Here is a 57,671-nt window from a genome sequence, read left to right as displayed (position 1 = left end):
CCAGTTTATCAAGCGCCTCAGCAGGTTCCGGTTTATTCTCCGGTTTATCAAGCACCTCAACAAGTCCCAATTTATTCTCCGGTTAACATCGCGCCTGTTTATCAAACTCCAAGGTTGGTGCCGCCAGTAGTGACGCCTTACCGTAGCGGCACTGCTGGTATGACGACTCCACCTTTTGTGCCAGCTGCCTATTGATTGGGAGAAGAACAGTATGTTGATAGCTCATTTGATAAGGGTTTTTAACAGTGTGGAATTTAAGCGTTTCGGTCAATGCTGTTTGGGATTTATTTTGGCTTTTGTTTTTGGTGGCCTTTTCTTTCCCACTACAGCTCAATTTCCGCCTGCAAGTGTACCGGGTGCGGCAATTAAGATCTCAACTTTTAAAAATGCTGCAATTCCCGACTGGAGTCAGACTACTTTTGGTTCTTTGCCGGGAGCTTTATCGGATGGAGGTTTTACAGTACCTCCAGATATCGTTTCCCAATTAGGATTTGACCCATCCCGTAGTTGGGTAGCAGGCCAAAAACCTGACACTTTTTTAGGACTGGGCGATTTTGAACAATCTTTTTATCTCCAAAATTTCAACTTAGCCACGATTGCCCAACTGGTAGGTCTAGATTTATCCAAGTTCAAGTTGTCAGATTTCGGAGCCATGAAATTCCAAACTATTAGCAGTTTGGTTAAGGCTATTCCCACCTTGAAAAATTTAAAAATTGAGCAGGTATTGCCAATTAATGACTTATTAGCGGCTTCGCTGGAGCAAGGCTTCAATCGTTCCGAAACAATTGCTCAACTTTTACAAAAGTCTCCCATATTAGGCGAACTGTCTCTCGACGATATTCCACTCGAAGCTTACTCTTTATCTGATTCAATTCCAGAACTATCCAATACAGCCCTTGGCTCGTTTAAAGGCTGGGAAAGAGTCTTTATTAGAGAAGTGCCTGGGTTGAGTAAGGTTCCTTTTAGTGAATTTCCTAACCCGATTCAAGCAGTAGGTTCGGCTGTGGGTTTAGTTGATGTTGCGTTTGGAACAGCGGAACAGGAGCGAAATCGCACGATTTCAGGAAGCGATCGCGAAGGGTTTAGCGTGAAATGCGATCGCGACTGCGCCCACATCGAATTAGCTGGAGATGAAACAGTTCTGGGGAAGCAATGGATATCGGGAAAGTACCAACAAGTCAAAGGCGGACACGGTATACTGGCGCGGGTTAACAATGGTAAAGAACCTACCGGAAGACACCCGTTTGGCAATGCTTTCAAAGTGGCGATTTGGGAAGTCAAGGAAACAACTGGTGAAGCATCTCAAGCACTATTTTTTCGTATGTGCATGAAGTTTTTGGGCTGTACTCCGTATTTTATTGGCCCTATTCCTTGGCTCACCTATCAAGAAAAGATGCCTATTTTCCTGGGACTCATCGAACCAAGGGTCAGCAACAGTACCTCAACTCCAACAGGTGCTACGCCACCACAACTGGAATCGACTGCTAACAATTCGCGTTATCAGCAAAAAGATAGCTTTCCAATTCCCAGTGCAAATAGCCGAAATTTAGGATTTCTTATTAAAGAAATGGCAGATTGCAAAGTCACCCATAATGGTGTCGTTTTAGATGCTTTATCTAAGGCTATCAGTTCTCTGGAAGGTGATTATACATCTGTAGGTTCTTACAGTTGCGATCGCGCCGGAAATTGCGGACGCGGTTTGGGAAGTAAGCAGTTTATGTCTTATCGTTCGGATGTGCGATCGCTAATTGCTGCCAAACCAGGCGGAACTGAATTCTTATCGCGTTTGGATGGTGGTCAATCTATCACATCCGATGAACTATTGCAATACTTTAATCCTCAAGAACAAGAAAATTTATTTCGGTCGGACGCAAGGGCGTTGCTCGATCGCGCAGCCAACACTATTGACCCTCAAACCGGACAACCTTTTACAGGTTCGAGGCTAATCCAACGAGTAGGTCAGATGCACTTTGGCGGTGATTCGATTCCCATAGATGCTCAAGCTAGCGATGTTTTTGGTCAATTGACTGTTAAATCCTACGGTCAGAAAACCGAAGCTAATTACGCACAAGCCTTGCAATCAATTGGTTGTCTGTAAAGTTTCTACGATAAACCAGTAAAGGCATTACCTCGCTTATTTCTGACGCTAACACTTGCCAGTGCGAAAGTATTTAAGGAAGGTTGAACGATGAAAAATGTATTTACTAAACATAGACTTCGGCTAGCCATTGTAGCTTCCTTGATAGCAATTGTTGCTTTTGGCTGGGGTTTTATGGCTAAGACGCAAATAGAAAAATCAACAACATTGAGGTGGCAACCTGCACAGAAAATTGTCGAAACTGCTTTGGTTCAAAAGGCTTTAAAAGAAAGCTTCCAAAGAACCAATAATGAACCTTCACCGGATGCAGAACAAGTCAAAGTAATTACGCTAGCCGCCGATAAAAAATATTTCTTGTTCGACTTCAATGCGCTTGAGTTGTGCGGTGTTGCAGGCTGCTTATATAGCGCCTATACAACGGATGGCCAAAATATTTTAAATTTAATGCTCAAACCTCAATTACCCAAAGGTTTTAGCTTGTTAGCGCCAAGCTCGGAAATAAGAAATGGGTATCGGTGTTTAGATGTATTTCAACAAAATTCTAACGAGTTAGTTAGTCGAAGCCATTTTTGTTTTGAATCGGGACGCTTAGTGCTATTGAATCAATCGCTCAAAGAGGTTAAATCGTGAAGATGAAGGCTACAGTTTTAAGTCAATCGAATACTCCTAATCTTTCTAAGTTGACGACGACTCAACAGTTAATTCACCAACTTCAGTCTCCCAGTGGGTTGATGCTGTTAGGATGTCTTGGTTTTGCGATCGCTTTGCAATTGTTGGGTGGTGCGGGAAAGAAGGGCAAACTTGCTACTGGGTACTGGGGAAGTGGAAAAGAAAAAGCCCGTGCTGCTAAAGTTGCTAAAAAGCAGATGCGAAAAGTGACTCGCAATAACGTCGCTCTCTATATTGGCACACCGCACAAGATCGGGAAGCAACTGCGTCAAGAGTGGGAAAGTGCTGGACTGATTAAAAAGTTAAATCCTTGGCAACAAACAATCCAAACACTCGCCGCGACACCGACTTTATACGTACCAGATGCTCAAAGGGGGATTTGTGCTATAGGTGCAGCGGGTTCGGGAAAAACCTTCAGCGTGATTGACCCTTTGATTCGTTCAGCACTTGACCAAGGTTTCCCCGTCTGCCTCTACGATTTTAAATATCCGGCGCAAACTAAACGGGCTGTAGCTTATGCGATGAAGCGGGGTTATACCGTCAGAGTTTTTGCACCTGGTTTTCCCGAAAGTGAAATTTGCAATCCTCTTGATTTGATTAAAGATGAGGAGGATGCTATAGCCGCAGGTCAGTTATCAATGGTTTTAAACAAAAACTTCGATAAAAGTGGCGGAACTGCTTCTAGCGATAAGTTTTTTGAGGATGCGGGGGATGCGTTAATTGAAGGCATTTTATTAGTAACTAAAGCCATTAAAACTTTGACGGGTACAGATGAATACTGTGATTTAATGATGGCACAAGCTATTTTAAGTTTACCTAGTTTAGCTTTGAGATTAGAAGAAGCTTCTAAAACTAAACTAAAAGTTTGGACTTCTCGCCCCCTTTCTCAATTAATCAGCGTCAAAGATTCAGAAAAAACTGTTTCTGGTATCGTCGGTACAGCACAACGAATCTTTCAAAGATTTTTAAAGAAAGATTTTGTCGGGGCTTTCTGTGGTCAGACTACTTTACCTCTAGATATTGATGGAAAACAGTTAGTGATTTTCGGATTAGACCGAAACAATCGCGATATTGTCGGGCCACTCTTAGCCGCGATTCTTCACATGATTGTCAACCGGAATGTTTCGCGTACTGTGCCGCGCCAAGACCCATTAGTAGTAGCATTAGATGAGTTGCCTACTCTTTATTTACCTGCTTTGGTTAATTGGCTCAATGAGAATAGAGAGGACGGATTTTGTGGAATTTTGGGTTATCAAAACGTTAGTCAGCTTGAAAAAGCTTATGGGAAAGAGTTAGCTAGAGCGATTGTGGGCGGTACAGCAACTAAATTCATTTTTAACCCCCAAGACCCGGAATCGTCTAAACTTTTTGCTGATTATTTAGGGGAAATGGAAATTCAATTTAAATCTAAAAGTCGTAGTACAGGTAGGGGTGGAGGTTCGAGGAGTATTAATGAAAATATTCAGAAACGGCATTTATTAGAACCTGCCCAATTTGCCAAAATGAAAACCGGGAAAGCGGTTATTATTAACCCGGCTTACACTCGTGGCGATGAAGCTTACGTTCCTCTATTTCAGTCTGTAAAAGTTCCCAAAGATGATGTTAATGAAATGCAATGGTCTGAGGATAAATGGAACTTTATCCAGCAAAGATTGCAGCAAAGGACTTTGACTATCAGTGAGGAGGAACGACGAGAACAATTTAATGTTCGTCGTGCTTTAGCGGAGCAGCTTTTTCCGCTTCCAGAGCAAGAAGAAAGCAAGGATAATCCCGCAGGGAATGACTTAGCAGACATATTTTAGGCAGAAATCTATGCGATTAACACAAACATTGGAAAAACTAACTCCTTTTTGGAAACAAGAAATTGAGAAGGCATTAACTTTACCTCCATTACCTTTGGATTACCAACCTAAGATAGTGGAAATTTTCGATGATTTAGGATTACTAGCTGGCAGCGTTTTTGGCGAACCTTACCAGTGTTATAGAACTGAAACAGACTTGACAAATTTCGTAGCTTGGTATCTAGATGGACAGCTTGCTTTCTTTTATCTAGGCGATGCGATCGTGATAGATAGGCTGACTTTAATGGCCAAAGCAAGTAGCTTACTCAACGTAATCGAAGGAGGGTAAAATGCCAGATATTTTTACAGGTTCTCCAGGAGATGCCGTTAACTTTATCGAACAATGGCGGCAGTTTTTAGAAGAATTATTGAGAAGTGAACCTGAAGAATCAACCCCGTCAGCTAGAGGTTTACAAATTTACGATAATGACCGATTAGTTTATGGAATGGAAAGAGAAACTAATCAATTTCTTGATGAGGTAACTGGATTAGTAGGACAGGTAATCAATCCAGAGTTATTAGGACAGCTTGAAAAACTAAGAGATACCCCCGTTGGTGGGTTAATACCAGAAGCAGCTAACAAACGAATCGAGTTGGATGGGAAGATTATATTGCAATCCGATCGCCAAGGAAAGGTAATTATTAATGAAATTATGAAGGCAAAATCTCAAGAAAAATTTACTGAAAATTCTCTTTCAACAGTTGCAGAACCAAATTCAGAATCCGTATGGTTGGAAAATCAACCTTTACCTGAACCTCCAGAAGAGGAAAATTATTATCAGCCTGTTGAGTTTGATGCCAATGGTTATTTGCGTGTTGGAAACGCAGAAGAAGTAGATGAGGTAAATGAACCGGAAACAGTAGAGGCATCCAATACAGTTTATTCTCCTAAAGCTGAATTATTATCAGTAGTAAGAGAGGGCATCAAGAAAGGAAACTACCAAATAATTAACCAAGCTTATACCGGGGTTCCTTATCAGGAAAAACAACAAATTTTTAACTCGTTAACTCCAGAGGAACAGAAAGAAGCTAGATTGCTTAAACTCATCCATCAAGTAGAAGAACTTTCTGGCATAACTGATGGGTCTATTCATAATTTCGTGCGGTCAGCGATGCAGAAGCAATCTAAATCCCAACCTCATCTAGAACCTGAAATTGAACAATTTGCTGAAAAATCGCGGACTATTTCTGGTTATGAAAAAGTTCAGCGATCGCTTGCCGCGCTTCCTCAAACAACCTCCGTTCAAATGGCTGCTAACTATAGCACTGAAATGCAAAGTTTATTAGAAACAATCCAGCAACAAAATCAGCAGATTAATTCCTTGCAGAATTCAGTTAGCCAAATGCAGCAGTTAATCGCCGCACGGGTTGAACAGCCTACACAATTTTCCTGGTGGCAGCAAGCTAAACAAACCGTCTCGAACCTCTGGGAAAACTTTAAGCATCGGGAAGATTACCACACTTATGCAAATGCTATTCGCAGTTTCTACACCCAAAAAGTAACACCGAATAGTTCAAATATTTATGTTAATAGCTATGTCATTCAAAGAGATGGAAAAAACTATACTCTTAGCGATCGAGATGGGCAAACAGTTATCAAGTTTCGTGCTAGCGGTTTGGGTGTGCGCGTTGATTCCCATGTTCGACTTCAGCCTGAACAAGAACGAGATTTGATTGAACTGGTAATGGCACAAATTAAAGGCAGACAACCCGGTGGTGCGTTTGCTGTTGTCGGACAGCAGGAAGCAGATTATTATCTGCGAGTTCAAAAGCTTTCTAGTGCTTTAGTAAATTATGCCAAATCTCAAAATAGTGAAGTAGAAATTGATGGAAAGCTTTCCTATAAATGGAAGGCTACCACGGAGGGAGATGTGGAAATTCACTCTAAAGATGGGAGGGGTTTGTTGTTAGTTCAGTCTGGCGGCAAGATGGTTACGCAGCTATCTGAACGCGATTTAGCTTACTTTGAGGCTATTTTACCCAAACTGCAAGCGCCAGGGATATCCTTACAACCGGAAAAAGAAAAATCGCGAAACCGGGAGATTGGTGATTAATTTAGAGAAGCATGAAGAGAATCGCACCTAAGCTAATACTTAGTTACTCAAGTATTGATATTATGCTCTAAGGATTCGATTTTAATTTACAATGCCTATACCATCCGAAATTTTAGCTCTCATTGACCGACTAAATCAGGAACTAGAGCAAACTGAACGAGATGCTACAGAGGGACTTTCCTTAGCCAGACAAAGATTGTCCCGCTTCCCAGACAACATTGTACTTACTCAATTTTTTGCTGCTTTGAGTAATATCCTGCTTTTTGTAGAAATATATCGAGGCAGAATTCAGAGTATTGTCGATCGCATCTCGCCAGAAAATGTACCTAACGAAATAATTCAGGAGGCGGGAGAAGATCTGGGAATCATCCTGGGGCGGGTATTGGAAGTTAAAATAAATGCTAATAGGCTCAAAACTCGTTTGGAGAACTGACAATGACACAACCATCAATGAGTGAACAGGAACGACGCGAACTGACAGAACTGCTTGAACTTGCCAAATTAACCGAACAGAAAGCTAAAGAATTGTGCGACCTGACATTGGAAATAGACCAAAAATATGAAAAACGTTTGGCTCAGTTAAAAGTTGCTGAGAAATTGAAAGTTGCCGGAATTCCGTAAAAGGATAGGTGAATGGTAAAACTTGGCACGTAAATCTGCGTACCCTATCGTAGCCATTCGCATTTTGGTTTAATGGTATTTTCTAGATTCACGAAACCATTATCGCACCTGACTCTTGAAAAAAGCGAGTATTGCCTATTTCTTTTCAAAAGGCTATGGCACGGAACGCAACGGCAGAGCCGATCGCACTCTTCCCCCGTCTTTTGGGCCCACATTCCTCACCGAACTCAATATTATCTCTCACGATGCTACGCTTTCCGTTTCTGACCAATCAGCCCCAAACTCACTTTTCATATATTTAACGACCCACTGTTTAGGTTTATGATTTTTCCCAGCAATTATATTTAAATATTTACGATATTTCGCTTCTGATGCCGGAGTTGGATTATCTCCAAAAATTGCGCCTCTAGCCCAATCTTCAGGCGGGTAAGCACTACTTTCATATTCCTCTCGCCAACGTTCTGCTGCCCAAGCTGGAGAAAAACCTTTAGCAAATGCTTCGTTTAATTTTTGGCGATAAAAATAGAATTTCTGACGGTCTTCATCTCTAATCATCCGTTCTAAAGCTTGGATTGGGGTCAGTTTTTCTCTTGGTACAAAATCATAACCGCACTGGCGACAACGAGGAGTTGCAATCCAAGTTAATGCACCGCACCCTCCCAATTCCAGCGGGCAAGTTTTCATCGGAATTTCACCTGATTCTGTTTCTCCAGATTCGTTTAAACTTACCTCTCGGAAATCTTCAATAAACCCAAATCTTTTTACTAATCCTGCTTGGTCTAATACTAAACAATCTGTTTTGTTTGGTGATATTCTTAAACCTCTACCTACTTGTTGAAAATACTTGGCTCGACTTTTAGTTGGTCGGCATAAAAGTACCGCAGATACTTTTGGATCGTCATAGCCTTCTGCTAAGGATTCACAAGAAGCTAAAACGCTGATTTGGCCTTTAGATAATTTTTCATAGTAAATATTTCGTTCTTTAGGTGACATCGACCCATCTACGTGAGCGGCTGAAACTCCAGCATCTCGAAATGAAGATGCGATCGCACGAGCATGAGCTATACTAACTGCAAACGCAATGGTTGCCCGACCAGCCGCCAAACGCTGCCATTCTTTTACTGCGGCTGCGATCGCTTCTGGTACATTGCATTTTACTTCCAAATCTTTTATGGCAAAATCGCCGTTTTCTTCTCCTACTTCTGATAAATCCAGTTCACCATTACTATAATAAACGGGTCGAGTTAAAAATCCCCATTCAATTAACTGTTCTGGAAAAGGTGCCATAACCAATCCAGTAAAAATATCTCCTAACTCTTCTTTTTTATCAAGCCTAAATGGGGTAGCTGTTAATCCGATATAAATACAGTTATTAGCAGGAATATTTGTGCAATCTTTGAGTTTAGGGAAGCGTTTGAGCATTACGCTTGTGAAACTGGTTAAATGGCATTCGTCGCAAATAACTAAATTGGGTCTAAACCATTCGTCTATTTCCCGATAAGCTAAAGTTTGTACCGAAGCTATTTGGATTCGATGCTGTCTTTCTTCTTGGCGTCCTCCTGCTATTACTCCGCAATTAATCCCAAACTTGCTAAATTTTTCTAAAGTTTGCTGGATTAAAACATCTCGATGCACCACAAATAAAACTCGTTGACCTTTCAAAAAAGCGTTATAAACAATCTCTGCTGCCACGATCGTTTTTCCTGAACCCGTAGCAGCGACGATCAGGTTGCGTTGGTGTCCGGCTTGAATTTGGGCATTTAAATCTGATATTACTTGTTTCTGGTAATCTCGCAGTTTTGGTAAATTTTGGGTTTTTAAGGTTTTCATCTGAGTTTCGGTTTTCAAATGATTTATCTCCACGAACATTGTTTTAACTGTCGCGGATTTAATTGCCTGATGCCATAACAAATAAATTGAATGAAAGCTTTCTTCAGCGCTTGCTGAGTCAGCAGCGCTGAAGAAAAATTTTTACAGAGATTAGTACATGAAAAAATTAAGAACCTAAATACAACAATAGAGATTGTTTTGATTAATCTACTCTGGCTGTTGGCTGAAATAATGCACGTAAAAGTTCAATAGGAAACCTTACATAAGAAATAGAATTACTATGCCTTTTGTAGGAAATTTGTGGCGCTCGCTTTGCTGTAAAGCTAGAATAAAATCACCAAAAACCCAAATAAGCGCTAGCTAATTCAACACACTTAAAAGTGCTTGTTTAAAAGCTCTAGCATTTTTGAAGTGAATCTGAGGATTATCGACCAATGCCAAATCAATTAATTCGGCTAACGGTTTGGGAATAGAACTATTGCGTTGCAAAATAGGCACTGCATTTGTTTGCAATACCACCAAAAATGGGTCTTTTTCAGTGAAATCACGGGGGAATTTACCAGTTAGCATATTGTAAAGGCAGGCGGCTGCTGCCCACACATCTACCTCTGGGTTGACATATTTAAAATTAATCACTTGCTGTCGCGCCATAAAACCGGGAGTACCAGCGCTTGTCCCGGTCATCGTTTGACCGCTTAAACCAGCTAAATCAAATGCTTTGGCTAACCCGTAGTCGCCAATTTTAACTGTGCGGGAGTTATCATTATTGAATAGAAAGATATTATCTGGTTTGAGGTCGCGATGAACTAAACCATATCCTTTAGCGATCGTACCATCGGCTTTTTTAACGCAAGGAATTTCCGCTTTGTGGGCATAATCCAAAGCATCCAAGATTTGTAAAATAATTGGAATAGCTTCATCAACAGATAATCTGCCATCTCTTTGCCGAATTAAATCAGCTAAAGTGCCACCATTGCAATATTCCAAAGTCAAAAAGAACGTACCGTTGCAATAGCCGGATTCCTTAAGCTGAACTATATTAGGATGGTTTAACGCTTTGGTATTTTCCACTTCTCGCAGAAACATTTCTACTGCCCAAGGTTTGACAGCTACTTTTGGTAGCATTACTTTCAGAGCAACTTCTTCACCAGTATTGTCATTGCGAACTAAATAGACTTCACCCATTCCTCCCTTACCTAACTGTTTGATGGTGGTATAACCTTCAATAGCGATAAGATTCGGATTAGCTGAATTAATTTGCAGAACTAAATGCTGCTGATTTTGCAAAAGTTCTATTCGTTCGGTAGAAATTGGTACGGGTAGCAGTTCTAGTGTTTCCGTTGCGTTGTCTATTTCGATACTAACTCGGAAGACGGTATCAGCTAACTTGATTTCATCACCATGTTTTAAGTCATATTCTGGAAACTTTATCTGTGCGGCGTCTTCTGGAGTTTGTTCTGCTTGGCGCTGTCCGATTTTTTGGTTGTTGACGTAAGTGCCGTTGCGACTGCCAAAGTCACGGATACGGACATCGGGAGGATTGATATCTAGGAGACAGTGATAGCGAGAGACGAAGCGATAATCTGCATCGTCCGGTAATTGAACATAGCAATCTGTGGCGCGACCAATAATGCAGGTAGTACGGGAGTCGAATTCAAATGTTTGTCCTTTAAGATTTCCTTGTGCAACGGTAAGGATGACTTTGACTGGCATCAATTGCTGTTGAGTAGACCCAGAGGATTGATTTGCTGTTTGAGGGATAAATCTCTCCGGCTGTATTTCTTCTACCAATATACGGTAATCGAGTTCCCACCTATCTTTATTTATAAAAGAATTTAGAGGGGTTAACTCTAATTGGGATGAATGATCAACCAGGTTTTGTTCGGAAAATCTAATTTCTGGTGTTTTAGGTGTTTCATCTACAACAACATTTTCTCCCAAAAATGGCGGTGGTTCCCAATTAGCTGCCATTGCTTCTAACTGCTGACGCACGCCTTCAGGACGCAGCCAGCCATAACCCGCACAGCCAAGGGTGTAGAGTAAGTTTTGGAAATCTTTTTCTGCCCAAGTAGGAGTACCACAGCGAGTGAGGGCTAAAGTTATTTGTTCTTCTGTTGGTTCGCCCTCTTGCGGTAGAGTAGCAGCGTAGGGCGTGTGCAGGGTGAGGAAGTTTTGCAGATGGGGCCTAGCTCCTTCGTCCCAGTCAGCCCTTTCGCGGTCTTCTAGTTCCCAGTCTACAAACCATAGTTTTAAGGTACCGTTCGATCGCCCGCATATAATGTATTGGCCATCTGCACTGAAACACACGGAATTCACCGCATCGTTTCCTGCCAGAGTACGCAGACAGCGACCTGTAGCTATTTCCCATAATTTTAGGGTTTGATCGTGGCTTCCGGACGCGGCGATTTGGCCATCTGCGCTCAAGCTGACTGATTTAACCCCATTTGTGTGTCCTTCAAAAGTATGCAGGCAGCGACCTGTAGCCACTTCCCATAGCTTTACAGTTTTGTCACGGCTCCCGGAAAGAGCAAGTTGATTATCTACACTCAAACAAACAGAAGTCACTAGATCTGAATGTCCTTCAAAGGTACGCAGACAGCGACCTGTAGCTATTTCCCATAGCTTCAAGGTTCGATCGCAGCTTCCAGAAAGAGCAAGTTGGTTATTTGCACTGAGGCTGACTGATTTAACCTGTTCTGTGTGTCCTTCAAAGGTACGTAGACAATTCCCTGTAGCGACTTCCCACAGCTTCACAGTTTTGTCAAAGCTTCCCGAAAGCGCGAGTTGGTTGTCTGCACTCAAACACACTGAAGCTACTAAATGTGAATGTCCTTCAAAGGTACGTAGGCAATTGCCCGTACCGACATCCCACAACTTCAGAATTTTGTTCCTATTACCGGAAAGGGCAAGTTGACCATCTGCACTCAGACTGACCGAAAGTACCTCCCATAAGCCTCCCTTAAAACTACGCATAGGTAGACCTGTTAGTACTTCCTGTAGCTGGAGCGTTCCGTATTCACTCCCAGACAAAACCCATTGATTATTCGCGCTCAGACTAACTGAGTTTACTGAACCTATATGCCCTCCAAAAGAAGTCCTTACCCATGCACTTATGAATGCTTTACGCGGCAGACACAGGTAAAGTGAAGCCCAAGCCTTGAAAGCTTCTGTGTTGCGAGTATATTCTGGTTGCGATCGCACTGAGCGAATAAGTTGAGCTGCTGTTACATAATCCTCCTTCGCTTTAGCAATTTGTGCCTGTTTTAATTTCTGTGTGAAAAAGAGGATAGTCTCAGTTGTCATTACCGGAGACAGATTTATCGGTGCCAGATTTTCTTTTTTAAAATCTAAAGCTTTTTTCTTTAGAGCTTGAACTTCCTGTCGCTCTGCCTCTGTTCCCTGAATACGAGCCAAAGTGTCTAATGCTGCTTTCCTATCCCCGCACTCCAAATGCGCTGCTGCTAGGAAATAAGTACTTTTCCAATCTCGATCGTATTCATACCACATCTTCATCATTAGCCAGATAAAAATATTTAAATTATCTGCCTGAAAAGGAGGGGAATGATCTATTAACTCCCGTGTTCTGCCAGAACGCCACAATACTATCGCTCGATTATACGTAGATTCTGGATGGTATGGTTGCATCTGCAATGCCTCCTTCCACAGTTGCAGTGCTTCTTCCTGTTTCCCTAAGTCGAGCAATGACACAGCGCGGTTGTTAAGTGTGTCCCCGATATCTATAGCTGCATTTGGTTCGGGAAGGGGGTAAGTTTCCTCTGCCACTTGCTGGTAAATCTCTTTCAACTGATTCGCCACTTCCAACATTGTGCGAGGACGTTCCTCTGCATTTTCTCGAAAACATCGTCGCAGCAAATTAGCTACCGAATTAGGCATTTGCGGCAACTGGGCATCAGTTTCTCCCATTTGCAAATAATTCTCCAGTGCGACAGCTGCTGCATTGCCAGATATACTTTTCGCGGGGTGAAGGGGGTTTTTTCTACTTGCGTTGGTTATACAGGCGGACATTGGCCTAATCCTTGCTATCTGGATGTTTGCGCTAGAGTGACAGGTCACGCGGAAGCTGTACAGATCGAATATGACCCAGCACAAGTAAGCTATGAGGAATTGTTAGAAATTTTTTGGAACTGCCACGACCCTACTCAACTAAACCGTCAAGGCCCAGATCGTGGCGAACAATATCGCTCTGTCATTTTCTACCACACGCCAGCGCAACAAAAAGCAGCACAAACCTCTAAAGAAAAGCTTCAGCAGTCTGGTAAATACGAAAAGGAGATTGTGACACAGATTCAACCCGCAGGTGAATTCTATTTAGCAGAGGACTATCATCAGCAGTATTTGGAGAAGAAACGGCGTAAGTTGGGAACAGCTGGTATGTGACCATTCGATCGCCATTATGTACGATCGCTTTAGTTCCGACCAATTGATTTAAAAGGTACGATCGAACATAAAAGTTTTATGGATAAGGATTACCACAAACAAATCCAACAGCGTGGGATAGAAATACTGGTAGACAACTATGGCATCGAATCCGTAATTGTCAGACTAGCTGAATACTGCCAAACCCAAGCTAAAATCGCCCCAGACAACATTTCTGAACACTGGCAGGATATTGCCCAAGCGCTATCGCAGATTCCAGAAGGATGGGACGTTGAGTGATGAGCGAACTGGAAAATTACCTCGACTCACAAGGGCGCATTACCGAATGGCCTTCTAAACGCAACAAGGGTAGGTTCCAACAACTGGTACTGGAATACTTGGCCGAGCGTTTTGAGGTTGGGATTACCTACTCCGAAAAAGAAGTTAATGCCCTACTAAACCAGTATCACAATTTCAACGATCCAGCCCTCTTGCGCCGAGAGATGATCGAACGTCGCTTACTGGAAAGGACGCGAGATGGCAGAGCTTACTGGCGGACTGCTACGTCTGAGCTATCCGATCGCACCTAAATAACCTTATCCTGTGTTTAGTCTTCTACACTTGAATCAGAAACCAGTGCTTCTATCTGCCCTAACAACTTCTCCAACTCTTTTTGTTTCTGAGGATCGTCCCAAACGTTTGATTTCTTTAACAGGCGATAGCTATTATCAACTCGACTTTTGAGAGTTGGATTTTTTGGAGCATTAGTCACTTGAGGACGATTGAGAGCCGCTACCTTTTCCTTAATTTGAACTAGCGGCAAGTCAAGTGCGACGGCTTCATCCAACAAGCTACGCCTCGCCGAGGGATCTTTTACTCTGGCAATGACTTGCGCTTTCGTATAAGCAATCTCGCCTTTTCGCAGTGCCTCCTTGATTTCTTCCGGCAGTTTGAGTAACGGCAACCGAGTAGTAATGAAAGATTCCCAACTGACTAAACCCAAGGAATCAAATAAAGACTGAATTGCTTGACCTTCTGAGTTAGTCAAAACGTTTTGACTAACCAAGCCGCTGTTTTCATTTCGCATTCGGTAAAGCCGATTCGTTACCTCTGGTACTTCCATTTCTAACTTGAAAGACAGCAATTGCAGAATTCCTTCCGTTTCTTCAACCGGGCTGAGGTCTTCCCGTTGCAGGTTTTCAATTAGCGAGAGTTGCAAAGCTTCAATATCAGTCAGTTGGCGGATAGTAACCGGAACAGAGGTTAAACCAGCAGCTTTTGCCGCTCGGTAACGTCTTTCTCCGGCTACCAATTCGTACTGGTTAAGTTGTTCGGGTAGTGGACGCACCAGTAATGGCTCCAAAATGCCGTGCGCTCGAACTGATTGAGTTAGTTCCTCTAGTTTTTGCGAATCGAAATAGCGTCGGGGCTGGCTTGCAGGTAACGTTATGGCTGTTATCGGTACAGACTGGGGATTTTCAACCGGGGTGGAAACTTCTTCTTCTCCAAACACAAATTGTTTGAGACTGCGCCTATTTGCCGCCATTCAAAACCTCCAGGGCTTCTTTAAACAATGATTCGTAATCTTTGGTAGCTTCTTTGGCGGCTACTCCTGATAATTGGAAAACCGTGCGCTCTTGTCCGGGCGCATCCGCTAGACACTGCCGTTGGTAGATGGTGGTAGAAAGCAGGGGAAAGTTGCTTTCTTTGAGCAGTTGTTTGGCTTCTTGTAATAATAGAGTTCCTTTAGTAGCACGGCTCAAAAACATAGCAGCTTTAGGCATTCCTCCTCTGAGTTCTTGGGCGTGTCGGATAAACCGAAGAATTTTGGTGCTGCTATGGAGGTCTAGACCCGAAGGTTGACAGGGAACGAGTGCTAAGTCGCACCGAGCCAGTATAGCTTTGGTAACTTCGCTGAGGCTACCGGGGCCATCTACTACTACAGATGTGTATTTTTCCGCTAGTTCGGGGAGTACTTCAAATAATTCTTCTGGGTCGCTGACTACTTGGTAGGGCATATCCAATGCTTTGAGCCAAGTGGAACTACTTTGTTGGGCGTCGGAGTCTACTAGCAGTACATCTCCTCGTTTTTTGAGCCAGTAAGCCATGTGTACGGCTGTGGTCGATTTGCCCACTCCGCCTTTTTGATTTGTGAAGGATATAATCATGGTTGCGAATTTCTGGGTAAACGATTAGGTGCTGAAGCGAATAATCAAGTGATTTATTACCTTTCGCGCTCTCGTAAGTAGTTTTGGGCTGCTTGGATGGGAAGGATTGGGAGTCCAAGCTCTTTCCTGAGTGACGCTGTTTCTCAAAGGTACGACATTTGATGATAGTCGTTTTTCGTCTGGGGTTGTAGCTGGAAAGCGATTTAGTTATTTTATATCACCAGACATCGATTATTGAAAAAATAGAGTTTCTAGAGCCAGGATAGAATAACAAGTTTGCCGGAGTTTTTATATGGTTCAATCTGACCCTAAACTAAAGTTACCAACAAGTGCTGAACTTCCTTGTTCTGACGATACGCCTGTGGATAACGAAAACCAAAATTTTATTCCCAATTTTTTATTATTTCTACTTGAGTTTATTTGGGCGAATCGCCAAGATTGGTTTTTTGGGGTGGATATGGGAATTTACCATACAACGGGATTGAGCCCTCTTGTCCCGATTGTCCCTGATGGATTTTTGAGTTTGGCAGTAGAACGTCGCAAGGGAAGCGGTTCGCGTTCCAGTTATGTCGTTTGGGAAGAAAATAATATTGTCCCGATTTTTAGTTTAGAAGTTGTTTCTCGCACGCCTGGGGGAGAGTACGATGAGAAAATGCAAACTTATGCTCGGTTGGGCGTACTTTATTATGTAATTTATAACCCGGATTATTGGCAACGGGATAGGCATCAACCTTTGGAAGTTTATCGGTTAGTTGATGGTGCTTATCGCTTGCAAATTGGCGAACCGTTTTGGATGGCTGAGATTGGATTGGGAATTGGTCGCGCAATTACTCAGACTGGTGGATTGCAAAGGGAAGTGCTTTCTTGGTTTAATCAACAAGGAGAGAGATATCTAACTCCCGAAGAAATTGCGGCAGAAACACAACGGGAATTAGAAGAACAAAGGCAACTGCTGGAACGATATCGGCAGCAATTTGGAGATTTACCTGGATAAATAGAGATTAGTGTTAAGGAAGAGGTGTTTATCTTTAGCAGTCTCAGCTAAGATCGTGCTTAAATAAAACGTCGCCTTCCCCTACCAGAAGGAACGTCTCGGTGACACCATGCAACCCGATCCAGTTCTTAATATCATTAAAACAATTGCTAGCTCGGCAACTCCTCTTATCAAGGGTAAGCTTGAGCGCAATGAAACTGTCATTAAATTATTAAAGCAATTTAATCTTAATCCCGAACATCCACCTGCTGATTTTAGTGGAGTTTACGTTTACGCCTTAGTGGAGTACGGAGTCGGTAAACCTAAACTCATTTTAGAACTCTTTCAACAAAAAGAGATTCAGCAGGCGTTTCGGCAAGCGTTTGACCAAAATAATCCCTCAATTCTCCTCAAAGAAGGCGAGGATTTTCTCAATGCCTATGCTTTGGGAGATGAAATTCGAGAACTGGGAATTGATGTCCGTCGAGAGTTCGCTGCCTTTGCTGCTGTTTTTATTGAAGTAGCCAAGCGCACGCGGACGCCAGCTGAAGTTCTTACGAATCAGCAGATAGAGTCTTTGCATCAAAGCATTACCACCATCCAAGAGCGATTAGATAGACTAGCAACAGTAGAAGGAATTAGGACAGAGATAGCACGGTTAGCTGCACAGAATGAGCCAGTACTCCAGGCTGCCAAGCCTTCAACAGCCGAGAAATGTGGAGCGTTCGCTTTAGCCCAACAGATGAAAGGCTGGTTTGAAACGTTGGGATATCGCTTTGAGAAATATGAAGTTTGGGAAAACGACTATTTTGAATGGATTATCAACATCCCAGTCCGGCGGAATCGATACGATCGCATTTTAGTACGTGGGATTGAAGGAGAGGTAGGAATCAGCGATGTTGTGGCTGTACAACAGTCTGTGGAAATGCAACGAACGGATGAAGGATGGCTGGTTACTACTCGTCGAATTTCACGGGCGGCGCGGGATGAAGTTGAGAAAGAGGAAAATCGACACCTTGACTGCTATACCTTCGACGAACTCTTAGACCAGGATGCTGACTTCAGCGGCTATCTTAATTGGTTAGAGGCAGAAGTAAAACGCCGGGATATTGAGAAAAAGTATGTGCCGCTAGCTTGCACTAAAGAAGAGATCGACTCCGTTACTAAGCGTCGGATGGCAGTGAGTCGTTACGATGAACGCGACGGTTGGATTGATGGTTACATAGACCGTTGGTTAGATGACCCAGCTAAAGAACATATTTCGATTCTGGGGGAATTTGGTACGGGTAAGACTTGGTTTGCTTTTCACTATGCTTGGACGGCGCTACAACGTTATCGGGATGCTCAAAAACGTGGCATTGAACGCCCTCGTCTGCCGTTAGTGATTCCGCTGCGCGATTATGCTAAGGCGGTGAGTGTGGAGTCTTTGTTTTCTGAGTTTTTCTTTCGCAAGCATGAGATTCCTATTCCTGGTTATTCAGCTTTTGAGCAACTCAACCGTATGGGCAAGCTGCTGCTAATTTTCGATGGCTTTGATGAAATGGCAGCAAAGGTCGATCGCCAGCAGATGATTAATAATTTTTGGGAGTTGGCGAAGGTGGTAGTGCCTGGAGCGAAAGTCATTTTGACCTGTCGCACAGAGCATTTTCCAGAGGCGAAAGAAGGACGGGCTTTGTTGAATGCAGAATTACAAGCTTCTACAGCTAGTTTGACTGGTGAAACTCCTCAGTTTGAAGTGTTGGAACTGGAGAAATTTAACGATGACCAAATTCGGCAGGTATTGTCTTTGCAAGCGGCATCCCCGACAGTCGAGCAAGTGATGGGGAATGCCCAACTATTGGATTTAGCTCGTCGTCCGGTGATGACGGAGTTAATTTTGGAAGCGTTACCGGATATTGAAGCAGGTAAGCTTGTGGATATGTCGCGGGTTTATTTGTATGCTGTGCGGCGCAAGATGGAGCGAGATATTAAGGCAGAACGCACTTTTACTTCTTTGGCAGATAAGCTCTATTTTTTGTGCGAACTGTCCTGGGAAATGCTCTCTACTGACCAGATGAGTCTTAATTATCGATTATTTCCCGATCGCATCCGTCGCTTATTCGGTTCAGTTGTCCGCGAAGAAAAAGATTTAGACCACTGGCATTATGACATGATGGGTCAGACGATGTTGATCCGAAATGCTGATGGAGATTATACTCCAGCACATCGATCGCTGTTGGAGTTTTTTGTTGCCTATAAGTTTGCCGCTGAGTTGGGGGTATTGACTCCTGATTTTACAGAGTTGGCTCAAGGACAGTCACATTTGGATGAAGGTGCAACGCCTCAAAATTACACTTGGTCTTCATATTTTCAGCATCAGATGAATAAGGTAGATAATATAGTGTCGATTCCGTCTCTTAAGGAATTTACAAGTGAATCTCTATCACAGCTTCATCATACCTTTGGGCTAAAACCTTTGACGAAAGCGGTAATTGATTTAATTATTCCAATGCTTAAGTCTCAGGAAGAGACCAAGGAACGAATATTGGAGATTGTTACAGACACCAAGGGTAAGTCTGAAGCTCAGGTAGCTTATATAGGCGGAAATGGAGTAACGATTTTGTTGAAAACCGATCCATCTGCTATTGAAGATTGCGATCTGAGTGGTAGCGTAATTTTAGGCGCTGATTTTATCAACGCTAGCCTCCGAAATGTTAATTTTACTAATGCTAATCTAGCTAATTCTATTTTTTCCAAAGTTTTTGGTGCAGTCTTTTCAATAGCATTTAGTCCAGACGGTAAATTACTTGCTACAGGTGATGCTAATTGTGACATTACTTTATGGCGAGTTGCAGATGGTCAACAAATTTTGAGCTTGCAAGGGCATACTGACTGGATACGAGCAGTAGTTTTTAGCTTGGATAATAAAACCTTAGCTAGTGCCAGTTTTGACCAAACAGTAAAACTATGGAATATTCACACTGGAGAATGTTTACGCACCTTTCAAGGGCACAGTAGTCGCGTAAGCTCAGTAGCGATCGGTTCTGATAACAAAATTTTAGCAAGTGGCAGCGATGACAGCACTGTAAAACTATGGGATATCCAGACTGGAGAGTGTTTAAAAACCTTTCAAGAACACATTTGTGCAGTAAGAGCAGTAGCAATTAGTCCTACTAATAACGAAATTCTAGCTAGTAGTAGTAATGATGCAACGGTAAAACTATGGAATATACAGACTGGAGAGTGTTTAAAAACTCTGCTTGGGAATGCCAAGGCAATACGCACACTAACAATCAGTCCTAATGGAAGAATTCTAGTCACTGGTGAAGACCAAGCTGTGAGACTGTGGGATATTGTTACAGGAGAATGTCTAAAAACTTTACAAGGGCATTCTAAATCGGTAAGATCGGTAGCTATTAGCCCCGATGGGAAGACTCTTGCTAGCGGTAGTTATGACCAAACTGTGAGACTGTGGGATATTGTTACAGGAGAATGTTTGAAAACTTTACAAGGACATTCTAACTGGGTAAGGTCAGTAACAATTAGCCCCGATGGGAAGACTCTTGCTAGTGGAAGTGATGACCAAAGTGTAGTTTTTTGGAACATTGAAACTGGAGCATATTTAAAAACTTTGCATGGTTATGCTAGTGCAGTACGCTCAGTTGTAATCAGCCCCGACGGTACAACTTTAGCCAGTGGTAGTGAAGACAAAGCTGTTAGGCTTTGGGATATTCGTACAGGAACTTGCTTAAAAACTTTGCAGGGGCATATCGCTAGAGTAAATTCAGTAGCACTCAGCCCCGATGGTAAAACTTTAGCTAGTGGTAGTTATGACAAAACAGTAAAACTTTGGGATATTCGTACAGGAAAATGTCTAAAAACTTTGCATGAGGATACTACAGGCGTAATTTCAGTAGCATTTAGTCCTGATGGTAAAGCTTTAGTAAGTCTAGGCGGTGCTGTGAAAATAAGAGTATGGAATATCAGTACCGGAGAATGCCTGAAAATTTTTGATGCACATAGCGACTGGTTATGGTCAGTCGCTATTAGTTCTGATGGTCAAACTCTAGCAACTTGCAGTGATGACCAAACTGTAAAACTTTGGAATATTGAAACCGGAGAATGCCTAAAAACTTTACACGGACATACGAATGGAGTGCTTTCAGTTGCTATCAGTCCAGATGGTAAAAGCCTAGTTAGTGGAAGTTCCGACCATACCGTAAAACTTTGGGATATACGGGCTGGGAAATGTATGAAAACTTTAGAAGGACACACTAATCGGGTATCCTCAGTGGTAATCAGTTCAGATGGTAGAACTCTAGCTAGTAGTAGTTTTGACCGAACAATTAAGTTTTGGGATCTAATTACTGGAAAATGTTTGCAAACCTTGGAAGGGCATACTAATGGAGTAAGAACAGTTAGTTTTAGCCCCAATGGTCAAACTTTGGTTAGTGGTAGTTTTGATGAGACAATCAAGCTTTGGGATGCTAATACTGGTGAGTGCTTAAAAACCTTAAGTAACAAACTCTACGCAGGAATGAATATCACGGGTGTTATGGGCTTAACGGAAGCTGAAAAAGCTACTTTGAAAAATTTAGGGGCAGTAGTAGATGGGGAGTAGTAGAGAATTATGAATTGTGGAAAGAACGATCGCAGACTTATCCAATGCTACTAGAAGACAAATTCGATCTTACAGCGGTTTCCGCTGCTATGAGGTACAGTCAGAAATTACCAAACTTATTTCTTTCAGTCGCTACCACTATAGTTGGTGTACCTCACTACAGCGGGAACCGCTGTAAGCCAAGTGTCTGAATAACGTACATAAGATAGCGTCGGATTGGCGATCGCTATTTCTCAGCCATTGGTATCATGGTTTTAGCCTTTTGAAAGCTTTATCAGCAGTTCAATCGAGTTTTCCCAGGACAAGAACTGAACTGCCGATCAAATAACTTGGCCTTGCTTTTTTCTTCTTAAGTCTATACTACCATCAAATAGGTGGTTATAGGTCGGGAAGATGTTTTTCAAAAAAAAGACCGCAAGGTTACATCAGGCGCTAAGACGTATATTCGAGATTGCTGTGGAGCCACGCGAGTTCTGTAGGAACTGGTTTGAAGCTGACGAGGAAATGGAAGCGAGTCGGGGATACCGAAGTAAATGTATAGATTTGTTGAGCAAAGTCACTGGCGTTAGCCCTGTAACTATCGATAACAAGTGACGTTCTCTCACCGTTAACCCTACGGGTATAACGAAAGCTTCTCAAGATTAAAATAGAGTTAATTGAACTCCATTAAAACCCCAAGCTTCAGGTTTCACAGGTTGAATAACTTCTTGACCTCCACCCGCAGAAACGATGAGTCCCACCGCTTGTAATGCTTTATTTAATATATTGACCGCAGCATTTTCATCACGGTCTAGAATTAATCCACAGCTAGGACATTCATGAGTCCGAACTGATAACGTTTTGGGAACCTTTACCCCACAACCAGAGCAATTCTGCGATGTATTATGTGGCGCAACTTTAACAATATGAACTCCGCATTTTACTGCCACTGATTCCAGGATGTTAATGAACGCACTCCACGCAGCATCATAAATTGATTTTGCTAGTTTTGAGTTACGGGCAAGATTCTTTACCTTGAGGTCTTCTACTGCAATTAAGTCATATTTCCTCGTTAACTGATAAGCAGTCTTGTAGTGGAAATCTTGACGTTGACGGGCTATCCTTTGGTGAATCCGGGCTACTTTATTTTGCTGTTTCTTCCAACCATTTGAGCCAAGCTTTTTACGTGATAGCTGTCGTTGCTGACGGGCTAAATGTGCTTGTGTTTTCCGATAGTGCTGTTGAATTGGTATAGTCTGACCATCTGAAGTGGTAAGGAATTCTTTTAGCCCGACATCTACACCAACAACATTCTCAACTGCATCTATAGGTAAAGGATTTGGTACTGAATCATCAAGCAGGCTAAAACTTACATACCAGCCATCTGCTTTATAAATAATTGTTGCCGTCTTCACCTCAAACCCTTGTGGTATAGGGCGATGCACGATTACTGGTATTATCCTAAGCCTGGGAATTCTCAGATTATTACCTTCAAGGAAACACGCAGCTTTAGGATGGTTTACCCTGGAAAAAGTGAATGAGCGTAATTCCCCTTTTTTCTTAAACTTGGGACGTCCGCCTCGATTACCATCCTTATCTGGTAGCAACCAACGCCACCACACCTTATCAAGCCGTTTAAGATTCTCTTGCTGAATTTCGTGGTAAATTTCTTTGTACTGAGGAAACAGCTTTTTAGTTTCCTTTAGTTGTGCTGACTCGTTCTCAAAGGTTGGTTTAAATTCCGGTATTTCTCCTATTGACTCAGAAATAATAGAGCAACGGTCAACTTGAGAACGGGTACGATGTAGCCAGTCAAAACGATTACCTAATACCCAGTTCCGATGCCGACGCAACAATTCCAACCACTCAAACATTACGGCTTGCTGTTCTGAATTTGGCTGAATTTTATACTGGTAAGTAAATCGCATCTTTATCTACAAATTTTTAAGATTATAACATTAACTAACTAAAAAGTTGCGGCGCTTTTATTAGTTTGGCAACAATTCCCCTTCCGCTAATACTTTGTATATAACGGGAGTCCCCTTGTTGCATCCGTGATGTGGTGGAGGTATTGAATTTCAAAAAATGCCTGCTATGTACCAGAAAACACTCGCCTATGCAGATACCATCCGCCATACCTTATCGAGTATCAGAGATGACGCAGAACTGCTAGAAGCTGTTCTTGAGTACCTGAAGCGTCAAAAAAAACCAAGATAAACCACCTATTTGATGGTAAATTGCTTGACTTGTCTCTGGGGGCGAGTTTATTTTTTGAGTAGTCATGCAACCTTTTAAAACCTCACTGTAACATTGCCCTTACGTGGCAACGGTTGCACGTGGGTAGAACTAGAACTGATGTCAAAGCAAGTAACACGCGAGTTCATCTCAAGAGTCACATACTCCCTCACTTTATTAGCGAACCAAGCTTTGTGCTTTACTTGAGTAGTGACTTGCCTGTACTAGCACTTTTTTAGCTAAATTAATTGTACATAGTACATATTATTTAGGCAAGTCGCTATGAACGCAGTTGTATTGGTTGACGCTATTAAAATGGAGCCACTTGAGTTTTTACAGGAGTGGGATATTACTCGTGAGGAAATGGCTGAGCTACTTGACGTGAGTATAGATTCAGTTAATTCATGGCTGGCAGGAAGGCGATCGCCACAAGGTTCAATCAAGCGATTGCTGGCAGAGATACATCATCGCTGGGACAGATACTACCAGGACGAGCAGGACAACTCCCCTACTAGACAGTTGTACATCCGCAGACCAAGAAAGCGCCCCAAACCCGAAGACTAATTGTACATTGTACAAATAAACCACTTGACTCGCCCCCAGAGGCGAGTTTATTTTTTGAGTAGTGATGCAACCTTATAAAACGTCGCGGCAACATCGCCGTTACGTGGTAACGGTTGCACGCAGGTAACACTCATGGCAAAGCGAGTAACACGCGAGTACATCTCAAGACTAGAAGCAGCAAAGTTTTTTGGAGTCAGTCGCCAAACCATCTGGCGGGATTGTGATGACCTCAACGCCATCACCGGACAGTTCCCACCCCGCAGCAAGTTGAATCGAGAACAATTCAAGTTGTTAGAGCAATTTCGTCAGTGGTGCGATCTCAAATTTAGCCGGGAAGAATTTTTAAGCAAACTAGAGAGGAAATTAAACCATGAAAAAGTCAGACCTCAGAAAAAAGCTGGGGCTACCCAGCAACGCAGCGCTTGAACGCATTGCCAAGAAATTAGGTATCAAGCTGGGACTAACGATCGATTCCCAAGAGGCGATCGCCCAAATTACGGAAGTCGTTCGTTTAACCCAAACACAACCAATAGGCGAAGACGAAGCGATCGCAGAAGTTTTGGACAAGGCAGAACCTCGCGAACCGCAGCAATCTCAGGCAGAACAGGCAGCATGGCAAGCAACTCAAGCAGCAGCCCTAACTGAAGAACAGCGGGAACTCCAAATGGTAGTCCCAGCCGCTATCGAGAAAGCAATTCGTCTCGAAGAGATGACCAACTATTTAGCCGCAGCCGCCCGCAGTTCACCTCAAGTACAGGAATCAGAACGAGTGCAAAAAGCACGAGCATTTTTACAGGAATCCCTCAACCATCGCCCCGGTCAGCAACGAGGTGAGGTTAATGGATATAAACATTTAGATGAAAAGCTGGCAGATGTTGCCAAAGCACTGTCTGCTGGCAACGGTGCAGCTGTAGCAGCCTTGACCGGAAGCACGCTTTTATATCTCACTGGGGGAGAGGGGAACCCAAAGTCCGAGGGAAAGCCTGCCCCTTTTGCTGTCCCCAGTGTGCCAAATCAACGGAAATAACCGCAGCAATAGCACGCCTAACCGCTCAACAGCAACAAACCTTTGAGGCGATCGAAGAAATGAAGAAACTCGCCTATGCGATCGCAAACACCCTAACTCAATCCCCCGGTGAAGACGAAACACCCTCTTGGGACTGGCAAACGCTGATGTTAGGCATGAGACCCTGTTAACCAAACAATCAACCACAACAATAGCCACTCCTAAGCTGGCTTTTAAACGTCAATAGCCAAATTGCTTGCCACCATTGCATTTCTTCATTTTGAATTTTGCATTTTGAATTTTGAATTGGTCTACTGGATGTCTCTACCGACAAAACCAAGCTTAAAACCCATACTAACTCCACAAGACAACTGACTCCTTTCACCCAAATTCTAACTTTATGGCCACACTTAAAAACCTCAAAGAACAATTCAAACTTCCTGCTCTTACCCCGTTGAAAGAACTTCTCAAAGTAGCAGAACGCCCGCTCCCAGGTACTTCCTCAGAATCATTGCCAGATGCCGATACCGAATTACTATGTTTGGCTGTTCCTTACTGGCAGCAAACCAAAAACTATGCCCAAGCCATCAAACAGGCACGGCTAGAACTTGCCAAACGACTCAGCTTCCAGGCTGAAAGTAACGGCAACGGACACGCTAAATCTAACACCGAACTGCAATTAGAGCAGCTATCCCAAAAAGCTGCTGCTGCCGCAGAAATGGCAGCAGTTGCACGCGATCGTATGGGAATGGAAGCTGTTAGTTCTAGCGCTCATCAAGCTGCCGTTAAAGATGAATCTCTTTTTTGGGTATTGCGTGGTGCATTGAGAGCTACCGAGCAAGTCCAAAATGACCCGATTGTTGAAAAAAGCCGTGAGTTTTATTACGGCGTTACAACTCAACAATCTAACAACTCTCTCTGGATTGACCAACTAGAAAATGTGTTGGAGCAAGCTACTTTTTTTCAGATGCAGAGCGCGAAAGGTTACGAGGGATATTTGCCCGATCGCGCCGACGACTCCAACTCAAACAAATCGCCAGAGCATCAAGCTGCTGGGGAAAAAGAAGAGGAATAACACCGCCATCTACAGCCTTAGAATCGGCCAGTGATCTTAATGCCAAAAAGCCAACCAAAGGTGAAAAAATTTTACTTAAGCTAACACCATTAATGTTGTTAGGAATTACTGTCGGTTTGGCTTTTGTGGTGATTATAAGTTTCCAGGTAACAGTTCATATCCGTCAAACATTCCAAGAACGCTCGAATTTACCGTAAGCTTTTTTGCATTCAAAATGTCCAATTAAAAATTCAATAGATTGGATTTTGAATTCTGCATTTTGAATTTTGAATTGATTTGGCACTCGCTCCCAGTAAAAATTTAGGAGATTTTTAATTATGACAAAATTACCAGCTAAATCGCTAGCTGGAGGACGTAATCTCACTGCTGCAACAGCTAGGGAGGAACAGCAATGAATCCTCTAAGTGATTACGTCACCCACAACGAGGTTCGGGAGCGTTTAGAAGCCCGATATGGTGCAAATCTTGAGAAATTACCTCGACAAGATAAATGGTATTTACTCACTGTCATCAGCGGTACTTTGAGCTATCGAGAAAGAGTACCAAGCGATCGCTACACCTTGGATAGCTGTCTGCGTGATTTTGAGTTGCATAACGAGGTTGGAGAGGATAGCCGCTACTGTTTGGAGTTACTTGAGGGGTTGAGCGATCGCAACCTTCTGGCTTTGTGCGAAGCACTCATCACCTACTTACGCTATGGAGGCTAGCAGCAATGCTTGATACAACTCTCCACAGCAACCAGAAATAAGGACTGCTACTCCTTAGTTGTTAACAGCTAGAGGAGTGAAACCAAAAACTTACTTGAGATAGGAACAATGAACTTAGACAAATACAAACAGTCAACTCCCGATACGCTGAATATTCCCATATCAACAGATGCTAACGGCTTTTTAGCATCCCGCGAACTTTATTATCGCGAACAGTATGGGGCATCAAGTCAGCCAGCACCTTCTTCATATAGCAACTTGAACAATCCCGCAATTATTTTACTGGCAATTATTTGCCTAATATTAGGGGGATTCATTACCGCTAAAATTTTTGACTGGCACAATGAATCTGTAGCGGCTGAATTAGCGAAAACTAAGACAGAACTAGCGCTTGAGAAATCTAAAAAACAAGCGTTTAAAGAATGCGTAACTCGCTATCTGGAGTAGCAACTTAATTCAAGCCGTTCTTGGTTATTGGCAATTGGTAACTCATCTTCTAAACAATTACCCTATTACCGATTGCCAACGAATTACTTTTTGATACTTAGCACCTTCTGTCTTCTGACTTGTTAAAACAAAAATTTACCGGAGAAAATGACGTGGCGAAAATGATTCAAAATCAACTTAAAGAAGCCATTGACGATGTGAAGACTCAACGGCTAGAACTGCAACTACAAATTGAACAGGTGGGATTGCGGCAGGATTTTGTGAAGCTAGAACGAGCCGAAGCTAAACTACAGATCGAACAAATGGGATTACAAAATGACAATATCAAAATTCAGCAAGCTGAAATTACTAATGCACTTGATACTGTGAAGCTAGGAAGTATGCAAGATAAGCTCGGTTTTGATGAAGCTTCTAGAGTATTACAGCAGCAAGAATACGCTGCCCAACTCCAACTTAAAACTATCAATATCGAAAACTTATTTGAAGACGTGCGCCATGAGCGGGTGATGCTCTATGGCGGAGGTGGAAGTTCAGCCTATTTACCCTGAAAGGAACGCTGCTAAATGTTTGAAAAACCTCGCTTACCTTTTTTTTACCGTCCACTACAATTTTTATGCTTTGCAGGATTAGGAGCATTTTATTCATCTATTATCCTTAAAGCTATTACACCTCTTGATGAACTTTGGGGAGGGATTGTATTAGCTCTCGCCATGATTGTGGCTATCTCAACTTTCTGCTATTGGGCAGCAAGAGAAGAATGGGAAAAGCATTGCCAATTCTGTGCTTTAGCTCTTGTAATTGGAGGATTAATCGGTACATGGCTCTAATCGAAAAACCTAAAGAAAAAGGCTGGCTCAAGTTTCCAGAAATGCCGGAACTGGAAATTGTGTGGGAAAACCCACCGCTATCAACAACGCAAAAGAAAGGAGTATTGATTGGCTTTTTTGCTGCTGGTTTGGTAACAATGGGCAGTATTTACTACCAGCAACCTTGGCTAAAAACTCTACGCCCATTTATCGTATTAAGTGGAACCATTGCTGGGTTCAAACTGCTATCTGACATGACAACTCCATCTAAACTCGAGCAGGAAAAAAAGCGTTTGGAAGAAGAAAAACGGGGCTGGAGAGATAACCAATTGAAAGAGCAGCAGCGGATGATAGATGAGGCAATGGAACAATTGCGTTTTCATCGTCAGCGTGTTGACCAATATGAGGAGCAATGCCGCCGGAGAGATGCTGAATTTACTGAACGGTTGAGATTATTTGAGGAACGTTGCCGAAAACGGGAAGAGAATTTAAAGCAGAGAGAGGATATTGTATCCCAAAGGGAAAAAGACGTTTCTGCTATTGCTGATGCCAAAATAGCTAAGGCTACTGAAAACTTCAAAAAACAGGCTGAATTGATGAAAGCTGATTTTGAAAATCAGTTTGATATGATGAAATCTGGTTTAGAAAGCCAAATCGCTCTCAGGGAGCAAAAAATTCAAAGACTCGAACAGCAATTATATGAGGCTAATTATCCCATTCCACCCAAGGGTGAGAGAAGTATTGACCAACGGTGTAAGCTGATTCAGCGCGTTTTTTGGAGAGAAGGGATAGTGTTAGATTGTAATAGAGAGGAACCCATGTGCGACTTGGAGCGAGAAATATTCTTGCTCTATCCCAAAGACCCGAAATTCTACTATCCAGTTTGTCATTCTAAGGAAAAGGATAAGTTTATCTCTCAGATTGAGGGCTTATTTAACAATTCAGGCAGTATCTCAATTGAGCATAAAGATGCCGCCATCCGCATTATTTACAATCCCAAGGGTGAGTCATTGGCTGAAAAAGAAAAAAAGTAGCAGCCCAACGGAAGGCTTTTGAAAAGTCTTTAATAAGGGTTGAGGCTACCGTTGGGAAAAACTTAGGTTACTTTTTAATAGGTGAACCGGGTTCGGCTAAAACAACCGGGGGTTTGTATGTAGCTCAAAGTATTATCGAGCAGGAACTAACTGAAAAGGCTATAAATGATTTAATCGACCCTCACGGTGCTATGATGATTGCCCTGGATAAGCATCACTCAAAAAACTGGGATGATGCTGGGGTTTTAGTCATCGATGAACCCATTGCTATCTACGAACAATTCAAATTGCTGAGGGAAGAATACAACAGTCGGAAACCAGGCACAAAGGTTAATCGGTTGATTATATTCTTTGATGAAATTGCTGAAACTTTAGATGAGATTAAGGCAATTTTGGATGAGGAGAAAAGGGGGAAGGGGAAAGAGGCTGTTGAGTTTATCATCAACACTTATCGTGCTTTTGGTACTGGCGGTCGAAAGAAATACATAAATTTTATTGGGATGAATCATTCTTTTAATGTGAAAGCGCTGGGAATTGATGGATTTTACCGCAATTGCTTTGTCTCTCTTTTGTTTAACGATGCAGCGCGTCATTACGTTCAAACCAATAACAAGCAGATGGCTGATAGTAAGAGGAAAGACCTTTATCAGTGGGCTTGTGAGGTCATGGATAACCGTTATATTTGTTTGGCTACTGGGGCAATTGGTGATAAGAAGATGCGCCATCCGACTCACCATGAATACCCGGAAGTTAAAGATGGAAATCCGCCGCTTAACTTGCAGCCAATTAAACAGTTACCTCTGACTATTAAGTTAGTTCCAGGTTTGAGGAATAATGGGAGAAATCGAGGAGTGTATTTGAACGGTTCGAGTATCCGACCAGTGGATAGTGGAACGGATAGCACGAGAGTGGATAGTGAGGCGGATACTGGAATGGATAGTAATCCCCACAAGGCTTTCAGCAGTTCGCCGATACCTGATTACGCCCCAATAGACCCTGCTGTATCTGACGCTATTGGAGCGGATAGTCAAGCAGATAATATTGGGAAATCAGTAGTTGACGATGCTAGCAGGCTTGAGCAGATTCACGAATTTTGGGCTAGTGGGAAATTTGCCCTTTCGGTGATTTTACCATCTGTTTGGCGCGATATTAAAGGTGTTGAAAAGATGGGGTCAAGAGCTTGGAGAAAAGCTAGGGCTGAGTACAAACGATTAACTGGAAGATAGTCAAATTTAGCAAATAAATATTTAAGTCCAAGTAGCACTTGTTGACACACCTAGCCTATAGAGTGTTGGACAGCTAATTTTCAGTATCCGGCTTACTTTACTGATTGATACTCCACTCCCGATCAGATCAAGAGCGCGTACACGTAGATCTTCACGCTTACGCGATCGCCATAACGTGCATCTCCTTTAAGCTGTGCTGAGCGTATTGTAAGTTGTAACTACACCAGCACGCAGCGCTATAAAAGTAAACTTCTCAAGGGTTAAAATAGTCTCAATTGCTCTATGGAAGATGAAATAACTTCATCTTCTGCCTCATTGTCGTCAAACTCTATTTCTAAATCTTCACTGTTCTCTTCGCTTTCAGTTTCCAAGCGTGTAATGTAGTCTCGAAAGTGCGTAGCCTGATGCAGAGGTTGAGGAAAAGCAGTCGTTATTTCTAGATCTAGGAAAGGAGAAGATTCACGCAGACGATGAACAGCTACTGACCAGTCAACGAAGTTATCACCTGGTTGCAAGCAAAGCCATTGAATTTCTAAAACAGATTGGTTCCAGCCAGGTTTTGTCATCCGATCGCGTTTGCGGGATGCAGTTGGGCGTTTGGCGGACTGGGGAGAACGTCCAATAGAGAATACAGCAGTACTGAAATCTGGGTTATGGTATAGCCCAGAATAACGGTTGAAATTAGATAAAGGACATAAATCACTGACTAGATTATTAGATGAGTAGCGAAGCCTCGCAACTCTTATCTGGCTCAAACCCTTCATAGGAAGTAAGTTTGTATGCCAGTCATTTTGGGTAGGGTTGCCCGGTGTCTGACATAAGTCAGGCAAATCCTTACGAATGTTTTGATCGTCAAACATCAGTAGCGTAGGCCGCTTGATTGGATAGTCTCGAAAAACGCATTCTATGAAGTTAAGGATCTGATCGCTATCGTACTTCAGGGAATGGTGGCGCTCAAGATTAGCGATTTGTAGCAATGCCTCATTGTAAGGTAACCGGATAGGTCCGTGTTCGCTAGGTAAATAAACTTCTACCTGACTGCATAGATAGTCACCATCGAGCAGAATTACAATTGGAAGATTGACATTATCTTCCTTAAAGTTACGCGCATTGAGACGAATAATGTAGATTCCTAAAATGTCTAATCGATCGGGCAATTGGGTGTTGTAGAGTCCCGTATAAAATGGGATTCCCAAAGGAAAATTAAGTTGTCGTAATAAATCTAGTGTTGTGTTCAAGCACTTTTTGTGAAGTCCAATTTCGGTAATCTGTTCGTTGGGGGCGAAGAACTGTAAAAGTGTCCCATTGTAAGCATAACCCCAACGAATGCCAGGTTTAGGATCTTTGAGGCGTTCCTTACTTTTAACTTTACGGTAGTCCAACAATTCGACAATAATGCCGTGCTTAGTATTAGTCAAAGGAGATGACTTCTTGAGATCGGCTTCAATCCGACTGGCACGACTTTGGTTAGCAGCAGCAGCTATACCTTTACTGTACTTATTCTGTAGATATAAAGAAGCAATGTGTTCCTCTGGTAAAGAGTCTAAAGAAATGTTGACTCGGTAGCATTGTCCAAGTTGATTGGTAAAATCCCAAGAGCGTTCATCAACTTGAGTGAGCTTCCCTTTCGTTTTTTTGCTACTCAAAATTTCCCGTAAAGCATTCACAAAAATTTCTTTCTGAGTGCAAGCAATCTGAATGTGATACGTTGATGAAGATGTACTAGGTGGGATAACGAGAGGACGAGTTCTAGATGTTAACCGCTTCTTAGACTGGCGTTTGATATCTATACGATCGATAATGGGAGCCTCTTTGATACCGACAGGCATCATCCTCGAGATCCGCTTAAACAATTCATAGCGGTCAGCCGCTTCAATCCCAGCTTTCACTGCATAGGAACCGAAGGTATTACGATAAACGATTAGTAGTTGAGGGGCAGATGACAGAGGAGCTTGCAAGAATGCTTGAGGTTCAGGAATCTCAATACTGGTAAAGTTGGATAAAATTTTACCCAGCCGTCCCTCCCAATGCAAATCATCGTGCCGAGCTAGTTTGAGCTTGACCAGTGTAGTGTCGGGAGTGGTTGCTGCTACCAAAGGTTCTTCTTTCATCCAATCTACTTCAGTCACAGCCAGGTAAGCACTACTACGCTGCCCCTTGGGAAAACGAATTTTGTGACAATTTTTAGTTATATCCCACTCCACTAGAGGACGGGTAAGATACCGACGAACTCCAGCTTTCATCAGTAGGAGATTGGGCGTTTTGCCATCCGAGGGCGCTAATCTAAGTCGAATATAGAAGCTAACCTTGCCCTGCCAAGCATACTTAGGGTGCTTAAAATCATCTGGATGCCAAGTGACCAACGTAGCTTCGTTAGTATCGGGGTCAGCAACATAGACCAAATTCCATAAGGATTCATGTCCCTTGCTGTCATGCAAACCTAGCCGAAATTTTTGAGTCGTGAGCCAACGGGCTACCAGATGCGGTAGTAGGGATTGCAAGATATTAATAGGAGCGCTGTTGAGGTCAAGAGGTTGCCATTTAAGACTATCCAATGCTGGTTGCATATCCTTGGCAAGCTTTTGGGCAACTGGATGTTCGTAATTTTCTCTGAGCCAAGTACGGATTAATCTACCCAGTTGAGAGATAGAAATTAGACCATTACGGTCAGTTGCTGCTAGCCAGTATGGGGGACGTTGATTTGGCTCTCTCCTAAAAGACCCCGGAAAAATATAAGTAATATTAGGGGCACAGCCTTTGATTGCAGCATAGAGACTTCTAATCGGAGGAGTTTCGTCAATATGTGCCAGTGGATTGAGCAAGTCAACCCAAGACGGAGGTAACTCTAAGGTATAAATATTACCAAAAATACTCAAGTCAGCACCGTCAATTATCCACCCTAGTGCTTGCAGTTCGTTAACTGGAGGATATTTTTCTTGTTGCTGCTGACTAGATGAATTGTCTTGATGGTCTTGGCTAAGTTGCTTATTATACATAATTGCCTCAATTAAGCATACGAGTAAGTTGATCGTAGACAGCTCCGTAGAGAATGGAGGCAAGTTCCCGGTCTAATTCTGGTAAGCCCGATTCCACTTGGAAATAAGGAGCTAAAATATCTCTCCAACCCATCAATAAATTACGTTCGGGACTTTCCGGGTAGAAGGCAGCATCGCAGAAGAAGACGTGCATTTCCACATCTCCACGGCAGGCTCGTCCTAACACCTGAGTCAAAGCAACAATTTGATCCCAACAAATTTGCTGCCACTGTTGTGGGTTAAGAGCAGCGGACTCGAAGCCACTGGTTTGGAGTGCCTTGTACCATAAGGCACGGGCTGTTTTCCGAAGTTGCCCGATCGCAGTAGGAGCATTACCTCCATCAAGCAACGGTCTAACTGCATTAGGACTCAGGTAGTTTTCAATTGCCCATTTATTGATAGCTTTGAGATGTCGGCTGACATCGGTAGGATTAGGATAGGGACGAACCAGGAAGTAGATGCTACCCAGAAACGCTGTTTTGGTTACCGGATCGAGAATGTTGTATGCTCGTTGAATCGAAGACAAAGGGGACGCAAGTATATCAACATTATGGTAGGGCAGTTCTTCAACTAAGGAGCGAGATAACAGCCATTCTTCCTCAGCCGTAGAGCGATCGCTCTGCAAGCACTTGATTCGCCCCTTCCACTGATGAAAACTTTGTAAAAAATCACTGATATAGCGGGCTTCGGCATAGCTACCTGTTAAAAGCAAAATACCTCTGGCTCTACCAGCCTCTTTCCAGTGAGCCAGCTCATTCTCCAGGTGAGAGCGTTGGTTGTTTCTATCCAAAGCCAAATAGCGAATTAGGTTAGTGAGAGCTTCATATCGGTTAGAACCAATGCCAGAACCACTAACATGAATTTTATTGCCCTGAACGTCGGGTACAGTCAACACGCTAAAGTGGCTGTTTCGGATCGCATCTTGACGTTTCTGAGATGGTACTAAAACTGCATGAGGGGCAATATTAATGTGAAATGATGGGGACTCTGGTGCCCAGGAAGTAGCGCTAGTTAACAATGTATGTGGGCCATATTGTCCGGTTAAAGGCAAATATAGGTAGGGGAAACCCAGTAGCAGGAAGCGCCCTAAATTTAAGCAATTAAGATGTCGCAATGTACCCTGAACGGGCTGATTAGTGCTAATAGCTGGTTGCTCAATAAATTGATATCCTAGTATATTTCCTAAAGGGGATTCTATACCAATATCAGTAAATTCTTCAGGAGCATTGTTAGCAAATGCTTGTTCCGGCTTAAGTTCAGGAGCATTATTGATCCAGTAGCGAGTGATATCGTTTACCAGCTTATCAACTCCAGTCAAAATAACAGCAAATGCTAACTTTTCCAAAAAAATTCTGGCTGATTCTGTTGCAGGGAGAGGAGAAGGTAGAAAAGGCTCAATCCAATTTTGTAGGGCTAATATTAAACGTTCTCCCTGATTCAAAACGTGACAAACAATCTGCTCAAGTTGAGTAGCTGGGCTTAAAGATGTACCAGCAGAAGGGAACTCACGGTGAAACTTTTTAAAAATGTCTTTAAGAAAAACAAGGTGTTGCTGTAGTTGTTCTTGGGGAATCTGAGGATAAAAGTTTTTTAGCTCAGACAGAATACGATCGTAGGCAACCGTACTATAAATAGGTTTATTAGCCCAATTTTTTAGATGAGGATAATCCAAAATTAAGGAAAATAACTGCTCGCATAATCGATTAGCTTCTTTGGTTGTAAAATTAAGCTCACGAAAGCGTTTATCAGCCAAACTCATTTTTCCACTTCGGTAAGAGAGTTCGGCGAGTTGAAGATTAATGGAGTCAATTAAAGACTTGGGAGTACCACATAGATCGTTGGTGGGAGTAAAATGCTCTTCAATACTCAATTGCACCCGATCTACTTCATCAACAATAACTAAATGACACCAGTGGTAAATTGCTTCAAGTGCGTACATTCGTGTCTGTACCAAGCTGGTTGGCATGGTGGTGAAGAGAAGAGAAGCGGGCGTGGCAACCCAGACTTGAGCAGCGATCAGATCGCGGCTAGACTGATGAACCGGACAGATAGGCATTAGTGGGCAGCTATAGTAGCTAGGAGTTGTTCGATAATCCTTTTGAATTCGTTGAAAGTTTTTTGAAGTTATGAGTCGGCGACAGGGTTCATGACCCGGTGGAATATCACCACTACTATAAGTTGCTAGAGGGCATACACCTGTAAGCCATTTGAGAGCAGGCTGATCAATTTCTGGACTATTTGGATCGAATAAAATACCAGGAGCGAGCTGTTGCCGATGTGCCATTCCGTATTGGCTTTGATGGCTCTCTCGGTCTTTGCCCAAGATGGGAGCAGCAGAGATCCCTATTTGAATGAGTTCGCTGCACAAATCCAAAGCATCTGTAACAGTGTTAGCAATTACAGCAATACGGAAAGTCCGATCTTGCTGACATAAATTAGTGATTAGCAGTGTTAGAAATGTACTCTTACCAGATCCTGTTGGGCCAAGTAGATGAAACAGCCGATTGATTTCGATAATAGAAGGATTACCAGTAGAATTAGGAGAAAGCAAGCGGAAACTATTTTTCAGATTGTCAAACCTTTCTAGCCAGTTTTGCTCTGGAAATTGCTGATGAAGGTATTGAACGGTGTTAGCTAGACTGTCGAGATCGACTTCGATGGTATTAGGAGGAACAGCGGTATTTCTGGCGCGAGGAGTCTCAATTGCTGGAGATTGAGCAAGAATTGTTTTCATTCCAGCGATCGCTTCGTCAGGAATTGTTACACTGACATATTCACTACCATTGTGAAAGAAATACTCCTTACCAGCCTTAGCGAGCCGAACGGTAGGTTCTTTACGATCGGGGATGCGGTGGAGAGCATCACCAATTACTGAAGTGCGTTGAGGCACATAAGGACTGCTGATTCGAGTGTAGCTGCCATCAGGGAAAAGCTTATATCCTCGTACAACTTCAGGTAGGGTTTTGTACCAATCAAGGATATGGTTCCAAGCAGTACGAGTACGAATATAGTTACAGCGGCAACGAACTATTAGGGCCGACTGGATAAATTTAGGGTCGTCATTAAGCTCGGGGGTTACATAACCTGTCAATAAAGACCAAGTATCTGCTAATGGAAACGGAGCCGACTGGAAAGTAGAACTATTAGCAGCAATTAGTTCATGCAAAGCAATAACAAGTTCAACTTCAAATAACTTCTTACATCCCGATTTATCAAGAGCGATGGAAGTATCCACCAGCAGTGCGTGAAGTTCTTCGATAAGGGGTTTTGACCAGTCTGACCAGTTACGCATATCTGAGACATTTGTGAGGATTGCAAGCTGTTAGCATTCAGAGGTTTATCTAATGCAGTTTGAATTTAAAAGGGATTATGAATGCTTCTTTTTAATGTGCTGCACAAGATGACGAACAGATTTAATTTGAATCTTTTTGAGAGAAGCATCTTGGTTCTGGCGCTGCTTCCAAACAGCTTGAAACCGTTGCATATACTGAGGATTGTAACGATAGTCAGGAATTACGTAATAAGCCTCATCCCATTCTGGGTAATTCTTGAACGCCTTGAGAGCCAAAGCTAAATCTGCTGGGTTCGAGTAGTCCTTTAGGTCAATAGCTAAGCGACGACCATTGGGTAACTCTGCCCACAAGTCATAGTTGTCTACACCACACCAAAGAATTGTTTTGGCACCCATTTCATCAAGCTGCTGCTTCAGAGCTAGTAGACTTCGCTCTGGGGCAACAATAGACTTTTGAATACCAGGAGTTGTTCGCAAAGTTCCAGGTCTATAGGGAACCCACTGGCAATCAATTTGAAGCCTGGGAAATAGACGGGAGCAGAGGTCGCTGTAACAAGTGGCGTATTCCCGATGTCTACCAATCCACTCCAAAGGCCATCCACATCTAGGACACAATGCCATCCACTCTCGACCTTCTCTGAGGATTCTAGCTGCCGGAGGAACAAATTCATAACAACTAGACAGTAGCTCGCAGAGTGTTGACTCCCATTCCATATGGTCGTAGATAAGCTGCTTCCCTTCTATAAGATAAGGATGCTCAACAATAAACAGTCGAGCCCCCGTGTATTCTTCCTCCCTCCGCTCTGCTTTGCAATAGTTAAGCACATCCTTAAAGGGCAGATCTTGAATCTCCGTTTCAGTGTCCTCACCCGACACCCTAGCTGCGAGATCATAGGCAAAGTCAGTAGGTATTCCAGAGAATAGAAGGCTGCCGAACAGTTTGCCAGAAGGCATTGTAGACCCAAGAACAGGCCAATCTTCTACTGGTTTATGCAGCCATTGCACATATTCCTGATGGTGACTGGGAGGTCTAACACCTTGGCTAATGCATAAAGCACACAGTTGCTCCAATCCTACTTTTAGTTGAGGATGTGGCATAGTGATAGGATTGGCTGTGCCTTCAACAACCTGTCTTCGAGTTTCTATTAATCCAACAGCCAGTCGGCTAAGAACCTGCTGGGGAAGAGGAAATGGCATAGCGATCGCAAGTATGAGCCTTCGTTCTACAGTATAAATGCTTTCTCAGAAAAAGTAGTACAAATGTTTTATTAAAAGTCAACAACAGCTCAATACACCGGCTTGCAGTCGTATGAAGTACACCCCAGATCCCCTACTTCGCAGGAGTTGTCAGGGATCTGTGTACCTCACTCCGATGAAAAAGGCTGTAAAGTCAATATCAAAGGCGATTGCAGCACTACACAGGTCATGCCAACATCTATAATGATGGCTGGGTTACGGTATTGGGCTTCAAAACTCTACCTCAGTTTGTTCCTTCTGGCGCTGCTTTTTAGCTTCTTGGGCTACGTGTCTACGTCTGGAATCAATTTCCAAAAAGTGCCGGACATCGCTATCAGTCAGCTTAGGAAGTCCTACAGATGTCCAGTACCCATCGCTATTGACAGCCCTCATCTTAATCGTAGAACGTTGGCGATCGATCAACACCAATTGGTCGTCTTCCCAATAAGCGGTATGGTGTTTACCTACCAATCGTGTTTGGTTGGCTAGACAAGCTGCGATAATGGGAGCGATCGCTCTGACAAAATTCTGTTGGGACAAACGCCGCTCCAAGTTTTTCAAAGTATAAGCTTTCCCCAGCTGATAACCAGCAAACCACACACCATCTTTTTCAAACTTGACGCCCCGCGAAGTAACCACAGTAGTAACGCCAGCAGTGGAAAGCGTTTTACTGAGACTTGTCACCTCTTGAGCTATTGTAATTGCAGAGTCGATCGCATTCTGAAGTTGCACTCGCACACCAACAGCAGAATCTATTTTCCTAAAATAGTGAGCATCATCCAATTCTTGTTGTGAGTACCTAGTTCTTCGCACTTGTGCTGTTGTTAATTCTCTCCTGGGAGAATCTCTGCTATCAATAACCCCAGTCAGGCTATATTCTTCTCGCAATTCTTGCAGCACTATTTCGTACCGCTGCCAATCTTTCCAAGCTGACACTACCCGACAATCAGTTAAGCGTACTCGATTAATGATGACATGGTAATGAGGGCGCGGTTTCCCAACAGGTGTAATCGTATCATCGTGACGGGCGGCGACCCACTGACAATCCCCATACCCGCAACGGTTAACCATATTGTCAATTAAATCAAATGCGCGATCGTCAGAAAGTCGATCGTCTGGGTGAGGAGACAGTGACAGATGTAAGACAGGATAACGGACGCGATGATTGAGCTGCGCGATCGCTTCAAATTCCTGCTGCATCCCCAAAATACTCTGCTGTCCCAAGTTGCCGCCTAACAGTTGCGATCGTTCTTTGCTAAAGATGTAGCGTAACAATCCCCTGAAGTCAGCACCTTTAGTAGCTTTACCGATCATGGTATTTCTTCCTCCGGTACCAAACCCAACAGTTGGCATTGAACGTAGCGGACAACTTGTAGAGTATCTGTAGTAGTTCGCGCCACCTCATCAAGAGATGGTAAGTTTTCTCCAGTACTTTTAGCAGCATTCATTCGCTTCGTCGCATGGGATAAGCTGACTGCGATTTTACTTAGTTGGTGGTAAGTTAGTCGGTTGATTTCTGGGATGGGCGTAGAAGAGGTTCGACGCTCAACACAGTGACGAATGTAAGCAGAGAGAGTCATGTTATGAGAGTCAGCTTTATGTTGCCATGCCAGTTTCTCCTCTTGCGTGAGCAGTATTGCAATATATTCGGTACGTTTCTTTGCTTGCATGAGCGGGAACTAAATCTGCATAATTTCCGATCGTGCCGCCTAATTTGGGCCATCTTCTTCTATCAAGGGATAGGAAAAGAAATTTAAATATCGACTTAGCTTGCTGCTACCAAAGAAATACGCTTAACCTTACTCCGGTAACAGTTTCTATCTCTGACGGGTCGTAGCTTTTGGCAGAGGTTTTCAGTACATTTTTAACGGCATAAATGGAGTAGATCGGGAGATAGGAAAGCTCCAATTTTGGGCGTACTGTCAAAAAGTCAGTACATTTATACCGGACAAAATGTACTGAAAGCGGGCTTAAATCTCCTTATTTGCCCCCTAACTTGTCTAAGTAATTATGCCTAAAAAATCCGACTTGGTAATCTACGATATGAGATTGCGATTCGCTGCAACGACAAGGGAAGGAATAGCTCTTTCCTACATGAAAAATCATCCTTCATCAAAAGCAGCCAGAGATCTCTTCGTGCAGACGATGCTGGCTCATTGGTTGCCGTTCGGTTTAGCAGCGCAAGGGGTAGAAGGTGAAGCACTGTCACTGGCTTGCTTTGAAGCAATTGGAGAACTCGAAAAACAAATTAATTTAATCAGGCGAGTAGTCCTCGAACAAGAAACGGTAATAACCGCCCACATCGAAGTCCCGCAAAAAGCTGCTTCCCCAAAATCTCAAGTGACTAAGCTTTCCCTAGATACAGCAGCACCGGACGATCCAATTTCTGGCTCACACAGACAAATTTCGGCAGTTCCCAAAAAAGCCGCTGACTTGTTTTAAAACAACTCTTTTTCTAAAGTTATGGAAGAACTGACAGTTAAAATTTGGGCTGACTTAGGTGGAAGCACGCTCAAAATTTTGGCCGAGATACCCAAGAAATCACCACTACCAATCATCATGCCTTCACGAGTAATCAAACTCGATGATTGGTTGGTATCAAACCGGACTGTGGAGATGTTGAACATATCTCCTGAAGCTGATGCTATTGTTCGGCTGGGTAGATGCTATTATACAGTAGGTAGGCTGGCCCAACATTACGCTACCGATGCCACTAGCTCTACTGAACTTAAACAGCCAAAGCAGAATACTGCTATTCCTAAACTGCTGGCAGTTGTGGGTATCATTAAGCAAAAATATGAGTTACCAACAAAGTTTGCAGTCGAACTAACTTTATTGCTTCCCTTTCCCGAATATCAGTTTGTCAAAGATGCCGGTAATAATTTTCAGGCTGATTTGAAAAAGGCGCTGTCTAATTTCGAGTTTAGAGGAGAAAATTACGAAGTCACTCTGGTTAATTTTGGTTGCAAACCAGAAGGTGCTGGCTTGATTATGTTGAGATATCTGCAACAGCACGCTCGACAAGATTGGCTGAGTAATAGCAAAATTGCCGCTCTGATGTTGGGACATCGAAACACTAGCATCTTGCTGTACGATCGCAGCACTCCCAGCGGCTACACCAACAACCTGGGCTTTTACCAGATAATTCAAACTGTAATTGATTCCAGTTTAGGGCAAAGTGCTGCTGCCCTCACCGAGGCAATTTACAAAGCCATTGATGACATTTCACCAAATAACCCCCATATTCAAGCATTAGCGATGACTTGCGGGAAAAGTAAGCGAGCCGAACTGACTCGTTTGGTAAAAGCGATCGCTTCTGCTCAAAAAAATCGCTGGCAGCAAATTGCTGCCTGGGCCAAACCCCTAGTAGGTAATGTGGATGAGTTAATTATCGGTGGTGGCACAGCACTGTTATACCAGAAAGCGATCCGCGAAACTTTCCATTCAACTCCATTATTTTGGGCAGTAGCAACCGAACCAGAACCAATACCTCAAATACCACCTCAACCAACTGGGCCATCTGGCCACCGGGAAGAATGGGAGAACAAACTCCTCACCGCTAAGCCTGGGCATGATGCTTTGAAAGCTAAAGAAGCTTTGGAGCAATATGAGGAACAATTGCTGTCTTATCAGCAACAGCAGGCTGATTACGAATTACAGCTTAAAGTTGTCCAGGCAGCATTAGAGAAAGAAGAACTCCCCCAAATGCAGTTGCACCGCCAATCGCAAGCAATTATGGAGGAAATCGCTCAAACCTTTTTCTCTCAAGAGGTGGCGAGTGATGAGAGGCGTTTTCGGATTACGCAGTTTGTCGATATTTACGGTGTGTGGAAAGCGAGTGCGAATGCTTGAGCTTAGTAAGTATTAGTCGGTAATGTATAGATTACGTCTGTACAATGAACTCAAAAATTCTGACTAAATTACCCTGATTTGTCAGACTCTTCTACTTACTAAACCCGATCGCTATGATGAAAAGGAGCAACAGGTCGAGATGGATTATTCAGTAACCTCTCAAACGCCTGCTGCTGGTGGTGTTCGTCCAACCAAGCATGATACGTCTCAATATGTATCGCCACCGAATGCCCCATCTGAGACGCCGCCAGCGATACCTCCAACCCATACTCCATACTCCGAATCGCCCAAGCATGGCGCAAATCGTAAGGACGAAAGGATACACCCTGCCGCCGGAAATATTGCGACACCCTTTGTCCCAACTCCTTATTATTTCTTCCCGTACAAGACGGTACTAAAACATCCAACAGCGACCAAGCCTCCACCCACTCCGGATGCAAAGGCCAAATTCTCCTTTCCCCAGTCTTTCCTTCCAACACCCTCACAATCCCAGTCCCTTCCTGAAAATTCTTCAAGTCCAGATGAAACACCTCATGCGGTCGCAGCCCGTAAGTCGCCAACATCCCAAAACACCACCGCCATGCTGGATGAGAAATTTTTGACCACCAAATCGCTATAGCTTCATCACTAGGTAGCGAGCGCTTACTAACTTTCGTTGGAGAATAATTTCCGCTAAACCTTTTCGCATCAAAATCAAAATTAGCTATTTCCACCAACTGACGCAAAGCAAAACAAGTTTTCTGGCGCATTCGAGTATCTGGTTGCGTCCCTTTAATCGCCTGCATCAGTACATCTTTAGAAAGCAATTCTTCAGTCGGCAACCGACTAAACACTTCCATATAATTAGTTTGCCAAGTCGAGAGCGATTGAGGATTTTTAGCCCGCCGCATAAAATAATCTTTTTCTAACTCTTCCACCCAATCCCCAATCCTTTTGTTGTCTTGACCGATGACCCGATGGCGTAAATAAGGCAACCAATCAAACTCCCCTACTGCCAGCAAGCCTCCCACTTTCCGCGCTTCTTTCTCCGCAGTTCTTATCCCTTCAATTGTCGCTTCAATCCCCAAAGCAATTTCTTGTTGATGCGGTTTACCTTTGTCGCTACCAGGGCGGGGTGGCAAGGTTCCTCGTAAATATAATCGATTACCTTTTTGTAAAATAGTTACGCCAATTTTAAGAGCCTTCAGCCTTTGGTTAACTACACTTAATTGAGGTAATTGAGTCGTTAATTTTGTTAGCGACATTTGACACCCACTCTCCCTTGTTGTATAATATCAGACAAATAACTTTTTAAGCGGCCAAAAAATGAGTGCGTTCGCGCAGCCTGCTGTAGGCATATCGCTTGAAGCTCGAACGACGCTTGTGGTATTGGCTGTAGATATTTATTGTCAAAATGAAAACCTGTTAGCTGGTACAGAAACACATATTTTTTGGCCAAGGTTATTAATTCCTAAAAAATCCCTATAAATAAAGTCTAAGCTAGTTAAACTTTTCCGAGTTTCCCAAGCAGTTCTGGAGCTACTTCACTAAGTTTTTCCCTAAACCCGTGTTGTCGTCAAACCTCAGTAGTTATAAAATTAATGTATAATTTTATACTTATACATTAATTTTGAGTTCCAATTTTGTAACTTAAAAAATTAGTTACTTTTCTCATAAATTTTCTGGAAACAAAAAATAGATATTTTAGGTTTTAATAGGGAACAAGCTCTTGACGTATACCTTTCTAATTGGCGCTAACAAGAGCATAAAACCAATATTAAACCCCTTGGCATACTCAAACTTTATACCTGGTTTACCCCAAACAGGATCTTTAAGTTGGATACTTCTTAAGTAGGTATTACTGGTAACTTTTAAGACAGCTATTTAACCGAAGCTCAAACCTCGTTTTCTGGATGTACAACTTCTGACTGGATATTAGCCATTTGTCGTTTTATAAATTTCTCAATCCGTTCCTCTATCGATTCTTCCAGCACCTTTAATCTTTTCTCTATAGTATCTATACGAGCATCTATATTGTTAGTTATTTCATTCTGGGAGAGTATTGAGATTTTGGTAGGTGGTCTATCTAGACATTGCTCAATGTAATCAACCAATAAAGCTGAAGCGTTTGTACCGCTGCGTTTTGCCCACTGCTGAAAAGCTTCCCATTCGTCACCATCAATGCGAAATGTTGCCAATTTTTTCTTAGCCATTGTCTATATGCCTGTCACTTTTTGGGTTAAGGCGTCACAATTTATGCCGCCTATGGCACCAGATAATATATAGACATTTTGGCAAACTTTACCTAAAAAAGCTAGATGTTATCTAGCAAAATCTATACTTTTGCCGTTTCGCAGACAAACTGTGGAGCGGTAAAGGAATCAGTGCATTGTGGTTCGCAGACAAAATGAAATTTGTGCGGACTAAGTGAAATTTGTGCGGACTAAGTGAAACCAGTACTTGAGTACAACGCAGCTGTAGGTAGCTTTTCTTGCGATCGCCAAACGTGGCAAGGGAACTGATTAAGAGCTATAAGCCTTACAATGTAAGGCTTATAGCTCTTCGGCTTCTAGAAAGCGGAAAATTTTACGCTTGTCTGCGATTTTGGTAGGGAAATTTTAATCACTCGGCGAAAAATTTCATTTAGTCTGCAACATGAAGCCCTGGAAGTACCGGAATTTCGTTGAAAAAATTTCACTTAGTCTGCGAACCCACAGCATACCGACACAAAAGTTTAATATTACTTAGCAGTGGTTCTTGTCTAATCATTTCATCGGTGCTCATAACAAATTCCTAGCCTTGCTGCTCAAATATTCGGGCAGCTGATTTTCTTGGACCGCTCGCCACTCGTCATCCTGTCCCCCCATCAGCAAGTTCCAAGCGGTGTACGGAAGTATGGGTAAATAGTCCAGAAAAGAGCGATCGCACCATCACTTGAGTACCTGAGACAGCTTTCACCACATATTTCTGAACCTCTCCACAAAACCTCACCACCGAGCCAACTTTCAGCCATTCGGGTGCTGTTTCGGGTGCTGTTGGGGCAGCGATATCTTCCGACTCTCCCTGTCCTTCTGTTGGTGGTGTCGCTTCCAATGGTTCATCTTCCACGCCCTGTACTTGGGCGAAAGCAGCTGGTGGATCGCTCTCCTGTGGCACACCCCCTGATATCTCTATATATTTATCAGACCCCGATCCACTATGTACACTCGCAGCCTCAACAGCTACCCTTTCCACAGCTTCAACATCCCGCATCTCCCAAGCCGAAAAAATCGCCTCTCTGTCATCATCAGGAAACTGGAACTGATAAACCCTCACCCGCTTCCTTCTCCCAGAGGCGTCACGTTCCTCTATTCGTTCAAAACCAATGTGCTTGAGAGTAAACCCTAGCTTCACACCCAGGATATATTGCACCACCTCCATTGGTGGTGCTTTGGGATTGATATTTATGCCCAAAAAGTCCCGAACATCCTGGCTGTAATGCTTCACCCTTTCGGCAAACGCAATTACCTCTTCGTCAATTCCTCTAAACTCAAGCTCAGAGTTGAAAAAGTAAGTTATTCCCAATTTCTTAAGCGCTTCTACTTGTGCCGTAATAAATCGCAAGTCCTGCGGACAAACTTTCCCATTCCCCCTTTCCCGATGTCCTGTTAAGTGGTTTTTATCCCGATTCTTGACAAATTCAGAATCATAAGTCAAGTAATAATGGAGGCGGATTTTGGGCAGCCAGCCATCCTCGTCCTTTAGTACCAATTCCGGAGTAACTGTCACTCCATAAGTTTCCTCTAGTTGATATTTGCGAACGGCGTTTATTTCCTCCGGCGTTTTAGAACGTTTGTCTTTCAATAAAAGGTATTCAGACTTGTTAATCTTCTCAGCATCTCTAATAGATTCTGCCGAATTCACCCGGTTTTCTTGTCTGATAACTTTGGCTTCTTCACTAACACAAGCTGCTGCTGTTTCTAGTTGCTCTAATTCTTCTTCTAGTTTGACGATTTGCTCGGATAATTCATCCGATAGCGAATAATCTTCAGCATTATTCGCAGCTATTTCTAGCATTTGCAAAATCTCAATCTCTTGCTGCAATTCATTCTCCCGACACAGTTCCACCCGATGCCCTTCAGCTTGAATAAGCTCCCAAATAATCTTCCGATAATCCCACATACCAGCATTAATTCTCGCCCCCATCTTTGCCCAAGTTCGCAAGTGAACTGGATCGGAGGCAGAATCAATATCAAAGTTTACGTCTTGCAACAAATGCAGATTAGTTTTGATGACTTTCTGTTGAGATTTTAGAATCGCTCGATAACTAGCGCTACCGTTGCCAATTTTACCCATTCCAAACTGTTTAGTCCAAACAAACCAAGGCACATTTTCATCTCGGATCCGCGCCAAAGCTTGCAAAGCATCGTTAACCGCGATCGCTCCTTTGAAAATACCGAAAACGGCGACAAAATAACCCCGAATGTTAATACTAACTCCGGTGCCAATAGTAGGACTGGCAATGATAATATCGTAATTTTGGATGATGGTATTAATTTTCTCCACGCAGCCATAAGCTGGATGGTTGGGGTTGGCTACTGACTCGCTATCAATTCTGAGAATTCTTTTAGAAGGAAATCGTTTTTTCAGTTGGATTTCCAAGTTGGTACAAGACCACTTACCTTTGACTTTTTGGGAATCTTCCACCACCATGATGGGAGTGCGCTGCCGCTGAATGGGACAACATTCGGCGCGGCTGTCGATATCGCAACAAGTGACATCTTGAGATAAAATTCTCTCCATCTGGGCAAACAGCGGTGCCGGGTCGCTAGTGGCGAAGAAAGTTACGTCCCGTCCCTTGGTTGGTTTCCATTCGTTGACTGCAATCCAAGGTTCGATCTGGATGCCTGCTAAAGCTTTGAGGTAGTCGATCGACAAGTCGGATAAGTCCGCATCTTGGGCAACGACTAAGCCCCCGCTGGTCAAGACGTTGTGGATCAGTTCTTGGAAAGTTTGCAAAATAGACACCCGGTTCTCGTAGCAGGTGCTAGAGTTCAGGGCGTGCCAGATGACTTGTTCGCACTCATCGATGATGACGATCGCACCTTCCCAGTTTTCTGGATTGAATTGGGCTTGAGATAGGGGATGCAGGCTATCGATGCAAAGGCCGTATCCGAACAGTTTACCTACTGCCGAGTCTTTGGTTTCGTCGATGTAGTTGACTCCCAAGGCGGCACAGATCGCTCTGCCCAGTTGAATCCTGTGGGTAATTATCAACACGCGACGGGAACCCGTGTCAAGGGCATCTCGTACTAACTCAATCAGGGCTTGGGTTTTACCAGTACCTTTGGGCGATTTGATGCCCACCAAACCCGACTCCGGATAGGGTATTTCTCCCAGATAGCGCTGGCAGAGCCTTAAAGCCGCCGGATAGCTTAGTTGCCATGATTGCCTAGTTTGCCAAAATGAGAAGGCTTGTGCGGCCTCGTAGATGCCACTGAACGCATCCTCACCCCCAGATGGGAGAGATGGGGAGGATGAGTAAGAATTAATTGTATTTTCTGTATTTTCTCCCCTGCTCCCCTGCTCCCCTGCTCCGAAACCTCTTGCACGGGCTACCACGAAATCATCGACGCCTTTTTCAGGCCCGGGCAGACTGATGACTTTCACCTGACACTTGGCAGCACTGAAGCACTGGCCCAGCTTGTCAATTTCCCGGTTGACGTTCTGGATGGTTTGGCGTTTGGTGTCATGGTCGAAGCAGATGTAGATTTCCCGTCTTGCTGTGGCGAAGTGTTGCAGTTCCGGGATGAGATAGGGGTTGCACTTCTGCCCTGACTCGTTTTTGGTTCTGACGCCCATTGTGACGCCGGGGAGGGCAATGGCGACGTAGCCCAAGGTGAGCAGACACCCTGCTTTTTTAGCGCCTTCGACGATGATAACGGGAATGTTATTGGCCCGCACCCAGTACCAGAAGCCGTGTTGTCGGTCTTGTTCGGTGATGGGGACGCCATAGCGTTGGGAGACTTTCTCCCAAATACGGTCTGGAACTTGCAGGAAGAAAGCTCTGGTGGGCGTTTTGGGCGGATGCTCGTATTTGATGGGTTTGAGCTTGCCTTTGGGGTCAAAGGCTTGGCGTGGACTGTTGGGTTTGAAGCAGCCCCACAGCATGGGTTGCCAGTTGTTGAGGGGGTCGAGTCCACTACACCACCAGCCGCCAGCTTCGATGTGGCGGTATTTTTTTCTGGCCCACCGCCATTGAGCGTCGGGGTGGACTTTGCCGGAGGCGGCTTCAATTTCGTAGAGGAGGTAGGCGTAGGGGGTGTCCCCTGTGAGGACGCGGACGTTGAGGGCGAAGATGTCGGGGTCGGAGCCGCTGTTGAGCCATTCATTGAGGGGTAGTTCTGGATTTACCATTGCTCACCCCCATACTCGTTAATTCGATCGAATTCTTCATCTGGCTATTCCTTGCGTGGGAATAACCCTTGTTTTTCTCACGTTCTGAAAATCCCTGCTTGCACGCCGATCAGTCTAATTAGACTGATCGGCGCGTAGTAAAGTGCTGGAAAGCTTGCTAATCAAGGGCTTCAAAATTAACTTGTCACCAGATCCGGGTGTTTTTGTCACCAGATCCGGGTGTGTTCGTAGTAAAGTCGTAAGCCTTGCCTGGTAAGAATTTGAGGGTCATTTTTAGGTCATTTTTTCCTTACTACGCAAAACCCCAGCCTTACTACGTTTGGGGCTGGGGGCCTGGGTTAGGGTGATGGAAAGCTAGATTGACAGTTCCGGTAGTACTTTAGGCAAGATTTTCTTAAGTTTGGCAGCGGTTTTGGGAGTGATTGCCTTGCCGCGCTGAAGCTGTGAGACTAGCTGCTGGGAGATCCCTAGCTTTTCAGCGATGACTGATTGCTTCGTCCAACCCTTTGCTTCACAAGCCTTCTGTATCGGTTCCCACTCTAACGGATCGGAAGATGCTGATTTCCGTTTTTGGGATAAAGATTCTGATTTTTTAGCAGCTATCAGGGCTGGAATTTTACCAGGAGGCTTGATGGTAATGCCAGCTTCTAGCAGTAAATCAATAATTCTTTTTTTGCAATCTTTGGGTTTACCTGTTGTACTTTCAGGTCGCAACCATTCTGGGTAGGTTTCAGAGTCATATATAATCTGCCACTCTAACTCAACCAATCGCATTAAAGCTTTATCCCAACGTTGCTTCAGCTTACCAGCATAGCGATGATCGTTACGGGCTAATTCAATCTCATTTTTTGGCATTACCATCTCTAGCACGGTCTTAACAGTGTATTTTCCAGTTGTACGGATAGCGCTTTCTGTTGTTATATTGATGGCAATTAAGAACGCTAGCTCATCATGATATGGGTTCATTTTGAGGGTAGATTCTGAAATCCAACCAAACTCATATAAGGCAACTGGAGGATTGGCACTCTTGCCTTGCTTGTTAAAGAAAAATTCAGTCCACCTCCCAGCCCGGATGAAAGCTACTATTTCTGTTGGGTCTTCAATTTCGTTCGTAAAAATATTACGAGGCCCGTAGCGCTCTACTGCAATATCCCAGATCAGGGAATTCATATCACAGCCCAGCCTCCCTATATTCCACTTAATAGTTGCATCCAACCTCCTCAGAAGCTTCAAACATTGCTCTATCCTTAGTAACTTCTGGGAATTGGTCATATCTTTACGCTCACCCCAACCCATTAAGTCTATTAAGTTTGTGCCGCCATTTTTCCCAGTTCCAGCTAACTTAATTTCGGTTTTCCAGGCCGCAGGCTGTCTAAAAACATAGGCAGACAACAAACAGTGTAGTTTAGCGGTATCTTTACCCAAACTGCCAAATTCTTCAATAATTCCCCAAGCAGCCTTGCCTGTAAAGTAAAAATATTCTTTAGTTACCGGGTCTTTGTCCTTTAATGCTAACTCGACAAAACCTGTACTGTAATCATCTCGGAAAAACACATTTTTGTGGGCATCTTCCTGCCAATCCCAAATTCGTAGTAATGACTTACAAGCAGTTCTAGGAGGCGCTGATGTTAGCAATTGAGTGATTGTGTTGCTGATAAATAACTGAGGTTCTGTTGCTGGAACTGTTTTTGATGCCAGCCCTAGCATAGCGGTTAATTCATCTAGTGTTCGATTGGATAAATCTAGTGGCTCTAGAAAACTTAAAGCTGAATCAAGAGCCACGTTTTTCCATAAACTTTCCTCGGTTCTACCTGTCTGAAGCCAGGGGTTCAGATGATTCAATATCTCTTCTGCTGTTGTCAAGTAAAAAGCATCATCAACTATCTGCTCTCTGAGAAATTTTTCGAGTTCATCAACACACTTAGGGCTAAAGCCCTCTAATGTTTCATCCCTTTTAGTAATTTCCGCATGAATCCCCATTGCTACATTCAAAGCTAAAGTTTCTAAAAAATTCCCCTGGCGTAGCTTTTTGGCGTAATCTTGAATGCGGTCGCCGTCTATCGTGGTGGTAGCAGATAACTCCATAGTCTAGCCTCTTCCTGCCAATAATCCCATTTTTATTCGGGTAACCCTAAACTATTTGCTACAATGAACCAACTAGCCATACTATTCTAAAATCATAACAGACAATGCCCAGGCGTTATTTCAAAAATAAACTTTTTAGGTTTTCATTCATCTTTCAAACGTCAATTTAGCGGTTATGGGGTCGGTTAAAGATGTGGAAAGCTAGATTTTAAGTGTTGGTATCCTCAAATTGTTGCTGATACCAAATAAGTTCGGATTCAGCCCGTTCCAACTCAAAAGAATAAACTTCATCCTCAAGAGCATCCCAACCGTAACAATCATCAGGATCTAAATCCTGATAACCCGATGAAACCACTTGGGGAACAACCGATGTAGAATAATAAGTCTGTGAGAAAAAAGCTGGATAACCAAAATATTTATCATCCGGGTATAGTTCTCGCCATTTATGATAAACCCATCCTTGCCTATAACCTAGCAAGCGAGCGCATTCACTTAATTCCTCAAACGTTGGTTGAGGGTGGTATTCGATCAGCTTATAATACAACCAAATTGGTTTATGGTTTTGACTCAGTTGAATTAATCGCCAATAATATAACTTCTCAAACCGAGATACAAAATTTTGTCTAGGTAATGCTTTATTTTCTTCGTCTTCGCTAAACCTTCTGGTTTTACTATCACTAGGGATAGCCAACTCTACCAAACGAACTTGTTCGCTAAATGGAAGAAAATCTAAAATATCTGCCAAGAGAAATCCGCCTTTATTGAGGGCAAGTGTTACCGCATCCCAAGAAAGTGATGATACTACAGCAGCCACAGTTGAGCGTTTTCGTTCTTCTTGTCGCAGTTGAGAAATACGTACTTGTTGCTCCACAGGCAGCCTAGAAATAACTTCTTGGGGATTAAAAATATGGCTGTAAGAGTTTATAACATTTAAAATTTCTGCCCAAGTAGACGCTCTGTTCACTTCTTCAGTCAAGCGCTCCAACTGTGCTTGACGAGCTTCTTGAGCAGCTGCTTCCTTTTGCTCTTGCACTAAATTATCGTAATATTTAGTAGCCCAAGCAACCGCCGCTGGAAAATCTTTAGTATAAAATAAAGCACATTCTCGCAATTCTGGAATACCCAAATTAGGGTATTGCTGCACCAAAAAATTAGCTAAATTAGGTAAAATTGGTAAACCCGAGCGTTTGCGCCTAAAAGCACCCACAATCCGATAAAGTTCCCCTAAAAATTGCCAATCGCAATCAGTAGGAATTTCTCGCATCTCCACACCCGGATGGTTATAAACTTGTCTGGGGGGCGGCGGTTCCCCACCAGACCACTTTTCCATTTCGATCTCGTCCAAGCAGTTAGGACAAATGTACTTACACCACAATTTAAACTCGCCGTGACCGGGACTCCACTCATACTTGTAGGGTTTTTGTTCGTGGGGCAGTGGCTTAAAGACGTGACAGCATTCGGGACAGCAAACATTCCACCGTTTATCCTTAAGAGAAACAGGGTCTAAAGACCACTCCCAAGGCTGGTCGGGAGCCCCAAACACAGTCCAGTTTTCCGTATGGTCGATAATAATCGCAGCTTCTTTACCAGGATGGGGACGGAGGCTTCTGCCCACCATCTGCAACCAAAGGATGAGAGATTTAGTGGGACGGACAATTTGTACCGCTTCCAAAGAAGGAACATCAAAGCCTTCCGAAACAATACCGCAGTTGCACAAAATGAGAGTCTTACCCGAGATGAAACGACCGAGAATGGCTTTGCGTTCCTCCGGCGGCGTATCCCCATCCAAATGTTCCGCAGCGATACCAGCTTCTCGGTAAGCTAGTGCGATCGCCTTAGAATGGTCAACACTGACAGCAAAAACAACCGTCTTGCGATCCGGCGCAAACTTACGCCAGCTAGAAATTAAATCGCCGTAACTTAAGGAAGTGTTAACAGCAGCAACTAATTCCTTTTGTGTATAATCGCGGCCTGTGAGAGTTTTGGGGCGTCTAATCTTGATTTGTTGCGGGGCGGCAAACAGCTTGAAAGAACATAAGTAATTGCGATCGATCAGCCAGCGCACATCAGGGCCGCAAACAAGTTCATCATAGAGGAACTTAAATCCCTGTCCGTCAATACGGGCAGGAGTGGCAGTAACTCCCAAGATGTAACTGTCTTTGTAATGTTCTAACAATCGCGTCCAACTGCGACTGACACTGTGGTGAGCTTCGTCGATAATCAGCAGGTCAGCCTCTGGTAGCTGACGCCGCAGTAAGGATTGAACCGAAGCAACTTGGACAAGGTGACTGCGGTCTTCTCGGTATCCGGCTTTGATTAAACCTACTTTTTCTCCGGTAACGGCACAGAGTTTTTCAACAGCTTGCAGCAGCAGTTCTTCCCGGTGGACTACCACCAATACTCGCAGTTGCTTAGCAGTGAATTTATGGGTAATGGCGCTGAAAATGACAGTTTTTCCGGCACCAGTGGGTAAAGCCATTAAAACTCGCCGTTTACCTTGCGACCATAAAGATTCGACCTGGCTGAGCAGGTCGAGTTGGTAAGGACGTAATTGGTAGTACACCTGTTGCAGTGGTTGTGGGTTTAACACCTTGCGTCGCTGGCGATGAAAGAAAAACTGGTTTTATCTACCTTAATAAATTATTAAAGAAGTAGCGTTGTAGCGAGAATGGGAAGTAAATTTGTAGTGTCCCAATTGGCACAGCAGAAAATGTATCTAAGGTGGAAACAAAGAGGGGTAAAGTTGGTATGGTATGCTTACGTCTGTGCAGGGGAAAGACGCGCCGGCAAAGTAATTACGCGCACAGTAGGTTATCTGGGAGCGATCGCACCCACAGCCATAGAGCGAAGCTCAGCAAGAGCAGAATTCTGGTATCAAGTCCAAACCAATCTGGAAAAGCTGGGCATGACATCAGAAGAACAAGAGAAGATAGTGGCGGCGATCGCACAAAAGATACCAGTAGCCTAAAGCAACTACCTTTGTAATCACAGACTTTGGTTGCAGCTACCCAGTCTGTTTGTGTAAATAGAAAGAAGAAGCAAAATTGAGCCACACCCCGCGATAAATCGACGGGGATTCAGCGTCGGAATTAAGGTTAACTTTTCGCCCTTTAATAGCTATCTGGTTAACCGTTCCTAGCTTCATGCAGAACTGCTCTGAGGGTGAATGACTCAGCCAAATGAGAGGACGCGCCTACTGGTTCGCAGTTTGTTTGAAAGTCCTTCCATGCCTGCATTAAGAACGGCTCCGTCCTTTCCCACTCATCTTGAGCGAGATGCAATAGAAGGTTATCTTCGTCATTAACAAATCTACTCAAATATGCACTGAATAAATCTCTGTGCATAATCATCCCTGTCCGATCATAATGAACTCTTTGAGACAGGGATTTTTTGATGCGATTCCCGCTCAAATGAGTTTGAGATAAGGCAGTTTTTTGAGTAGAAAACTTGGTGAACGAACCGCCAGCACTTTCAGCCTTGCGTTTCAATTCTGATTGCACAAAACCTGGTGACTTAGCAGCGATAGCTTTACCATATCGCTTTTGCCATCCCTTAACTGAAACATTCTCAGTTTTAATCTGCTTACCATGTCGCAAAATCTCATTAACTATTTGGTGATTTTGAGACTTGGCTTATGCAGTTTTTCGACGTTCTAATTCCCGCCGCTTTTGCGATAGTTTCCGATACCTTTTAGAGTTATTCCACTTTCTTTTACCCTTTTTGGATGTTCCTTTTTTGGACACAGTTTTTCGCCCTTTCTTTGCCTCAAAGTCGGGATGGTAGTTATCTGGGTTGTTTGCCCTTTTCGACCTATCCATCCGACGTTGGATGGCTTTGATTTCTTGTTCAAAAGTGGGAACACCCGCCGCGAAAGGCAGCAATCCAGCTTGGCTATCAGCAACAAAAGCAATGTTGTTAATGTTTAAATCTATGCCAACAATGCCATCAGAAACATAATTTTGTGGTTTCTGATAAGGGATACCTTCATTAACTAATTGAGCGTACCAACGCCGCATTACGTTGATTTCTCGCCACAATATCCGAACATATTTAATCGGAGAATTTAAGCCATGTATAATCACTGGATTTGACCAATCAATTAACGGTTTAATCGCTAAATTACCCCAAACCAGTTGATTGTTTTTCCAGCGAATGCCTTGCTTATTCGTCTTTCCTTCCATTGACCTAAACCTACTAGGTATTTTGTAGCGAACTTTTTTCGCTTTACCCAGTATGACTTTCTCGATGGCTTTGAAGGCGCGAGTCGCAATAGTTTGTTGCGTATTAGAGTCAAGTTTCTTGGCAATCCATTTCGCATTATTGCTGGTAATAGTTGAGTATGTATGTAACTCATACTCCGCTAATCGATAAGCTTTGCGTGCAGCACCAAAAGCTTCTGTTCTTTTTTTCCTTTGAGTTTTAGGAATTTGTTTTGCTTGTTGGTAGGCATCGGAATTACGAACTAGATTCATCCTAGCTTCCGCTTCGTTTAGGCAGGCATTATAAAGTTGTCTTCCCGCCTGAAAGCGAGAAAGCAATTCTTTTTCTTGCCAACTATCTACTATTAGTGGAATTTCTGTAACGAATGAATTAGTTTTACTTCGAGCCATCCCGAATTCACCTCCTTAGTAGTTTGAAAGCTGCCCTTATATTATATTACAAAAAGTTGGGTTAATTTGACGGCGAATTTATTCGCCGTGTCGCGTTTCCACCCCGCAATAAATTGACGGGGCTACCACGCGATCGCTATTTTTAGGTGTACCCACCGGGGTAATAGATTTGTCGCCGTTGTGTCCCAAATGGCCTATAAAAAAGAGCAAGAGGATCGAGAGCAGGCCGATCGCTCCGGTTACTGTTGTGTCCCAAATGGCCTATAAGATAAAGAGGTTGGGGCGGTCTACTGAAAGTCCGAAATGTTGTGTTCCAAATGAAACACAACAGATAAAGGAGAGATAGTCCAAGGGGATCGATTTCTCTCTCTGTGCTGTTGTGTCCCTTTTGGCCTATAAGAGAGCAGGCGATCGCCGCATAACAGCGGGAACCACTCTATCCCTCTTCTGTCAGTCTCGGAAAATCAGGCTCAAAGCGAAAGCCTGAGAACTTTCCCCCATAACGATTTGAGCGGTGAGTTTCTCATAGAAACTCAAAAATGTAGATCAATTGGGAAAACGCATACCCTATCAGCGTTACAGCGTTTGCGATCGCCTAAAGTGACAGAAGAGGGCTATCAGGCTAAGTACGGAAGAGCCCTAATCTTTAGCCGATTCAAGGTAAAACAGTAATTTTGACGGGGTGTAACAAATACTTTTGTACATCATCAAGGGGAACCCTTGCGGAGCAAAGGATCGATCGCAGAAGCCGTGCAACCACATTTGTCTATATAAAATCTTTTTGCATCCTCCGGAGAGGGCGTGAATTAAAATGGCTTTAATACCAGCAATATCAGCCGCTTGCATAGTACGTCGTACCGCGTCCTTAAATAAAACTATACCAAGTCCTTTGTTACGATGGTTAATATCAATAGCAAGTTTGCCTAGTATCATAACCGGAATTGGATCGGCTACATTTCTTTTGAGTTTGTCGGTAACACTAGAATGAGCAACACTACCATTAGCTAAACTGTAGTATCCTACAACTTTATTTTCGTAACAAATAACATAAGTGCGGGATACGAAGAGAGGTTTCGTTTTTAAGAGTCTTATCCTTTAACCATCCATCCAACACAGGTTTATCACAGCTAAATGTCGTTAAGTCGTGTGTTGGCAAAAATAGTACAAAAAACATCCTATAGAGTTAACCCGCTCGGGCAAGCTGGTCGCTAATTCTATGAAAAAAGAAAAATTTAGCCAATACGATCGTAGTTGCAGCTAGATAATTGCTCCCTTGTTTAGGAAGCGACATGAACAGGAGCGTTGAGATGATAAGATTCTCTCATCGCGGTTAAGCGTTCTTGATAAAATTCATGTAATTGGGCAAAAAACTGACCTTCTTGGATTTGAATTCCTAGCGCGTCACTGACTGCCAAAAAATCAATAAAACTAGCATTTTGATAGTCTTTCTCTTCGTAATTTTGAATTTGTTCTTCTGTCCGAGCGCACAAATATGCCAGTTCTTTTTGGCTAATCTTTAAAGCGAGTCTGGCTTTAATTAAAAGGTCTGATATTTGGCTGAAATCATTAACTTTAAGAACGACAGGCTGATGGGGGTCGTGAGCGATAAGAGCTTCATATTCGGCTATTTCATCTTCAAGACTTTTCATCTGACTTTGATAAGAGTCAAGGAGTAGTTGCCAGCCATCCGGATCTTTATTTTTCTTCTCTTCATTTTGACGCAAGGACACTATGGCTGTTGAAAAATTTTCAGCCCAAGATTTTGTTACCTGATACTGATGTTCGTTCTTAATCATGGTGACCACCTCAATAAATCGATCGCGATAATACCCTTGCGGTTTTGCTCTCTGTCAAGTTGAAAGAACTCTATTGATATTGTACTCTCATCTACTGGTTGGTCTGAGGGATAAATTTCGCCACCGTACTTAGATTTTTGGGCAGCACTGTCGTAAAATTTCAGCAAGGTAGGGGCATTTTTTCTCAGGTAGTCTAGATCGACATTATCTCTATCCCAGCAAGCATCAAAGTCATTGGGGTTTGTTTTGTTGGTAACGAAGCTACCATTTATATAAATGATACGGCAGCCTGCTGCTTTTAATTGTTCCATTACAGTAGAGAGTCCTTTAATCATTCTTTGGCGTTTGGGTGTTGTGCCAAATCGCTGTTGAAATTCTGACCATTCGCTGAAGTGAATGCCTGGGGGTAGGTTGCCGTTTTCATCAAAGGGTGGTATCACTCTTTTAAGTTTGAATCAATTGTAAACTAACTTTTAAAAAAATACCATTAATTGTAATAATTGAAAGCATAATTTTAAATGTTATTCTGATTTTTACCGTTAATAAATGTAGCATACAGAGTAAAACTTATAGTTCTTATTTATTCCTTTGTTATGTGCAAGCGATCGACAGAAAAGCTACCCACTGGTGCGTCGCAATCCAATACTGATTTCACGCTTGTCTGCATAAATTTCGGGCAAGTCCCCATAAATTACACGCTTGTCTGCGAACCTACACACAGTTCGATCTGGGCGGACTGCATGAGCCGTTAGGTGCTACTTTAGCACTTAAAAGCATACTAATGTATCTCTTGTATGTCTGTCCCGCTGTGCTAACCTAGCATACTAAAGGCCATAGTTGGCATACCATCCGCCACAAGGTATGCTTTAAAACAGCACACCAGTGGCATAACCAATGGCGACTAACAATAAACGCATCGTAGGCTACTTACCACCGGAGTATCACAACAAGCTGCGCGAGTACATGAAGGAACAATCCCTCACCGAAAGTGCAGCCTTAGTGAGAATTGTCAGGCAGTTTTTCGATCTCACCGTTACAGCCAATGTCCCAAAAGTCAGGTCACAGAAAGACGATGCAATTG

48 protein-coding genes and 2 pseudogenes (1 of these 50 running past the window's edge) are annotated in these 57,671 nt (G+C 43.2%); 29 read left to right on the top strand and 21 right to left on the bottom strand.

The annotated features are described in order from the left end of the window. From ACE1CD_RS19245 to ACE1CD_RS19210, 8 genes are all read left to right on the top strand, one after another. Nucleotides 1-195 carry the end of a hypothetical protein gene (locus ACE1CD_RS19245; protein ID WP_374794821.1) on the top strand. The gene continues 933 nt to the left of window position 1, outside the view, so the window shows 195 of its 1,128 coding nt (coding positions 934-1,128); its start codon lies beyond the left edge, outside the window; its stop codon occupies nucleotides 193-195. Between the two features lie 16 nt (nucleotides 196-211). Further along, nucleotides 212-2,098, top strand: coding sequence for a M23 family peptidase (locus ACE1CD_RS19240; protein WP_374794820.1), 1,887 nt, complete (start codon nucleotides 212-214; stop codon nucleotides 2,096-2,098). Between the two features lie 90 nt (nucleotides 2,099-2,188). Next, nucleotides 2,189-2,728, top strand: a complete 540-nt coding sequence (locus ACE1CD_RS19235) for a hypothetical protein (protein WP_374794819.1) — start codon at nucleotides 2,189-2,191, stop codon at nucleotides 2,726-2,728. Nucleotides 2,729-2,730: 2 nt separating this feature from the next. Next, complete coding sequence (locus ACE1CD_RS19230; protein ID WP_374794854.1) at nucleotides 2,731-4,569, top strand: type IV secretory system conjugative DNA transfer family protein; 1,839 nt, start codon at nucleotides 2,731-2,733, stop codon at nucleotides 4,567-4,569. 10 nt (nucleotides 4,570-4,579) lie between these two features. After that, nucleotides 4,580-4,897 carry a hypothetical protein gene (locus ACE1CD_RS19225; protein ID WP_374794818.1) on the top strand — a complete coding sequence of 106 codons (318 nt, stop codon included), beginning with the start codon at nucleotides 4,580-4,582 and terminating at the stop codon, nucleotides 4,895-4,897. A 1-nt stretch (nucleotide 4,898) separates the two neighbouring features. Then, nucleotides 4,899-6,662: a hypothetical protein gene (locus tag ACE1CD_RS19220; RefSeq protein WP_374794817.1), complete on the top strand. Its 1,764-nt coding sequence runs from the start codon at nucleotides 4,899-4,901 to the stop codon at nucleotides 6,660-6,662. A gap of 91 nt (nucleotides 6,663-6,753) precedes the next feature. Then, entirely contained in the window at nucleotides 6,754-7,095 is a 342-nt protein-coding gene (locus ACE1CD_RS19215; RefSeq protein WP_374794816.1) for a hypothetical protein, read from the top strand. Nucleotides 7,096-7,097: 2 nt separating this feature from the next. Next, a complete protein-coding gene (locus ACE1CD_RS19210) occupies nucleotides 7,098-7,283 on the top strand; it encodes a hypothetical protein (protein WP_374794815.1) in 186 nt (61 codons plus the stop codon). A gap of 240 nt (nucleotides 7,284-7,523) precedes the next feature. On the opposite strand, the gene ACE1CD_RS19205 is transcribed toward ACE1CD_RS19210, so the two are convergent. Together ACE1CD_RS19205 and ACE1CD_RS19200 are read right to left on the bottom strand one after the other, a co-directional pair. Then, a complete protein-coding gene (locus tag ACE1CD_RS19205; RefSeq protein WP_374826034.1) occupies nucleotides 7,524-9,131 on the bottom strand; it encodes a DEAD/DEAH box helicase in 1,608 nt (535 codons plus the stop codon). A gap of 342 nt (nucleotides 9,132-9,473) precedes the next feature. Then, nucleotides 9,474-13,037 (bottom strand): protein kinase, encoded by a 3,564-nt coding sequence (locus ACE1CD_RS19200; RefSeq protein WP_374794813.1) that lies wholly within the window; start codon nucleotides 13,035-13,037, stop codon nucleotides 9,474-9,476. Between ACE1CD_RS19200 and msrA the strand changes: the two genes are divergently transcribed. The 3 genes from msrA to ACE1CD_RS19185 all read left to right on the top strand — a co-directional run bounded on the left by msrA (nucleotide 13,038) and on the right by ACE1CD_RS19185 (nucleotide 14,080). After that, nucleotides 13,038-13,511 carry a peptide-methionine (S)-S-oxide reductase MsrA gene (gene msrA, locus ACE1CD_RS19195; protein WP_374794812.1) on the top strand — a complete coding sequence of 158 codons (474 nt, stop codon included), beginning with the start codon at nucleotides 13,038-13,040 and terminating at the stop codon, nucleotides 13,509-13,511. 78 nt (nucleotides 13,512-13,589) lie between these two features. Next, a complete protein-coding gene (locus tag ACE1CD_RS19190; protein WP_374794811.1) occupies nucleotides 13,590-13,790 on the top strand; it encodes a hypothetical protein in 201 nt (66 codons plus the stop codon). Then, nucleotides 13,790-14,080 (top strand): DUF2087 domain-containing protein, encoded by a 291-nt coding sequence (locus ACE1CD_RS19185; RefSeq protein ID WP_374794810.1) that lies wholly within the window; start codon nucleotides 13,790-13,792, stop codon nucleotides 14,078-14,080. The genes ACE1CD_RS19190 and ACE1CD_RS19185 overlap by 1 nt, the downstream gene beginning before the upstream one ends. Before the next feature lie 17 nt (nucleotides 14,081-14,097). Here ACE1CD_RS19185 and ACE1CD_RS19180 read toward each other — a convergent pair whose 3' ends face one another. Both ACE1CD_RS19180 and ACE1CD_RS19175 read right to left on the bottom strand, forming a co-directional pair. Continuing rightward, nucleotides 14,098-15,036, bottom strand: a complete 939-nt coding sequence (locus tag ACE1CD_RS19180) for a ParB/RepB/Spo0J family partition protein (RefSeq protein ID WP_374794809.1) — start codon at nucleotides 15,034-15,036, stop codon at nucleotides 14,098-14,100. After that, the gene (locus ACE1CD_RS19175) at nucleotides 15,023-15,658 is read right to left on the bottom strand and encodes an AAA family ATPase (RefSeq protein WP_374794808.1); all 636 of its coding nucleotides are present in this window, start codon (nucleotides 15,656-15,658) and stop codon (nucleotides 15,023-15,025) included. Before ACE1CD_RS19175 ends, ACE1CD_RS19180 begins: the two co-directional genes overlap by 14 nt. Nucleotides 15,659-15,950: 292 nt before the next feature. Between ACE1CD_RS19175 and ACE1CD_RS19170 the strand changes: the two genes are divergently transcribed. From ACE1CD_RS19170 to ACE1CD_RS19160, 3 genes are all read left to right on the top strand, one after another. Further along, on the top strand, nucleotides 15,951-16,652 hold the full coding sequence (locus tag ACE1CD_RS19170; RefSeq protein ID WP_374794807.1) for a Uma2 family endonuclease: 702 nt from the start codon (nucleotides 15,951-15,953) through the stop codon (nucleotides 16,650-16,652). Between the two features lie 109 nt (nucleotides 16,653-16,761). Further along, complete coding sequence (locus ACE1CD_RS19165) at nucleotides 16,762-21,231, top strand: NACHT domain-containing protein (RefSeq protein ID WP_374794806.1); 4,470 nt, start codon at nucleotides 16,762-16,764, stop codon at nucleotides 21,229-21,231. Between the two features lie 16 nt (nucleotides 21,232-21,247). Next, nucleotides 21,248-21,409 carry a hypothetical protein gene (locus ACE1CD_RS19160; RefSeq protein WP_374794805.1) on the top strand — a complete coding sequence of 54 codons (162 nt, stop codon included), beginning with the start codon at nucleotides 21,248-21,250 and terminating at the stop codon, nucleotides 21,407-21,409. A gap of 463 nt (nucleotides 21,410-21,872) precedes the next feature. Here the strand turns inward: ACE1CD_RS19160 and ACE1CD_RS19155 are convergent, their stop codons facing one another. Next, nucleotides 21,873-23,138 carry an RNA-guided endonuclease InsQ/TnpB family protein gene (locus ACE1CD_RS19155; protein ID WP_374794804.1) on the bottom strand — a complete coding sequence of 422 codons (1,266 nt, stop codon included), beginning with the start codon at nucleotides 23,136-23,138 and terminating at the stop codon, nucleotides 21,873-21,875. Between the two features lie 157 nt (nucleotides 23,139-23,295). Here ACE1CD_RS19155 and ACE1CD_RS19150 point away from each other — a divergent pair, with 157 nt between their 5' ends. From ACE1CD_RS19150 to ACE1CD_RS19100, 11 genes are all read left to right on the top strand, one after another. Continuing rightward, a complete protein-coding gene (locus tag ACE1CD_RS19150) occupies nucleotides 23,296-23,427 on the top strand; it encodes a hypothetical protein (protein ID WP_374794803.1) in 132 nt (43 codons plus the stop codon). Between the two features lie 300 nt (nucleotides 23,428-23,727). Beyond that, complete coding sequence (locus ACE1CD_RS19145; RefSeq protein ID WP_374794802.1) at nucleotides 23,728-24,009, top strand: helix-turn-helix domain-containing protein; 282 nt, start codon at nucleotides 23,728-23,730, stop codon at nucleotides 24,007-24,009. A gap of 132 nt (nucleotides 24,010-24,141) precedes the next feature. Then, a complete protein-coding gene (locus ACE1CD_RS19140; protein ID WP_374794801.1) occupies nucleotides 24,142-24,435 on the top strand; it encodes a hypothetical protein in 294 nt (97 codons plus the stop codon). Beyond that, nucleotides 24,380-25,036 (top strand): hypothetical protein, encoded by a 657-nt coding sequence (locus ACE1CD_RS19135; RefSeq protein WP_374794800.1) that lies wholly within the window; start codon nucleotides 24,380-24,382, stop codon nucleotides 25,034-25,036. The genes ACE1CD_RS19140 and ACE1CD_RS19135 overlap by 56 nt, the downstream gene beginning before the upstream one ends. 379 nt (nucleotides 25,037-25,415) lie before the next feature. Next, entirely contained in the window at nucleotides 25,416-26,090 is a 675-nt protein-coding gene (locus tag ACE1CD_RS19130) for a hypothetical protein (RefSeq protein WP_374794799.1), read from the top strand. Nucleotides 26,091-26,481: 391 nt separating this feature from the next. Next, nucleotides 26,482-26,796 carry a hypothetical protein gene (locus ACE1CD_RS19125; protein ID WP_374794798.1) on the top strand — a complete coding sequence of 105 codons (315 nt, stop codon included), beginning with the start codon at nucleotides 26,482-26,484 and terminating at the stop codon, nucleotides 26,794-26,796. 108 nt (nucleotides 26,797-26,904) lie between these two features. After that, nucleotides 26,905-27,243: a hypothetical protein gene (locus ACE1CD_RS19120; protein WP_374794797.1), complete on the top strand. Its 339-nt coding sequence runs from the start codon at nucleotides 26,905-26,907 to the stop codon at nucleotides 27,241-27,243. Between the two features lie 152 nt (nucleotides 27,244-27,395). After that, the gene (locus tag ACE1CD_RS19115) at nucleotides 27,396-27,791 is read left to right on the top strand and encodes a hypothetical protein (RefSeq protein WP_374794796.1); all 396 of its coding nucleotides are present in this window, start codon (nucleotides 27,396-27,398) and stop codon (nucleotides 27,789-27,791) included. 15 nt (nucleotides 27,792-27,806) lie between these two features. Further along, nucleotides 27,807-28,070 (top strand): hypothetical protein, encoded by a 264-nt coding sequence (locus tag ACE1CD_RS19110; protein ID WP_374794795.1) that lies wholly within the window; start codon nucleotides 27,807-27,809, stop codon nucleotides 28,068-28,070. Continuing rightward, nucleotides 28,061-29,083, top strand: coding sequence for a hypothetical protein (locus ACE1CD_RS19105; RefSeq protein WP_374794794.1), 1,023 nt, complete (start codon nucleotides 28,061-28,063; stop codon nucleotides 29,081-29,083). The genes ACE1CD_RS19110 and ACE1CD_RS19105 overlap by 10 nt, the downstream gene beginning before the upstream one ends. Before the next feature lie 113 nt (nucleotides 29,084-29,196). Continuing rightward, on the top strand, nucleotides 29,197-30,309 hold the full coding sequence (locus ACE1CD_RS19100; protein ID WP_374794793.1) for a hypothetical protein: 1,113 nt from the start codon (nucleotides 29,197-29,199) through the stop codon (nucleotides 30,307-30,309). 21 nt (nucleotides 30,310-30,330) lie between these two features. On the opposite strand, the pseudogene ACE1CD_RS19095 reads toward ACE1CD_RS19100, so the two are convergent. The 6 genes and pseudogenes from ACE1CD_RS19095 to ACE1CD_RS19070 form a co-directional block, all read right to left on the bottom strand. Then, nucleotides 30,331-30,450 (bottom strand): annotated as a pseudogene (locus ACE1CD_RS19095) (hypothetical protein); the annotation flags it as partial. A gap of 119 nt (nucleotides 30,451-30,569) precedes the next feature. Further along, nucleotides 30,570-33,305, bottom strand: a complete 2,736-nt coding sequence (locus ACE1CD_RS19090; protein ID WP_374794792.1) for a pPIWI_RE module domain-containing protein — start codon at nucleotides 33,303-33,305, stop codon at nucleotides 30,570-30,572. 7 nt (nucleotides 33,306-33,312) lie between these two features. Further along, on the bottom strand, nucleotides 33,313-36,636 hold the full coding sequence (locus tag ACE1CD_RS19085) for a hypothetical protein (RefSeq protein WP_374794791.1): 3,324 nt from the start codon (nucleotides 36,634-36,636) through the stop codon (nucleotides 33,313-33,315). Between the two features lie 75 nt (nucleotides 36,637-36,711). Continuing rightward, a complete protein-coding gene (locus ACE1CD_RS19080; RefSeq protein WP_374794790.1) occupies nucleotides 36,712-37,833 on the bottom strand; it encodes a hypothetical protein in 1,122 nt (373 codons plus the stop codon). A 270-nt stretch (nucleotides 37,834-38,103) separates the two neighbouring features. Then, the gene (locus ACE1CD_RS19075; RefSeq protein WP_374794789.1) at nucleotides 38,104-39,186 is read right to left on the bottom strand and encodes a relaxase/mobilization nuclease domain-containing protein; all 1,083 of its coding nucleotides are present in this window, start codon (nucleotides 39,184-39,186) and stop codon (nucleotides 38,104-38,106) included. Continuing rightward, nucleotides 39,183-39,542, bottom strand: coding sequence for a hypothetical protein (locus ACE1CD_RS19070; protein WP_374794788.1), 360 nt, complete (start codon nucleotides 39,540-39,542; stop codon nucleotides 39,183-39,185). Before ACE1CD_RS19070 ends, ACE1CD_RS19075 begins: the two co-directional genes overlap by 4 nt. Before the next feature lie 340 nt (nucleotides 39,543-39,882). Between ACE1CD_RS19070 and ACE1CD_RS19065 the strand changes: the two genes are divergently transcribed. Together ACE1CD_RS19065 and ACE1CD_RS19060 are read left to right on the top strand one after the other, a co-directional pair. Continuing rightward, complete coding sequence (locus tag ACE1CD_RS19065; RefSeq protein ID WP_374794787.1) at nucleotides 39,883-40,314, top strand: hypothetical protein; 432 nt, start codon at nucleotides 39,883-39,885, stop codon at nucleotides 40,312-40,314. Nucleotides 40,315-40,335: 21 nt separating this feature from the next. After that, a complete protein-coding gene (locus ACE1CD_RS19060; RefSeq protein ID WP_374794785.1) occupies nucleotides 40,336-41,724 on the top strand; it encodes a ParM/StbA family protein in 1,389 nt (462 codons plus the stop codon). A gap of 98 nt (nucleotides 41,725-41,822) precedes the next feature. Here ACE1CD_RS19060 and ACE1CD_RS19055 read toward each other — a convergent pair whose 3' ends face one another. From ACE1CD_RS19055 to ACE1CD_RS19035, 5 genes are all read right to left on the bottom strand, one after another. Next, nucleotides 41,823-42,968 carry a site-specific integrase gene (locus ACE1CD_RS19055; protein ID WP_374794784.1) on the bottom strand — a complete coding sequence of 382 codons (1,146 nt, stop codon included), beginning with the start codon at nucleotides 42,966-42,968 and terminating at the stop codon, nucleotides 41,823-41,825. Between the two features lie 630 nt (nucleotides 42,969-43,598). Continuing rightward, nucleotides 43,599-43,916 carry a hypothetical protein gene (locus ACE1CD_RS19050; RefSeq protein ID WP_374794783.1) on the bottom strand — a complete coding sequence of 106 codons (318 nt, stop codon included), beginning with the start codon at nucleotides 43,914-43,916 and terminating at the stop codon, nucleotides 43,599-43,601. 637 nt (nucleotides 43,917-44,553) lie between these two features. Next, nucleotides 44,554-48,099, bottom strand: coding sequence for a plasmid replication protein, CyRepA1 family (locus ACE1CD_RS19045; protein ID WP_374794782.1), 3,546 nt, complete (start codon nucleotides 48,097-48,099; stop codon nucleotides 44,554-44,556). A gap of 354 nt (nucleotides 48,100-48,453) precedes the next feature. Beyond that, nucleotides 48,454-50,184, bottom strand: a complete 1,731-nt coding sequence (locus ACE1CD_RS19040; RefSeq protein WP_374794781.1) for a multiprotein-bridging factor 1 family protein — start codon at nucleotides 50,182-50,184, stop codon at nucleotides 48,454-48,456. 208 nt (nucleotides 50,185-50,392) lie between these two features. Next, the gene (locus tag ACE1CD_RS19035) at nucleotides 50,393-52,774 is read right to left on the bottom strand and encodes a DEAD/DEAH box helicase (RefSeq protein ID WP_374794780.1); all 2,382 of its coding nucleotides are present in this window, start codon (nucleotides 52,772-52,774) and stop codon (nucleotides 50,393-50,395) included. A gap of 78 nt (nucleotides 52,775-52,852) precedes the next feature. Between ACE1CD_RS19035 and ACE1CD_RS19030 the strand changes: the two genes are divergently transcribed. Further along, on the top strand, nucleotides 52,853-53,152 hold the full coding sequence (locus ACE1CD_RS19030; protein ID WP_374794779.1) for a hypothetical protein: 300 nt from the start codon (nucleotides 52,853-52,855) through the stop codon (nucleotides 53,150-53,152). Nucleotides 53,153-53,309: 157 nt separating this feature from the next. Here ACE1CD_RS19030 and ACE1CD_RS19025 read toward each other — a convergent pair whose 3' ends face one another. The 5 genes from ACE1CD_RS19025 to ACE1CD_RS19005 form a co-directional block, all read right to left on the bottom strand. Then, nucleotides 53,310-53,780, bottom strand: coding sequence for a hypothetical protein (locus ACE1CD_RS19025; protein WP_374794778.1), 471 nt, complete (start codon nucleotides 53,778-53,780; stop codon nucleotides 53,310-53,312). A 36-nt stretch (nucleotides 53,781-53,816) separates the two neighbouring features. Beyond that, nucleotides 53,817-54,794, bottom strand: a complete 978-nt coding sequence (locus ACE1CD_RS19020) for a hypothetical protein (RefSeq protein WP_374794777.1) — start codon at nucleotides 54,792-54,794, stop codon at nucleotides 53,817-53,819. A gap of 639 nt (nucleotides 54,795-55,433) precedes the next feature. Further along, nucleotides 55,434-55,727 (bottom strand): hypothetical protein, encoded by a 294-nt coding sequence (locus tag ACE1CD_RS19015; protein ID WP_374794776.1) that lies wholly within the window; start codon nucleotides 55,725-55,727, stop codon nucleotides 55,434-55,436. Between the two features lie 344 nt (nucleotides 55,728-56,071). Further along, nucleotides 56,072-56,590 (bottom strand): DNA-binding protein, encoded by a 519-nt coding sequence (locus tag ACE1CD_RS19010; protein ID WP_374794775.1) that lies wholly within the window; start codon nucleotides 56,588-56,590, stop codon nucleotides 56,072-56,074. After that, nucleotides 56,587-57,030 (bottom strand): hypothetical protein, encoded by a 444-nt coding sequence (locus ACE1CD_RS19005; protein WP_374794774.1) that lies wholly within the window; start codon nucleotides 57,028-57,030, stop codon nucleotides 56,587-56,589. The genes ACE1CD_RS19010 and ACE1CD_RS19005 overlap by 4 nt, the downstream gene beginning before the upstream one ends. A 454-nt stretch (nucleotides 57,031-57,484) precedes the next feature. On the opposite strand from ACE1CD_RS19005, the pseudogene ACE1CD_RS19000 reads away from it, so the two are divergent. After that, a pseudogene (locus ACE1CD_RS19000) lies at nucleotides 57,485-57,671 on the top strand (hypothetical protein); the annotation flags it as partial.

Origin of the sequence: Aerosakkonema sp. BLCC-F183 (assembly GCF_041929145.1) — a bacterium.
Lineage (GTDB): Bacteria > Cyanobacteriota > Cyanobacteriia > Cyanobacteriales > Aerosakkonemataceae > Aerosakkonema.
The sequence above is the reverse complement of the archived record's forward strand: the minus strand, read 5'-3'. Positions and strand labels throughout refer to the sequence as shown.

Bases quoted from the DNA above. Each gene is read 5' to 3' on its own strand.
- ACE1CD_RS19240 (WP_374794820.1), top strand. From the start codon at position 212: ATGTTGATAGCTCATTTGATAAGGGTTTTTAACAGTGTGGAATTTAAG.
- ACE1CD_RS19235 (WP_374794819.1), top strand. From the start codon at position 2,189: ATGAAAAATGTATTTACTAAACATAGACTTCGGCTAGCCATTGTAGCT.
- ACE1CD_RS19230 (WP_374794854.1), top strand. From the start codon at position 2,731: ATGAAGGCTACAGTTTTAAGTCAATCGAATACTCCTAATCTTTCTAAG.
- ACE1CD_RS19225 (WP_374794818.1), top strand. From the start codon at position 4,580: ATGCGATTAACACAAACATTGGAAAAACTAACTCCTTTTTGGAAACAA.
- ACE1CD_RS19220 (WP_374794817.1), top strand. From the start codon at position 4,899: ATGCCAGATATTTTTACAGGTTCTCCAGGAGATGCCGTTAACTTTATC.
- ACE1CD_RS19215 (WP_374794816.1), top strand. From the start codon at position 6,754: ATGCCTATACCATCCGAAATTTTAGCTCTCATTGACCGACTAAATCAG.
- ACE1CD_RS19210 (WP_374794815.1), top strand. From the start codon at position 7,098: ATGACACAACCATCAATGAGTGAACAGGAACGACGCGAACTGACAGAA.
- ACE1CD_RS19200 (WP_374794813.1), bottom strand. From the start codon at position 13,037: ATGGGAGAAACTGATGCCCAGTTGCCGCAAATGCCTAATTCGGTAGCT.
- ACE1CD_RS19190 (WP_374794811.1), top strand. From the start codon at position 13,590: ATGGATAAGGATTACCACAAACAAATCCAACAGCGTGGGATAGAAATA.
- ACE1CD_RS19185 (WP_374794810.1), top strand. From the start codon at position 13,790: ATGAGCGAACTGGAAAATTACCTCGACTCACAAGGGCGCATTACCGAA.
- ACE1CD_RS19180 (WP_374794809.1), bottom strand. From the start codon at position 15,036: ATGGCGGCAAATAGGCGCAGTCTCAAACAATTTGTGTTTGGAGAAGAA.
- ACE1CD_RS19175 (WP_374794808.1), bottom strand. From the start codon at position 15,658: ATGATTATATCCTTCACAAATCAAAAAGGCGGAGTGGGCAAATCGACC.
- ACE1CD_RS19170 (WP_374794807.1), top strand. From the start codon at position 15,951: ATGGTTCAATCTGACCCTAAACTAAAGTTACCAACAAGTGCTGAACTT.
- ACE1CD_RS19165 (WP_374794806.1), top strand. From the start codon at position 16,762: ATGCAACCCGATCCAGTTCTTAATATCATTAAAACAATTGCTAGCTCG.
- ACE1CD_RS19155 (WP_374794804.1), bottom strand. From the start codon at position 23,138: ATGCGATTTACTTACCAGTATAAAATTCAGCCAAATTCAGAACAGCAA.
- ACE1CD_RS19150 (WP_374794803.1), top strand. From the start codon at position 23,296: ATGCCTGCTATGTACCAGAAAACACTCGCCTATGCAGATACCATCCGC.
- ACE1CD_RS19145 (WP_374794802.1), top strand. From the start codon at position 23,728: ATGAACGCAGTTGTATTGGTTGACGCTATTAAAATGGAGCCACTTGAG.
- ACE1CD_RS19140 (WP_374794801.1), top strand. From the start codon at position 24,142: ATGGCAAAGCGAGTAACACGCGAGTACATCTCAAGACTAGAAGCAGCA.
- ACE1CD_RS19135 (WP_374794800.1), top strand. From the start codon at position 24,380: ATGAAAAAGTCAGACCTCAGAAAAAAGCTGGGGCTACCCAGCAACGCA.
- ACE1CD_RS19130 (WP_374794799.1), top strand. From the start codon at position 25,416: ATGGCCACACTTAAAAACCTCAAAGAACAATTCAAACTTCCTGCTCTT.
- ACE1CD_RS19125 (WP_374794798.1), top strand. From the start codon at position 26,482: ATGAATCCTCTAAGTGATTACGTCACCCACAACGAGGTTCGGGAGCGT.
- ACE1CD_RS19120 (WP_374794797.1), top strand. From the start codon at position 26,905: ATGAACTTAGACAAATACAAACAGTCAACTCCCGATACGCTGAATATT.
- ACE1CD_RS19110 (WP_374794795.1), top strand. From the start codon at position 27,807: ATGTTTGAAAAACCTCGCTTACCTTTTTTTTACCGTCCACTACAATTT.
- ACE1CD_RS19105 (WP_374794794.1), top strand. From the start codon at position 28,061: ATGGCTCTAATCGAAAAACCTAAAGAAAAAGGCTGGCTCAAGTTTCCA.
- ACE1CD_RS19090 (WP_374794792.1), bottom strand. From the start codon at position 33,305: ATGTATAATAAGCAACTTAGCCAAGACCATCAAGACAATTCATCTAGT.
- ACE1CD_RS19085 (WP_374794791.1), bottom strand. From the start codon at position 36,636: ATGCGTAACTGGTCAGACTGGTCAAAACCCCTTATCGAAGAACTTCAC.
- ACE1CD_RS19080 (WP_374794790.1), bottom strand. From the start codon at position 37,833: ATGCCATTTCCTCTTCCCCAGCAGGTTCTTAGCCGACTGGCTGTTGGA.
- ACE1CD_RS19075 (WP_374794789.1), bottom strand. From the start codon at position 39,186: ATGATCGGTAAAGCTACTAAAGGTGCTGACTTCAGGGGATTGTTACGC.
- ACE1CD_RS19070 (WP_374794788.1), bottom strand. From the start codon at position 39,542: ATGCAAGCAAAGAAACGTACCGAATATATTGCAATACTGCTCACGCAA.
- ACE1CD_RS19065 (WP_374794787.1), top strand. From the start codon at position 39,883: ATGCCTAAAAAATCCGACTTGGTAATCTACGATATGAGATTGCGATTC.
- ACE1CD_RS19060 (WP_374794785.1), top strand. From the start codon at position 40,336: ATGGAAGAACTGACAGTTAAAATTTGGGCTGACTTAGGTGGAAGCACG.
- ACE1CD_RS19055 (WP_374794784.1), bottom strand. From the start codon at position 42,968: ATGTCGCTAACAAAATTAACGACTCAATTACCTCAATTAAGTGTAGTT.
- ACE1CD_RS19050 (WP_374794783.1), bottom strand. From the start codon at position 43,916: ATGGCTAAGAAAAAATTGGCAACATTTCGCATTGATGGTGACGAATGG.
- ACE1CD_RS19045 (WP_374794782.1), bottom strand. From the start codon at position 48,099: ATGGTAAATCCAGAACTACCCCTCAATGAATGGCTCAACAGCGGCTCC.
- ACE1CD_RS19040 (WP_374794781.1), bottom strand. From the start codon at position 50,184: ATGGAGTTATCTGCTACCACCACGATAGACGGCGACCGCATTCAAGAT.
- ACE1CD_RS19030 (WP_374794779.1), top strand. From the start codon at position 52,853: ATGGGAAGTAAATTTGTAGTGTCCCAATTGGCACAGCAGAAAATGTAT.
- ACE1CD_RS19020 (WP_374794777.1), bottom strand. From the start codon at position 54,794: ATGGCTCGAAGTAAAACTAATTCATTCGTTACAGAAATTCCACTAATA.
- ACE1CD_RS19015 (WP_374794776.1), bottom strand. From the start codon at position 55,727: ATGATACTAGGCAAACTTGCTATTGATATTAACCATCGTAACAAAGGA.
- ACE1CD_RS19010 (WP_374794775.1), bottom strand. From the start codon at position 56,590: ATGATTAAGAACGAACATCAGTATCAGGTAACAAAATCTTGGGCTGAA.